Annotated in this window: 35 protein-coding genes; 15 read left to right on the top strand and 20 right to left on the bottom strand. The window is 55.7% G+C overall.

Translation table 11 applies throughout. The features are described 5' to 3' along the window. The 8 genes from ABQ298_09330 to ABQ298_09365 form a co-directional block, all read right to left on the bottom strand. Nucleotides 1–278 (bottom strand): hypothetical protein (locus tag ABQ298_09330; protein MEQ9824573.1); only part of this gene is annotated, 278 nt, incomplete at its 3' end. 1,279 nt (nucleotides 279–1,557) lie between these two features. Then, nucleotides 1,558–1,695, bottom strand: coding sequence for an AAA family ATPase (locus ABQ298_09335; GenBank protein MEQ9824574.1), 138 nt, complete (start codon nucleotides 1,693–1,695; stop codon nucleotides 1,558–1,560). Nucleotides 1,696–1,976: 281 nt separating this feature from the next. After that, a complete protein-coding gene (locus ABQ298_09340; GenBank protein ID MEQ9824575.1) occupies nucleotides 1,977–3,362 on the bottom strand; it encodes a GTPase/DUF3482 domain-containing protein in 1,386 nt (461 codons plus the stop codon). Continuing rightward, on the bottom strand, nucleotides 3,359–4,903 hold the full coding sequence (locus ABQ298_09345) for a DUF2868 domain-containing protein (protein ID MEQ9824576.1): 1,545 nt from the start codon (nucleotides 4,901–4,903) through the stop codon (nucleotides 3,359–3,361). Before ABQ298_09345 ends, ABQ298_09340 begins: the two co-directional genes overlap by 4 nt. A 167-nt stretch (nucleotides 4,904–5,070) precedes the next feature. Further along, nucleotides 5,071–8,133, bottom strand: coding sequence for a response regulator (locus tag ABQ298_09350; protein ID MEQ9824577.1), 3,063 nt, complete (start codon nucleotides 8,131–8,133; stop codon nucleotides 5,071–5,073). 249 nt (nucleotides 8,134–8,382) lie between these two features. After that, nucleotides 8,383–9,768: a phosphoribosylaminoimidazolesuccinocarboxamide synthase gene (locus ABQ298_09355; protein MEQ9824578.1), complete on the bottom strand. Its 1,386-nt coding sequence runs from the start codon at nucleotides 9,766–9,768 to the stop codon at nucleotides 8,383–8,385. A 153-nt stretch (nucleotides 9,769–9,921) separates the two neighbouring features. Further along, nucleotides 9,922–10,452 (bottom strand): hypothetical protein, encoded by a 531-nt coding sequence (locus tag ABQ298_09360; protein MEQ9824579.1) that lies wholly within the window; start codon nucleotides 10,450–10,452, stop codon nucleotides 9,922–9,924. A 352-nt stretch (nucleotides 10,453–10,804) separates the two neighbouring features. Next, on the bottom strand, nucleotides 10,805–11,080 hold the full coding sequence (locus tag ABQ298_09365; protein MEQ9824580.1) for a metalloregulator ArsR/SmtB family transcription factor: 276 nt from the start codon (nucleotides 11,078–11,080) through the stop codon (nucleotides 10,805–10,807). A 156-nt stretch (nucleotides 11,081–11,236) separates the two neighbouring features. Between ABQ298_09365 and ABQ298_09370 the strand changes: the two genes are divergently transcribed. The 5 genes from ABQ298_09370 to ABQ298_09390 all read left to right on the top strand — a co-directional run bounded on the left by ABQ298_09370 (nucleotide 11,237) and on the right by ABQ298_09390 (nucleotide 18,608). Then, nucleotides 11,237–11,452 carry a DUF2892 domain-containing protein gene (locus ABQ298_09370; GenBank protein ID MEQ9824581.1) on the top strand — a complete coding sequence of 72 codons (216 nt, stop codon included), beginning with the start codon at nucleotides 11,237–11,239 and terminating at the stop codon, nucleotides 11,450–11,452. 121 nt (nucleotides 11,453–11,573) lie between these two features. Further along, a complete protein-coding gene (locus tag ABQ298_09375) occupies nucleotides 11,574–12,866 on the top strand; it encodes a TolC family protein (GenBank protein MEQ9824582.1) in 1,293 nt (430 codons plus the stop codon). Between the two features lie 37 nt (nucleotides 12,867–12,903). Further along, the gene (locus ABQ298_09380) at nucleotides 12,904–13,938 is read left to right on the top strand and encodes an efflux RND transporter periplasmic adaptor subunit (GenBank protein ID MEQ9824583.1); all 1,035 of its coding nucleotides are present in this window, start codon (nucleotides 12,904–12,906) and stop codon (nucleotides 13,936–13,938) included. Nucleotides 13,939–13,961: 23 nt separating this feature from the next. Beyond that, complete coding sequence (locus ABQ298_09385) at nucleotides 13,962–17,195, top strand: efflux RND transporter permease subunit (GenBank protein ID MEQ9824584.1); 3,234 nt, start codon at nucleotides 13,962–13,964, stop codon at nucleotides 17,193–17,195. Between the two features lie 180 nt (nucleotides 17,196–17,375). Then, on the top strand, nucleotides 17,376–18,608 hold the full coding sequence (locus ABQ298_09390; protein ID MEQ9824585.1) for a hypothetical protein: 1,233 nt from the start codon (nucleotides 17,376–17,378) through the stop codon (nucleotides 18,606–18,608). A 44-nt stretch (nucleotides 18,609–18,652) separates the two neighbouring features. Here ABQ298_09390 and ABQ298_09395 read toward each other — a convergent pair whose 3' ends face one another. From ABQ298_09395 to ABQ298_09405, 3 genes are all read right to left on the bottom strand, one after another. Continuing rightward, nucleotides 18,653–20,188, bottom strand: coding sequence for a hypothetical protein (locus ABQ298_09395; GenBank protein ID MEQ9824586.1), 1,536 nt, complete (start codon nucleotides 20,186–20,188; stop codon nucleotides 18,653–18,655). Between the two features lie 8 nt (nucleotides 20,189–20,196). Further along, the gene (locus ABQ298_09400) at nucleotides 20,197–21,681 is read right to left on the bottom strand and encodes an MBOAT family protein (protein MEQ9824587.1); all 1,485 of its coding nucleotides are present in this window, start codon (nucleotides 21,679–21,681) and stop codon (nucleotides 20,197–20,199) included. A gap of 86 nt (nucleotides 21,682–21,767) precedes the next feature. Further along, nucleotides 21,768–22,625, bottom strand: coding sequence for an energy transducer TonB (locus ABQ298_09405; protein ID MEQ9824588.1), 858 nt, complete (start codon nucleotides 22,623–22,625; stop codon nucleotides 21,768–21,770). A gap of 169 nt (nucleotides 22,626–22,794) precedes the next feature. Between ABQ298_09405 and ABQ298_09410 the strand changes: the two genes are divergently transcribed. Next, a complete protein-coding gene (locus ABQ298_09410) occupies nucleotides 22,795–24,180 on the top strand; it encodes an L-serine ammonia-lyase (GenBank protein MEQ9824589.1) in 1,386 nt (461 codons plus the stop codon). 54 nt (nucleotides 24,181–24,234) lie between these two features. Here ABQ298_09410 and lpdA read toward each other — a convergent pair whose 3' ends face one another. From lpdA to ABQ298_09445, 7 genes are all read right to left on the bottom strand, one after another. Continuing rightward, nucleotides 24,235–25,635 carry a dihydrolipoyl dehydrogenase gene (gene lpdA / locus ABQ298_09415; GenBank protein ID MEQ9824590.1) on the bottom strand — a complete coding sequence of 467 codons (1,401 nt, stop codon included), beginning with the start codon at nucleotides 25,633–25,635 and terminating at the stop codon, nucleotides 24,235–24,237. Nucleotides 25,636–26,203: 568 nt separating this feature from the next. Further along, entirely contained in the window at nucleotides 26,204–27,022 is an 819-nt protein-coding gene (locus ABQ298_09420; protein ID MEQ9824591.1) for a nucleoside monophosphate kinase, read from the bottom strand. A 227-nt stretch (nucleotides 27,023–27,249) separates the two neighbouring features. Continuing rightward, the gene (locus tag ABQ298_09425; GenBank protein ID MEQ9824592.1) at nucleotides 27,250–28,587 is read right to left on the bottom strand and encodes a replication-associated recombination protein A; all 1,338 of its coding nucleotides are present in this window, start codon (nucleotides 28,585–28,587) and stop codon (nucleotides 27,250–27,252) included. A gap of 489 nt (nucleotides 28,588–29,076) precedes the next feature. Further along, a complete protein-coding gene (locus ABQ298_09430; GenBank protein MEQ9824593.1) occupies nucleotides 29,077–29,601 on the bottom strand; it encodes a DUF5069 domain-containing protein in 525 nt (174 codons plus the stop codon). Between the two features lie 81 nt (nucleotides 29,602–29,682). Beyond that, nucleotides 29,683–32,007 (bottom strand): ribonuclease R, encoded by a 2,325-nt coding sequence (gene rnr / locus ABQ298_09435; GenBank protein MEQ9824594.1) that lies wholly within the window; start codon nucleotides 32,005–32,007, stop codon nucleotides 29,683–29,685. A gap of 308 nt (nucleotides 32,008–32,315) precedes the next feature. Next, nucleotides 32,316–33,677: an MBL fold metallo-hydrolase gene (locus tag ABQ298_09440; GenBank protein ID MEQ9824595.1), complete on the bottom strand. Its 1,362-nt coding sequence runs from the start codon at nucleotides 33,675–33,677 to the stop codon at nucleotides 32,316–32,318. Nucleotides 33,678–33,796: 119 nt separating this feature from the next. Further along, entirely contained in the window at nucleotides 33,797–34,213 is a 417-nt protein-coding gene (locus ABQ298_09445; GenBank protein ID MEQ9824596.1) for an ApaG domain, read from the bottom strand. 91 nt (nucleotides 34,214–34,304) lie between these two features. Between ABQ298_09445 and ABQ298_09450 the strand changes: the two genes are divergently transcribed. The 4 genes from ABQ298_09450 (at nucleotide 34,305) to ABQ298_09465 (ending at nucleotide 38,456) form a co-directional block, all read left to right on the top strand. Further along, nucleotides 34,305–34,658: a DMT family protein gene (locus ABQ298_09450; protein MEQ9824597.1), complete on the top strand. Its 354-nt coding sequence runs from the start codon at nucleotides 34,305–34,307 to the stop codon at nucleotides 34,656–34,658. A 103-nt stretch (nucleotides 34,659–34,761) separates the two neighbouring features. Continuing rightward, nucleotides 34,762–35,325 carry a gluconate 2-dehydrogenase subunit 3 family protein gene (locus tag ABQ298_09455; GenBank protein MEQ9824598.1) on the top strand — a complete coding sequence of 188 codons (564 nt, stop codon included), beginning with the start codon at nucleotides 34,762–34,764 and terminating at the stop codon, nucleotides 35,323–35,325. Further along, nucleotides 35,322–36,959: a GMC family oxidoreductase gene (locus ABQ298_09460; protein MEQ9824599.1), complete on the top strand. Its 1,638-nt coding sequence runs from the start codon at nucleotides 35,322–35,324 to the stop codon at nucleotides 36,957–36,959. Before ABQ298_09455 ends, ABQ298_09460 begins: the two co-directional genes overlap by 4 nt. A gap of 78 nt (nucleotides 36,960–37,037) precedes the next feature. Then, entirely contained in the window at nucleotides 37,038–38,456 is a 1,419-nt protein-coding gene (locus ABQ298_09465) for a Gfo/Idh/MocA family oxidoreductase (protein ID MEQ9824600.1), read from the top strand. Nucleotides 38,457–38,481: 25 nt separating this feature from the next. Here ABQ298_09465 and ABQ298_09470 read toward each other — a convergent pair whose 3' ends face one another. Both ABQ298_09470 and ABQ298_09475 read right to left on the bottom strand, forming a co-directional pair. Beyond that, a complete protein-coding gene (locus tag ABQ298_09470; protein MEQ9824601.1) occupies nucleotides 38,482–38,721 on the bottom strand; it encodes an RES family NAD+ phosphorylase in 240 nt (79 codons plus the stop codon). Nucleotides 38,722–38,733: 12 nt separating this feature from the next. Next, nucleotides 38,734–39,234 carry a DUF3016 domain-containing protein gene (locus ABQ298_09475; GenBank protein MEQ9824602.1) on the bottom strand — a complete coding sequence of 167 codons (501 nt, stop codon included), beginning with the start codon at nucleotides 39,232–39,234 and terminating at the stop codon, nucleotides 38,734–38,736. A 152-nt stretch (nucleotides 39,235–39,386) separates the two neighbouring features. Between ABQ298_09475 and purH the strand changes: the two genes are divergently transcribed. From purH to ABQ298_09500, 5 genes are all read left to right on the top strand, one after another. Further along, on the top strand, nucleotides 39,387–40,940 hold the full coding sequence (purH, locus tag ABQ298_09480) for a bifunctional phosphoribosylaminoimidazolecarboxamide formyltransferase/IMP cyclohydrolase (protein ID MEQ9824603.1): 1,554 nt from the start codon (nucleotides 39,387–39,389) through the stop codon (nucleotides 40,938–40,940). Nucleotides 40,941–41,046: 106 nt separating this feature from the next. Further along, the gene (locus ABQ298_09485) at nucleotides 41,047–41,427 is read left to right on the top strand and encodes a VOC family protein (protein MEQ9824604.1); all 381 of its coding nucleotides are present in this window, start codon (nucleotides 41,047–41,049) and stop codon (nucleotides 41,425–41,427) included. A 9-nt stretch (nucleotides 41,428–41,436) separates the two neighbouring features. Then, a complete protein-coding gene (locus ABQ298_09490) occupies nucleotides 41,437–41,829 on the top strand; it encodes a hypothetical protein (GenBank protein MEQ9824605.1) in 393 nt (130 codons plus the stop codon). Nucleotides 41,830–42,381: 552 nt separating this feature from the next. Further along, nucleotides 42,382–42,615 carry a CopG family transcriptional regulator gene (locus ABQ298_09495; protein MEQ9824606.1) on the top strand — a complete coding sequence of 78 codons (234 nt, stop codon included), beginning with the start codon at nucleotides 42,382–42,384 and terminating at the stop codon, nucleotides 42,613–42,615. Continuing rightward, a complete protein-coding gene (locus ABQ298_09500) occupies nucleotides 42,612–42,998 on the top strand; it encodes a type II toxin-antitoxin system VapC family toxin (GenBank protein ID MEQ9824607.1) in 387 nt (128 codons plus the stop codon). The genes ABQ298_09495 and ABQ298_09500 overlap by 4 nt, the downstream gene beginning before the upstream one ends. Nucleotides 42,999–43,213: the final 215 nt, after the last annotated feature.

Consider the following 43,213-nt stretch of genomic DNA (forward strand, 5'->3'; position numbering starts at 1 on the left):
AAAAGATTGCTCAACCAGGTTCGCCAGTCCACCAACATTGCGCAGGGTTCCGTGAGATCCGACGTAAGGGTCCGAACAACGTTGCGAAACCCCGAGGATAATCGTCCGGTTTGATCCATCGCAAACACAACTGCCTCTGGTTCCACACCCAGTCCTTCGGCCCTGATTACTCCAATTGATTCACCCCAAAACACCGGCTGGCAACCCGCATTTCCTGCCCATTGTGCCCCAACGCCCGCAAGCACCGGATCCCTCGACGCAATTAATACTTTTTTCACAGGATAGCTTAACAGCTCCCTATCTCTATACCCCGAAATCACATGCAACTGTTCTGAACCCAATGCAGCACTCAATGATCCCCACAGCTGTCGCAGGTGTTGAACATCCGAAACAATGCCAAGAGATGCCACATCCTTCTCGTCACTGACCATTTCCACAAAAGTAGGTAGCCATGCGATGTCCATTGCCTTGAGCAACTCTATCCAAACTGAGCATGGTTGTTCGTCGGGGAGCAGATCCGAAAGCACAACATCTGGTCTCCATGCAAACGTCCTGACAGGGGTCACTCCAGACCATCTGTGCGCCGACCCCGGAAAGATAAACCATGTTCCTCCAACCCTCTCACGCCAATCAGGGGGGTCCGGAGGGTCATCCACACAAAACACGATCCAAATCCTTGCTTGGACTCCAAGTGGTTCTTGAGGAGTTTGTTCATCACTTGACCACACAATCCAATCAGAAGGGATCTGATCACAGCACAGCTTCGCAGCCAAGGCTAGAGATCCTCGACCCTGTGGACACCAAATCGCCACCGGGATATGGGAATCTTTGTCCGCTTCGGAGCTTTGGAATTCCTGAGTAGGATTGTTGGAAAACATGGATGATTCAGACAACTCCGCAGGTCAGGATTTGTGGCTTACTTGCAGATGATTCAAATGGACTACATGCATATCACAGTGTGTGCAAAGACACCAGCTTCCATGCTACCGCCATTGGTCGAGCGGACATCACGACATACACCAATCCTAAAAGAAAAACTTTCCCCCAAACGCGTCAATAGACCTGTAAAGCAAAACCCGCACCACTTCATGACCAATTTTGTGTCAACGTGAAGCCGGTTTATTGTTCACGATCTCCCGGTAGTAGACCAAGGCGCGGTCGAGCAGGATGAGGGGGCACTGGAGATTTGTGCGGGGGCCGCAGGTATGGGAAATCCCAGCTATGGGTATACGACGATCCTTGAGGTTGGCGCATTCTCTGACATTACCTACGCAGTTCATGCAATCTCCCATAAACCCTACGACGCAAGCAGGGCCTCCCGCAAGTATTTGTATGAAGTAGCGACGATGCCGTCCCTGAATTCGTAGGGTTCTCCGGTGTAGATCACATGGGATTTCTTCAATTCGTGCTGGTTTTTGCTGAAATGGAACAGGTTATTCTTGAATGAGGAGTGGAAGGTTGAACTCGATTTAATTTCGATTCCGAGCAGGAACGATAATCAAAGTTCTCAAAACAGGGAGGTAGTTTGAATACGACAAATGACGCTTCGAGGATCAATCACCAATGGCGAATCGAAAAAGGAAGCAATTTCAGAATACCAGTTCGACCTACCAATGACTGGCTAATCGCTTCCCGCAACGCAAGCTGATGCGATCCTGTCAAAATGAACTGACCCACTTGCTTGCGCTCATCCACAACCCCCCTGCAAATAGCTCAGCAACTGAGGACTCTGTTGAATTTCATCAATAATGACGTTTTCGGAGTTCAAGTCCGGAATTGCATAAAACCTAATAAGACATCTGGATGTTTTTAGGCAAAACTTCGGATGTTCAATCCATCTTCGCTTGCTGATCGCTGGAAAACCAGAACCCTTTTGGCAATCAAGAGATCTTTTTGGAAACACCACAATGCCATGCAATGTGTCGTTTCCAAATCCATTCTCCAATCAGATTAGTTTCTTCGATCCAGCCAATTTCCTATCCGATCCAATGCTCGAGCAGAACCTTTGCCAATGCCTTTTCCGCACTATCCCGGCGAGAGGGGTTGCTTGAAGTCAAATCCCGAAACACTTTCGAAAGCTCACTGATGATGTCTTTGGAGAACGAAGACGAGGTCACGGACTGAGGCATCAGGCTGGCTTCCGCGTTGCCTTCCCGCCTCCCATGCGCGTGATTCACAATCTCCCGGTAGTAAACCAGGGCGCGATCAAGCAGGATGAAGGGGAATTGGGGGTTTGTGCTGGGGCCGCAGGTGAGGGAAAAGCCACCGATGGGCAGGCGCTGAAAGCGCACTTTGGAGAGTTCCTTGCCTTTGAACAGGGCACCGCCACCGCCGAGCGCCGCACCGGTGGCAGTGAAGATCCCAAAACTGAGGCCCGACAGGGCGAGGTCCAGTGCGACTCCCGCTCCGGCGCCCGTGGCAGCGGCGGCAAGCATGAGTTGTTTGTCGGTCAGGCCCAGCACTTGCCAGGTCTGTTTGGAAAACAAGTCCTCCTGCAGGATGGACTGTGCGGGCAGTTCGAACTGGTAGAGGTGATGGCGGTAGTGACGCCGAATCTCCTCGAAAAGTTTTTTTTCCTGCTTTTCGATGCGGTCGCGATACTGTTGCAGCAGTTCTTTTTCGATGCGCACACGGTCGGCCTCGTGCGCATACTTGCGCTCGGCCTGATAGCGAAGTGCCCACGAAAGATAGCGCACGATGGCGTCCACAACACGGTTTCGACGGTAGTCCCAGTCCTGCCGAAAGGCCGCAATCGCACGGTTGAGCGCAGGTTCCCAGTCCTGATGGATTGCCTTGAGTGTCTCAAACAACGCAAGCCGTTCGGGGAATCGGGCCTGGTGCGCGTTGAATTCGCGGATCACGTTAAAATGGCGGCGAAAGGCCTCTTTCCAATCCTTCAGGTAACTGCGATCCGCATCCTTGAAGTTGATCACCGCCATGCGCGGGCGATTGACCAGACGCAGGATTTCCATCTCCGCCAAATCCACCTCGAGCAAGGGACGGGAGCAATCCACCACGTAGATCAAGCCAGCGCCCTCGCGCAGCGGACGCATCAGCTCGAGGTCGTGATGAAAATCGGGGTTCTCTCCAAATTGCTCCTGCACGCTCGCAAGCAGTGCCTCATCCGTCAGGCCACTCTCACGCATCCAGTCGAGCAGGCGTGTCGGATTCTGAAATCCGGGTGTGTCGACGAACTCCAGCAGGGTTTCACCGTTGATCTCGAGCGGAAAGCGCTGGCATACCACCGTTTCGCCGGGGTAGTCGCTCACGACCACCGAATCATCTTCAGTCAGGGTCGAGAGCACGGACGATTTGCCCTCATTGGGATGGCCAATCACGGCGATGATGGGGTGTGCACTCATGAAATCATTTCGGATTGTGGATCAGGTGCCAGTCGCAGATTGGGCAGCGAAAGCAACCTCAATTTCTGCTGCCAGACCGTGCGCATCGATGTCGACAGGGGTTGCACCGTCTTCACCGCAGGTTTGCCCAGCAGGAGGATGACGAGGGACTGCTCGGAGTCCCTCAAGCGGCGCGCGAGTGAGGCGAGTTCGTTGAGCCGCTCCTGAATGGGTGGCTGCCAACCCTCCAGCAACAGCAACACCTGTCCCTGCCCTGCCGGATGCGCAAGAGCAGGCTCCGAAAGGCGTTTCACCACCTGAAGTTTCGGCTCCGCCACCTCCCATTGTTCGGCCAATGTGCTTTGCAGCACTTGCTCACCATAGCGTTCAAAGGACTCCTGCAGAACCACCACCTGCAGCGCTTCCTTTCCTGCCAGAGATTCCGCTGCGGACAGGGGCGTCGCAGATCTCTCATCCGCTTCCCGACTCTTGCTCACTCTTCCCTGCAAGTTCCATTCCACCGACTTCATGCGTTCCACAATGCTGGCCTCTTCAAAGCGCTCAAACTTCAGTCTCGCGAGCATGCGAGACTCGTTCCATCGCGTCATCATCCAGACCAAACCGCGCGGCAGCAAACCATAGACAAGCACACAGGCCAGCAGGAAGGGCCACCACGCCAGCAAGTCCGTCGATTCCAACATTGCGCCGGACTCGCGCAGCACAATGCGCGACCCGATGATCTGCTCGAGCGAAGGATGAGAGACTGTCTCACCCGCCAGCCAACTCCAGGGACTCGAAAGCACCTTCACCAGCGCGTAGACGTTTTCAGGTGAGTCCACGAGCGAACTCTGCCAACCAAAGGCGCGGTCGGTGAAGAGCAACAGCAATACCATGCAGCCCAGCACAGCCAGATTAAATACCACGCCCGATAGCTGAAACAGGCCAAACAGGCGGTTCGCCACCACTGCTCCGTGGTGCTTGAGCAGCGACTGCAGTCCGATGCTCAGGATCTTCGCACGATCCCGCCCCTGTGCCGAAGTGCGCTCATGCAACCAGGGTTGATGCCACAGCCAGTTCAGCAGGGATCGCAGCCAGTTCGACGGAAGTGCATAGGCCCGGGCAAACAGGGAACCCCGCACCCACGCCAGTAGTAGCAATGGCAGGTAACCCGCCAGCATCAGCAGCTGCGGAGCAATCAGCAGGCCGAGAAACACCGACACATTTACTGGCACAGTGCCATCGTAGCGCAGGGTCCAAAGCGTAGCCGAAACTCCCGCACTCACTGCAAGCAGACACAGGAACAGCGAAAGTATGGTAGTGGCGCGCATAAACAGGCGCCCTGGGGAGGGTTCAAGCGGACGCACCCGCTGCATTTCCGTCAGCCAGTGCTTCAGCAAGTCAGATGCATCTGCCGAGGCATCCAGACCAGCGTTTTGGAAGCAATTACGGTCCCGTCGCTCCAGCGTGGCAGGATCGATGTCTCGATCCATCCAGCACTGTCCCTGCAAATCGATCAACTCTGGCAGAGTCCATTGGGTGAAAGCTTTGCGATGTCGGCGCATGATGGATCGGATGAGGAGCCTTCAATCGGAATCACAGGTCCTGCATTTCGACCATGGTGTGAGGAATGTGCAGAAGTGCAAGGCGTTCTGTGAGCGCTTGCCGCGTTCGTGCGGAAACGGCACGGTATGCATTGGGGCAGGCATCGCCATTTCGACAACACCATTTCCTAGCGCTGTGAGGGCAACTCCGCTGTGAAAAAACGGCCTTTGCTTTTCTGCCGCCGATCCGGAGACAGCTGGTGCAGAAACGTCCACGCCTTTTCCAGCGATGCTTTCAAGGTTTCATACTTCACGGGTTTGCAGAGGTAATCATTAAACCCGATTTCGATCGCCGCACAGCGTGTTTCATCGAGCACGTTCGCGCTGAGCGCAATGATGCAACATTCGTGTTCGCCAGTTTCGAGAGTGCGAATCTTTCCACCTGCAGTAATACCGTCCATAATCGGCATCTGGATGTCCATGAGCACAACGTCATACGGATGTGCTTCGTAGGCATCACCGTAGGTTTTCACCGCCTGCAACCCGTTTTCTACAAAATCTCCGACGTAGCCGAGTTTTCTGAGCAGGAGCTTCACCACGCGCTGATTCACCTTGTTGTCCTCCGCGATCAGGATGCGAAGGGGATACTGCTGGGAAAAGGTTACCACCGGACGATGCTCGCCGTGAAAGACAATTTTCGGAATGCCCTGGGGTTGGCGCGACATCACACTTACCAGCACATCGCGAACCCGGTTTCGGTGAATGGGTTTGTGAATCACCTTGGTCACCCACTCCATGTTGGCCTGATGCTCCAGACCACACATCAACAGCAGAGGCGTGAGGCGTTCACGGCTACGCAGGTATCGCGAGGCATGCATGCAAAAGGTCTCTCCGTCCATTCCCGGCATCAGGTGATCCACCAGAACGGCGTCGCAGTGATTTCCCTGCTTGAGCCAGTCGAGTCCTTCCTCTGGATTATCAAAAGCTCGCACTTCCATTTTCCAACCTTCGAGGATTTCCTTCACGATGCGCAGGCTCTGGGCGTTATCATCCACCAGCAGCACCGTGAGATCTGCAAGGATGCGCACCTGGGAGTTGTCAGGTTGCCCCGTCGAGTGCAAGCGATGCGTCGGCAGATCAAACTCAAAAACCGACCCTTTCCCAAGGTTGCTGCTCACATTCAAGGTGCCTCCCATCGCAGCAACCAGGCGTTTGCTGATCGCGAGTCCAAGACCCGTTCCACCAAAGCGGCGGGTTGTGGAGGAGTCAGCCTGCACAAACGGTTCAAACAGGTTGGCCATGCGCTCGGGATGCAATCCGATGCCCGTATCAGAAACCGCAATGCGAAGGCGTTCAGCTGACGCTGACGCCATTTCCACCGATACCACGATACTTCCGATTTCCGTAAATTTGATCGCATTGCTGACCAGATTCGTGATCACCTGCTTCAACCGAACCGGATCCCCAAGGATTTCAGTCTGCACCCCTGGCTCCACGCGATACACCAGATCCACATCTTCCAGATGCGCCTGCTTCGAAAGCATGTCGAGCACATCACAAATGATGTTTTCCACATTGAGCGGAATGCGTTCGAGTTCGATGCGATCCGCTTCGATTTTGGAGAAATCCAGAATATCGTTGATGAGGGTCAACAGGGTTTCACCCGACGCCTTGATGGTCTCGATGTACTCCAGCTGTGTCTCATCCAACGGGGTGTCGGACATGAGACTCGACATGCCGATGATGCCATTGAGCGGTGTGCGGATTTCGTGGCTCATGGTGGCGAGGAATGCACTCTTGGCCTGATTGGCCCGATCCGCCTGCGTCTTTGCTTCCGCAAGCCGCAACTCATGCTCCCGAAAATGACTGATATCCACCAATACACCCATCGCCCCGGCAACTTCACCCGCTGCATTGCGGTAACGCGCCGTATGCAGACGAAATTGCCGCAGACCATCAGAGCGCCGGTGTTCGATCTCGCGAATGATACCGCCCTTCTCTTCCTGAAGCGTCTGCCGTATACCCGCCGTCACCTTGTCACACAGTTTCTGACCATCCACCCGACAGTGATCGCAGGGCATCCCTGCAGCATTCCCCAGTTCGCACCAGTGTTTGTGCATCTGGCGATTGCCTCCGAGTGCTTGTCCTGATCGATCCACATAAACAATGGGAAAAGGAATCGCATCCAGAAGTGAGTCCACGAATCGCCGCTGATCGAGCAGCAGCTGACGACTCTCCCGCTCCGAACGACGTTGGGTCACCAACATCGCATAAACCCACACCGCCACCAATGCAATGAGCACACCCATGCCCAACAAGCGCAATTTGAGCAGTAGCATGGGGCCTCGAAAATCCTCTGGCAGCACCGGACTGAGCAGGTAAAAATTCTGGTGGTTGCGAATTTCGGAAAAATAGGATTTCCACAACTCGACGCCAAAGGTCGCATCCCCGGACTGTGCGAGCACAGAGAACGCGCCGGGTTCAGGATAATGGGGAAGAACTTCGAGTGTTGGGTGCAGTTTCTGCCATACCAGTGGGTGTTCAGCAACAAAATCGAGTGGTTCCCAAGCCTCTGTCATACCGCTATCGGCATGATGCTCCCGTAGTAACACTCCATCACCGGTCAGCAGCTGAATCCCAGTCGGCGGAAGCGGATATTCGCAGGGACAGAATCCAAAACTCATGAGGATGAATCCCAGAGGTGCTCCACTCGCATCCCGAGGGATCATGATCGCGTCACAGAGCGCCGTCATGACAGGTTCTCCCTTCCAAAGAACTGACGCCGCATACACATCGGAGATGCTCACACCACCGTGCTGGAGTTTGGAGTCACGAAGACTCAGCATGCTTTCGCTTGAGTCCTCCACTTCGCCATCTGCATGTTCGCCAGTGGCATTGTCCATATCGAGCAGGATGCGGGCATCGTTGTCAAACAGGCGTACCCTTGCATACACTGCGGACTTCGATAGCACCTTCTCCACCAGCGATTGTGTGCCATCAAGTTGTGAGTTTGTGCTCAGCTCTGGCCAGTGTTGACCCAGCGAGGTTTCGAGTTCATCGAGCAGCAGTAAACTTTGCAATGAAATCGCGTTGAGACGGGTAAGCACGGAATGAATCTGGGAGCGACGGCTGTGCGTGATCTCCGCAAGGCTATCCCCTTTCTGCCGATGGTAAAAGAGGATCAGCAGCGCACTCCAGAGCACCAGAAAGAGCAGCAAAAACACGATCATGCGATCCGTAAACAAATCCATGATTCGCTGCCGCAGCGATGGTGCTGCTCTGGCCAGTGGGTAAGGCATAGTGGAATTCCGGAGCGGTTCCGAAATGAATCCTTTATCTTCGGAAGAAATGGACCCGCGATTAAGCGGAAATTTTCCAAATACGGCGTTCCTAGTCCGGCAGCGCAAAGTCTGCTAGCTCCGCGCAAGGCGGTGCTCAGATGAAAGACCCTTTCCATCCGGCAACATTTGCAGCCGGACATGCCACTATAGCCTACCCTCTTACGGATTCTTCAGGCGCGCATCGGCTTCGGCCAGTTCCGCCTTCATGTCCGCAATTTCACTGGTGAAACGCTCACGCAGACGCGGCAGGCTCAGGCTGCGAAGTGCCACCAATGCCGCATTTTTCGGGTCAACCACAGTCGCTCCCGGAGTAGCCGATGGCATGAGCAGTGAGGAGTTGATGTTGACCATCAGATCGGTTCGGTCGGCAAAGGGAGGACAGCTGAAAACGGGGACCGACAGGTTTGCCGCCAAGGCACCGCCCAATCCGTTCGACCGCCCTGCAACCGCAATCACCGCAACCGGTTCGATGGATTGGTTCAGGTCGGCAGTGACTTCCGGCAGGCGTTCGCCGTTTTTGTGGGCAGAAACAACCCGAAGTTCACCGCGCACCTCATACTTCTCAATGATCGATTTCAGCTGCTTGCAGTGATCTACATCTCCCGGAGATCCCATGATGATGGCGATGTAGCCATCCTTGATGATCCCGGCCTTCACCAGATTGTGGTGCAATCGGGAGCGCACGTCATAGCGAGCAGCTTGCAGCGCCTGCCCCGTGATCATCTCATAGATCGCTTCATAGCGCCGCGTGGTTTCCGTAACCACCTCTTCGGGGAGGTCGAGCCGGTATTTGCCATCCACCTTGTTGTTGAGCAGATAGCTGCGCACGTATTCCTTGTCGAGCTGCTCTGCGCTGGCGGGTGCTTTCTCATAATCCTCACGCGACCAGAAGCGCGAAGAATCCGGCGTATGAATCTCATCAATCAGCACGAGATCCTCCCCGATCATGCCAAATTCATATTTCGTATCCACAAGGATGATCCCACGCTCGGCGAGCATCTGGCTGCCACGCTCGAACAAGGCCAGTGCGGCCGCTTCCATCTTGCGGTAGATGGGTTCGGTCACCCATCCTTCTTCGAAGAGACCCTGCGGACTGATTTCACGGTCGTTCTTCTCCTTGGTTGTAGGAGTGACAATGGGATTCGGGAAGGCTTGATTGACCGTCATTCCATCCGGAATTGCCACGCCCGACACTTCACGACGACCGCTCTGGTATCCGCGCCAGGCCGAACCAGTCAAATACCCACGCACAATCATCTCGACCGGAAACGGACGTGCCTCCATCACCAATGAGGCCTGCGGATCCACACACTTGATGAAATGGTTGTCAATGATGTCCCTCGTATTCTCAAACCAGTAGGCAGCCAGCGAATTGAGCACCGCTCCTTTCCCGGGAATCGGGGTGTTGAGCACAAAGTCAAAGCTCGAAATGCGATCCGTCGCAACGATGAGTCGACTGGATGCATCCACTCGGAAACTTTCGCGGACTTTGCCGGAGTGGATTTTGTGGAGTTGCGGAGTTCTTACGTTTGTCAGGCAGTTCATGATGGATGCGGGGTCAGGTGCTTGAATGGGTTTATTGCAGATCTCTGCGGGCAACCGTTCGGGTGACACACGGAAAACCAAGGTCATCCCCGCACGCTGTCAAAACGAAAAACGGGCCTGACTCATGAATTCCGCAAAACTGGAGACTGCGGATCATGGATTACCCGCATCCTCCTGGCGCAACTGTTCGATCAGGTGCTGTTGTTCACGGATCAGGTCCTCTTTCAAAATCAGGTCCGTGAGGTCTTCGATGATCAGCAGCACATAGGGGTCCTGATTGAACCTCACACGGCGCGTAGAGAACTGCAGGTACTTGCGAACTTTGGTACCATCGCGACGCAAAAATTCCCGCTGCAGCCTGTTTTTGTAGAATTCCACGCCCTCGCAGTAGGTCAGGATCGCTGCCTTCCGCAGCTCACAATTACAGCACTGATCGGCCTCCCCACACTCCTGCTGCTGTTCGATAGGGTTTGCACAGCCTATCGCATTCCCGCATTTCTGATAAAGCAAATACTCCTCCGGTGCACTCGAGAACATGGTGCGCAGGGAATCGTTGAACGCCTGCAGTCGCATGTCCTTGTCGAGCAACAACACGGCACTGCTGATGCTGTTGAGCACTTTGTTGAGAAAATCCGGAGAACCGCGGAGGTAGTTGAAGGAGGTGTTTTCGGATGAGATGTCCATGAGCGCGGAGAGTCGTACCCGCCAACAGGCCCGGGACTCCATCCACCTGGAGTCACAACCGGATGAAGATTTTGCGGGAATGCTGCGTTTAATAAACCCGATAAATAAGAAACGTCAACTGCCCACCCTTTCAAGCATTCTTTCGCGCATACCGGGTAGCGGAAAAGAAGTACGACGCTGCAGTTGAAGTGGGTTTATCCCTGGGGTCTGGTAGGTGCGAGGGAGAAATGCCAGGAGCTTCCCGCACTCATTCATTTCACAGGAGCAGGCTGACGCATGCTCAGTGTGGCAGGCTGCCCACCATGCCAAACCGCACTCGCTTTCCCAAGTCTGCCAACCGGACTCACCAAGCTCAGTCCGTCCGGCAATACAGGTCGTGAAGCAAGGAGAGAATGCGCGATACATCCTCACGTGCCACTCGATAAAAAACCGCCTGTTTTTCCTTGCGAGTCTCCACAAGTCCGATCAATCGCAGCCGCGCCAAGTGCTGGGAGAGTGCGGACTGACTCAAATCCAGACGCTCCTGCAATGCACTCACGGACAGTTCGCCGCACTGCACCAGATGACAAAGGATGTGCAGACGCTGAGGGTTGCTCAACGCGCTCAGGGTGGTCGTTGCTAGGGTGATACCGGCTGCGTCCGGAACACTTACATTTTGTATATTATTATTTTCTAATATACTACTTGACTTTGGCAACTCACTCATTTTTATTAGCAACAACTAATTTAGTTAAATTTGATAATCAACTCAAAATCTTACTCAACCATCACATTCTCAACAACCATGAACATCGACCGTGCCGTAATGATTTTTGCCGGAAGCGTTATTCTACTCAGCCTTCTGCTCGCCCACTTCGTCAGCCCCTGGTGGCTGTGGCTCACCGCCTTCGCCGGTGTCAACATGATCCAGTCCGCCTTCACCGGCTTTTGCCCGCCCGCGATGCTGTTTCGAAAGCTGGGCATGAAGGGCGGGTGTGCGTTCAGGGGTAAGGAAAACTAATCCACCTCATAACGCCCCATTCAAACGCTCGCACACGTTGGACGACCTGCGCGCATCCCTGCATTTTAGCAAATCCCCCGAAGACTGAGCCGGGGCTTTCTGCCTTCGCCATACCACCACCATGAAACCACGATTCTTCCTTCCGCTTGTCGCACTCGGAATGCTTCAACTCCAGGCCTCCTGGACCCTGGAGCACACGGTGAGCTACGCGCTTGAGCACAATCCCGATCTCCAGATCGCATCCGAATCCATTGAGGCGGCTGCAGCCAAAATTGAGCAGGCACGCTCCGCCTATCGGCCTCAGATACAGATCGAGTCAAGCTACACACGCACCAACCTTCCGCTGCATGCGTTCGGTTCGATTCTCAATCAGGGAGTGTTTGATTTTGGCTTGGATTTCAACGACCCCGGCGAGGTTGACAATCTGAATGTCACAGGCTCCGTCGCCCTTTCCCTCTATGAGGGTGGAGCACGCGGTGCCCGGCTCAAAGCGGCAGAGCATTCCTTTCTCGCATCGGAACATCAGCGCCAGGCCGTGCGACAGCAAATCACCTTTGCCGTGATTCAGGCTTGGAATCAGATCATCCAGGCCAAGGAGTTTGTCGCCAGTCAGCGCAGCAATCTCCACGCATTTGAAACCAGTCTGGAGATCGCACAGCAACAGTTCGACGCCGGAAAATTTCTCAAAATCGAGGTCCTTAACCTGGAAGTCCAGGTCGCCCGGGCACGTGAGGGTCTGCTCAACGCAGAGCATCGCCTCGAGCTGGCCCGTGAAGCTCTGCTCAACCTGATGGGCAGTGACGACTCCTCGCTGCTGGATCACATCGACCCCACCGCAGAGGCGGCAGCCACTGACACCGACACCGCAGCACTCGAGCCACAGACTCGACCCGAGCTCGAAGCCATGCAGGCCCGGGTGAGCGCAGCCGAGCGCAACCTGCGCGCGGTGGAAGCGGGCAAGGCTCCAACAATTCAGGCATTTGCAAACTATCAGCTCAACCAGGGTTACGAACTCGATGGGGACGGAAACCACTGGATGGCGGGAATCTCTCTCAACTACAACCTCTACAGCGGTGGCCTTCGTGAAAACCGCATCCGCGAAGCCAAAGCCCTCCTGCGCCAGGCCAGCAGTCAGCTGCGCAAACTCGAACTCAGCATCGAACTCGATCAGCGCAATGCGCTCATCGCCTGGCGCAATGCTGTGGAAGCAGCCCAGGTCACTTCCAAAATGGTCGAAAGCGCCGAGGAGAGTGCGTCACTCTCCCGCAGTCGTTTTGAATCCGGTGTCATTCTCTCGTCCGAGTTAATCGACGTGGAAAACCGTCTCACCGAAGCCCGCATGCACCGCGCCTACGCCATCAGCCAGGTTGCCATTGCCAAGGCAAATCTCAACCGCGCCTACGGTTATCTCTGAACTTGGATTCCCATATACCCTTCAGCCCTTTACCAACATGAAAACTTCGCAAAAAACGTTCACGCTGCTCTCCCTGACTTCACTGGCTGCCCTGCTCTCCAGCTGCAGCAGCGGACACGACACCCAACACGAAAAGACCCATTCCCAGCGGGAACCGGTTTCCATCCGCACGACCATTTCCAAAGTTGAAACGGTGCGCCTCGTCAGCGAAACCACGGGCACGATCCGCGCCCGGAACCGCGCTTCCATCGCACCCAAGGTGACTGGAGAAATCGCGGCAATCCATGTCGTTACCGGTCAGAAGGTCAGTCGCCAGGAACTGCTCGTCAACATCTCTGCACTGGAGATCACTTCCAAACTGCAATCCGCTCAGGCCAATGTCGACAAGGTGCGTCGCGATCTGCTCCGGGAGGAGGACTTGCTTGTCTCGGGTGCCAGCACTCCAGAGCTGGTCAACGATCTGCGCGATCAGCTGCGCATCGCCGAGGCCATGGCCTCAGAAGCGCAAACCATGCTGTCCTATACCGAAATCCGGGCACCTTTTGATGGATACATCACCCGAAAATACGCCCATGAGGGCGACCTGGCCATGCCAGGCCAACCACTGCTCGAAATTGAGGATCTCACATCCCTGCGCGTCGAAGCCGATCTGCCCGAGATCCTCGGAGTGCAGGTGGAGCTTGGCATGCAGCTCGAAATCGAAGTGACCGGGCTTGACCCCACACTGACCGGCACCGTCGAAGAAATTGCACCTGCAGCCGATCCGCGCTCCCGCACGTTTCCTGTGAAAATCTCGCTGCCCGCAAACGATGCCGTGCGTTCGGGTCAATTTGCCAAGGTGCACATCCCCACCCGCGAAGTACAGGCCGTGCTGGTGGATCACGAAGCAATCGACCGTTGGGGACAAATGGAACGTGTGTTTGTAGTGGAGGAGGGTCACCTGCGCATGCGCATTGTGAAGACCAGTGCACGTCACGGGGATCAGATTGAAGTGATCTCAGGACTACAGGGAGGAGAATCCCTGGCCATCCGGGTGGACGCTCCCTTGTTTGACGGCAGTCCCGTTCGCTAACCCAGTCCGAAGCACATTTTGTCATGCATACACAAAACAGCAAATCCAGGGCTTTCTGCGCCGCCGGGCGAATCGCCTCGATGTTCATCGATTCGCGGCTGACCCCTATTGCCATCATTGCATCCATCCTCATGGGCGTGTTTGCGGTGATGATGCTTCCCCGCGAAGAGGAACCGCAAATCAAGGTGCCCATGGTGGACGTGATGGTCCAGATGCCCGGAGCCAATGTGCAGGAGGTGGAGAAACGTGTCACTTCCCCGATGGAAAAATTGCTTTGGGAAATCCCTGGCGTAGAATACGTCTATTCCACCTCCATGCCGGGAGCATCCATGGTCATCGTGCGTTTTGAGGTCGGTTCCGATCTCGAGGCGAGCCTCATCAAGCTCAACCAGAAACTCGAAACCAATTTTGACCGCATCCCCAAAGGAGTCAGTCCACCCCTGATCAAGCCTCACACCATTGATGATGTGCCCATCGCATCCCTCACACTGCATGGCGAGAACTACGATCACTACACCTTGCGCCGGGTCGCAGCGATGCTTGAGGATCAGATCAAGCGCATTGATGATGTCTCAGAAACACGCATCATCGGTGGCAACCGTCGGCAGGTGCGGGTGATGCTCGATCCCGCACGCCTGGCCTCCCGCAATCTCAGTCCACAGGAGCTGGTACAGCGCTTGCAGGCCAGTAACCAGCAGTCCCATTCCGGTTCTCTGGTTGCGGCTGATGAGGTGGTCCTGATGCAGACAGGGCATTTTTACCAGTCGACCCGCGAAGTGGAGCGCACCGTGGTCGGCGTATTTGGGGACAAACCCGTCTACCTCGAGGAGGTCGCAAGCGTCATCGATGGTCCCGAAGAACCCAGGGACTATGTGCTGCATGGGACTGCCGATTCCGTCGAACCCGCCGTCACGATTTCCATCGCCAAGCGTCCGGGTGCCAATGCCGTCTGGGTGGTGAAAAGCATCGTGGAAAAGGTCGACTCGCTCAAGGGAGACCTCATTCCGCTCGACATGGAGGTCACGCTGACACGTGACTACGGAGAGACCGCAGCCGAAAAATCGAACGAGCTGCTGCTGCACATGGGCATCGCTGTTTTTGGAGTGGCCGTGCTCATCCTCTTTTTTCTCGGATGGCGGGAATCCATCGTCGTTCTGCTCGCGATCCCGTCAACACTCGCACTGACCCTGCTCGTGTTCTACCTGTATGGCTACACACTCAACCGCATCACGCTGTTCGCACTGATTTTTTCCATTGGGATTCTCGTGGATGATGCCATCGTCGTCGTCGAAAACATCGTGCGCCATGTGCGCATGCCCAGCTCGCGCAACAAACCCATTCTGGAAATTGCGCTCGAGGCCGTTGACGAGGTGGGGAACCCGACCATCCTCGCCACATGGGCCGTCATCGCGGCCATTCTGCCGATGGCCTTCGTCGGAGGCTTGATGGGACCCTACATGCGGCCCATTCCAATCGGTGCCTCCGCTGCGATGTTTTTCAGCATGATCATCGCATTCTCCGTCACCCCCTGGGCGGCGGTCAAGGTGCTCGGTCGTCACCTTAGTTCGCAGAAGGGACAGTCCGACTCCGCTGACGGTGAGGATCACGCCCCGGATGACTGGTCCACACGCCTCTACCATCGGGTGATGGATCCCCTGCTTGCAAAGCCGGTATGGCGCTGGTCCTTCCTAGGCGTCATCACCCTGCTGCTGCTCGGTGCCATGTCCATGGTCGGCACGGGTATGGTCACGCTCAAGATGTTGCCATTTGACAACAAGAGTGAGTTTCAAATCATCCTCAACAGTCCGGAAGGCACCACGCTGGAGCAAACCGCAGCTGTGGCCAAAGAAATCGCCGATGCCATCAAAAATGAACCGGAGGTGGTCAACTATCAAATCTACGCTGGCACCGCTGCCCCTTTCAATTTCAACGGTCTGGTACGCCACTACTTCGCCCGATCCGGTCCAACCGTAGCCGATATTCAGGTCAACCTGTCCGCAAAACACCACCGCAAGCAGCAGAGCCACGACATCGCCACACGGATTCGACCCGCAGTGGAGGCCGTAGCCAGCAAACACGGCATCGCTGTGGCCATCGCAGAAGTTCCACCGGGACCTCCAGTACTGCAAACCCTCGTCGCCGAGATCTACGGTCCCAGCCACGAATCGCGCGTGGCCCTTGCCAGCGAGGTGAAGCGCATTCTTGAGGAAGAAACAGGCGTGGTCGATGTCGACTGGTATGTCGAATCTGCCCAGCGCAAGCTCGAGTTCGTCATCCACAAGGAAAAGGCCGCACAGAACGGAATTTCCCAACAGGACCTCACCCAGACCCTGCAACTGGCCACCAGTGGATACCCGGCCGATCTACTGCACCTGCCGTCAGAACAGGAGGATGTTCAGATCATATTCGAGCTGCCCAGGGATCAGCGTTCACGCGCACACGATCTGCTCAACCTCCAGATCCGCTCGAGCCAGCATCCACAGTCACCGCTGGTGCCGGTCAGCGAACTCGTGGAGATTCGCGAGTCCTGGACCGAATCCTACCGTTACCATAAAAACCTGAAACCCGTGATCTATGTCACAGCGGATGTGTCCGGTGGTTCCGAAAGCCCGGCCTACTCCATCTTTTCCATCAATGAGCGACTCAAGGAATTGAGCGCAAAAGATTTTGGCGGAACCGGTGACGCCATCCAGCTGTATAACCTCAACCACCCCTTCAGTGAGTCCGAACCCAGTATCAAATGGGACGGGGAGTGGCACATCACGCTGGAGGTCTTTCGCGACCTTGGCATCGCGTTCGCGATTGTGCTCATCCTCATCTACATGCTCATGGTTGGCTGGTTCAAGAACTACCTCACCCCACTGGTCGTCATGGTCGCGATACCGTTCTCACTGGTGGGCATTCTACCCGCCCACTGGGCGATGGGAGCCTATTTCACCGCCACTTCCATGATCGGATTCATGGCCGGAGCTGGCATCGTCGTGCGCAATTCGATCATTCTCGTCGACTTCATTGAGCTGCGCATGCAGCACGGACTTCCGCTGGCCGAAGCCGTGGTGGAAGCTGGTGCGATTCGCTTCCGACCGATGTTGTTGACCGCGCTTGCAGTGGTCGTCGGCGCAAGTGTCATTCTTGCCGACCCGATTTTCCAGGGACTGGCCATCTCCCTGATGTTTGGGGAAATTGCCTCGCTGCTAATCAGCCGCATGGCGGTTCCGGTAATCTATTTCATGGTGAATCGCAAGGGTCATGCGTGACCTGGCGATCCCGTGTGATGTGATGATGTGAAGGCACCGGTCCGATGGAGGGATCGGTGCCGATTCGCAACTCCCTTGCCTGCTCATTCGATGTGTTCACAGGCAGCATCCGAACGGCTTTCTGGACTGTAGCTGAGTTTCGGCTTTTCATTTCTCCAAATTCAACTTAACTACTAAGGCATGGTGTTGAAAAGGGCCTATCACACTTTGCAAACGTCCATGCTTGCGCTCGCCGCGATGATTGTCGGCACAGCGTCAACGCATCTGGTTGCTCAAGAGAGCATTCTGATCCCTGAAATTGCTCGCGAGGGCAAGATGGATGCGATCCCGATTCGCGTCATCTCCAACGATGAGGCAATCCAGGCACTCGCCACGCGGGCATTCAATGCACACGGTGCATTCAACGCTGACGTGGAGGGTTCACCGCTCTACATCCTCAAGCTTGATCGCGACAACAATGATCGGGTCTCCTACATCCTGCAGCGCAATTCGCCCCTTGCTGAAGTTGCGAAGGGGTCCATCCGCAGCAATCGCTGGCACCTCGCCACCTTGCGCATCTGCGACATCATCATCGAAAAAACCACGGACCTGCAGGGGTTCCTTGCTGGGAAACTGACCTTCGTCGGTCGCGTCAAGGGTTACCGTGAGATCTATACCAGCGACCTCTTCTTTCAGAATGTGCAGCAGTTGACCGAAGATGAATCGTATTCGCTCAATCCAACCTGGTCGCCGGATGGTCTCAAAATTCTCTACACAGGATACTTCCGGACCGGATTTCCCGACATTTTCCTGATCGATGTGCTCAGTGGCCAACGCAGCATGTTTGCCACTTACAAGGGGTCAAATACCGGAGCCGTATTTTCCCCGGACGGTCAGCAGGTTGCCATGGTGCTTTCGTCGAACAAAAGCACAGAAATTTACCTTTCCGATAACTTTGGGCGCAGTCCAAAGCGCATCACCAACAACCGAAGCAGTGAACTCTCCCCCAGCTGGTCGCCAGATGGAAAGCGCATGGCGATTACTTCCGATCAACTGGGAAGTCCCCAGATTTTCATTCTCGATCCAACGAACGGAAACATGGATCGTGTGAATGTGACGGTGAGCAACTACTGCGCAGAGCCGGCATGGAATCCGGTCGATCCCGACTGGATTGCACTCACGGTGGGAATCAACAGCTACTTTCAAATCGCCATTCACAACCTCAAGTCCGGGACAACCCGCATCCTTACAGACCATGAGGGGGATGGCGTGGAACCCACCTGGACCGCCGATGGCCGTCACCTGATCTACACCGTTCGGGAACACGGCACCAAGCGTCTGCAGCTGATCGACACAGTCACAGGACACACCGCCGCGCTGCACACCGCCCGCTTTGGCGAAGCTTCGGAAGCAAGCTTTGTCTACCCGTTCTAATAGCCTGCAAGAGCACACCCAAGGCGAGGTGCACGCAAGCTTGCTCACTCCCTGAGCAATTCGAGCGAGTGCAGTCCGAACTTAAGCTGGCGCTTGTCGCTGCTTCCTTCGATCTCGAAGGGAGATACCGCTTCGCTCGACTCAAAGGTAAACACCGCCAGGGGTTCACCATCGAGAAATTCGCGTAGCGGCTTCTCAAGTTCGATGCGATGATTCTGTGTGAAATCCTGTTCAGCGATTCGATGCCCGTTGAGCCACACCCGGGTCTGCTGAGATCCGTTGAAGTATTGGGCATTGAGATAAACTCCTTTGTACTCAAGCTCAGGATCAGGTCTCACGATCACACGCGCCGGAGACACCCGTGCCCAGCGGCCCCAGGGTTCAGGGACGTGCCAATCGTCTCCAAAATAAAACTGTTCCCGAATTCCCCCATCGACCACTGTAGTTGGGTTGCCCTGCCATAGCGGCAGCTTGCGACGCAACAAATCCATGCGCAAGCTCTCAAGGATTCGGGGAATCTGATCAACCACCCGATGTGCTTCATTGCGAGGTCGCGGCACAATCCAACCTGCTTCCACCAGATCCCCCATCACGAGGGGCGTCACCACTTCACTGCCTTCAGCAGTCACATGAAAATGAGTATCCAGAAGAAATTCGGATGGCATTGCATAACGATGAAAATCAAATAAATGCCGCAGCTCCAATTCCACACAAAGCCTGCGGACTTGCTCAAGCATCACTTCAAGGTGTGCTCCATTTCGTTCGTAACAATTCGCTCCGACCACAACGGGTGGAAGCAATACCACGGTCAACCCCTTTTCCCGCTGCAATCGCGCAAGTTGACGCAGTGAACCTTCAAACGCCTGGGTGAAGGGAATCGGCCCACCCTCAAATTCAGGCAGGATGTATCCGTCGCAATCGGAATCTTCAGGCAAGCGCTCAAGATTCGGCCCGAGCACCGCCTGACCATTCGGAGCGCGCTGCACCCAGTGATTCTCAAATAACTGCAGGCGCTGCATCTCATCCGCATAGGTTTCACTCTGCTGCTTCACCGCGTGGATCCCTTCCGATGCCACAACCGACAGTGGCATTGCAAAGGCTCGCCTGAGTTGTTGCCAGAGTGGCAGGGAATAATAGTAGCTGCGCCCACGATCCATCAGCGAGCGCAGATGATTTTCGTTCAGATCCGGTGCGTGATAATAATTCCACTCGAGCGGCAACAGCACGATATCTCCCGGGTGCGCATACCGTCGCAGTCGCTGCACCTTGTCCGAAAGGGAGGCCCCCGCATGATCCGACAGAATCAGTGTCGGATATCCTGTCAGTTGCTCCACCAGGTGAGGGTCAAAGGCGTGCAGTCCATTTGAGCCGCCTTCAATGAGAATGCGCGGTCCTTCCACGTGCTCGAGCAGCAGTTGTTTATAGGAGACCGGGACTACGGTCGGATCGCGCACAATGCAGAACCGAAAGCACAGCGCATACAGCAACACCCATACGGGCAATACCCAGGCCAGTGTCGTCAAAAATCGCCGACTCGTCACCCGAGGTGCATCACGCCTGTTTTGAACACGGTCTTCCATGGCAGTGGTCAAAAGTTGAAATAGAGAAATGGGCTTTGTTCCGCGCGGATCGAAAACAGGATGCAGGCAAGCGCCAACAGCGCATAAGCCCATGCCTGAACCACTGGCCGTCGCAGGGGTTGCTTCAGGGTCGACTCCACACCATTGCGACAGCCCACAGCCAATGCAAAACAAAGGATCAGCCACACCAGCACCCCACTCGTGAGCAGTCCCGCCTGTTCCAGATGGGATGCCGTTGGATTTACCCACTGCAACTGCATCAAATCCGCAACCCAGGCACGTTGTGCGGGAAATGCTTCAAATCCGTTTGCACCACAAAGCGACGCAAGCATTGTTCGCGCATCTGCCATCGTGGGTGCTCGGAAAAACACCCATCCCACGTGCACGTAAACAAAGGTCAGTGCCCACGCAAATGGCAGTGGAAGGGATTTTCCATACCCCGACCAGATCCGGTGCACGATGCAGCCCACTCCATGCAGGCAACCCCACAGCACAAAGGTCCAACCCGCACCATGCCAGATGCCCCCCAATAAAAAGGTCAGGAACAGGTTGCGATACGTCAGCAGTCGCCCCCGCCGGTTCCCTCCGAGAGGGATGTAAAGATAATCCCGCAACCAGCGTGACAGTGTCATGTGCCAGCGCGCCCAAAAGTCCTGTAAATTCCGGGCTTTGTAGGGAGAGTTGAAGTTGATGGGCAGGTGGATGCCAAAAAACCGGGCTGCCCCCAACGCCATGTCCGAATAGCCGGAGAAATCGAAGTAAAGCTGAAAGGTGTAACACAGTGTTGTGGCCCAGGCACCGGCGAACTGCAGACTGCCAGGATCGCTCCACCCCGCATCGGCATACACCGCCAGTGAGTCGGCAAGGATCAGTTTTTTCGCCAGTCCAATCAGGAAAATGCGCACCCCCGTCTCCAGATTCAGCCACCCGGGCCAGCGTGTTCGCTGCGCACTTTCAAATTGCGGCATCATCTCACGATGATGCACAATCGGCCCCGCAATCAGCTGTGGAAAAAACGACACAAAGAGCACATAGCTCGAAAAGCGCAGCTGCCGGACCTCACCCTTCCATGCGTCCACAAGAAAGGCGATTTGCTGGAATGTGAAAAAGCTGATCGCCAACGGCAGCACCACGCGTTCGATGCGAAAGTCACTCCCTACCACCAGCGCAGCCGTCTCAACTGCAAACCACGCATACTTGAAATAGCCTAGCAGGCCCAAATTGAAGGCAACTCCGATCCACAGACCCCGTTTTCGCATGGCCTGAGAACGCTGTTCGTGCAGCAGAATGCACCGGGTCAGCGCATAGTTCACCCCGATCGAAATCAGGATCAGGGGCAGATAGATGGGCTTCCACCAGGCATAGAAAAACAGGGATGCCGCCGCCAGAAAAGCGCCCGAAAACGCACTGCCCGCCCAACGCACCAATAGCAAATACATGCCGAAGACGCCTGGCAGGAAAAAGAAGATGAACTCGGGTGAGCTGAACAACATGGGACGATGCCGTATCGAAACACCATCTCCCGAAAAATCAGCTCAAAACGCAAATGTTCTTTTGGTTTCCAGCCCGATCAGCCGCGCTAGAACTTGAAGGGCACGACCACACTTGTCGAAACTGGCTTTCCGTTTTCAATTTTGGGTTGAAACAGAAACAATGGAGCCGTCATCTGCACGGCTTTGGCGAACACCCATTCCGAATATTTCTTCGGTTCAATCGCGGTAACATAACCCTCCGCGTCCACACTGATCTTCAGGTGAACATAGCCACTGCGCACATTTCCCTCGGCATCTTTGATCGGTGGATTCGGTACCATGTGCAAGGGCTTGAGGTTCCCGTCTGGCAATTGACTCACGCCTGCTTGCTCACAGGCAAACGCATAGGGGCTTGGCGGTTCCGCTTCGAGATCCTTCGAGGTGCCAACCTCAAACCCCATGGCCATGTAGTGGATCGTTGGATCCACGAGCTTGAAGCGATTGGGGATGTAGAGCCGATTGCGCAAGTGAATCGAGTTTGCCTTGCGCATGGATTCAAGTGGCAGAGCAACAATGTACGTGCTCTCATCCGCACGGGACCACTGGTAACAGACAAATGCCTTCTCAAGATTCCGGTTCGCGGTGAGCGTGGCTTCGTGCACAAACACGAAAGTATCCGCAATGTTCCGGTTTTCTTCATCAAAATCGCTGCTCGCTGTCGATTCCTTCTCCACCGAAACGTATCCCGGCAGATAACCCGTCGCTTGTGACAACACCATGCGTGTCTGTTGAACGGGAAGTTTGGTCTCGCCCGACTGGGTCAGCACGACAAAGCGATCCCGGTCCATGGATTGGATGAGATGGAATTGATTCTCGTGCAGTGCCAATGCAATTTTCTGGGCCAGAATGCCGTGAATCGGCATGCAGCCAAGCGCGACCAGAAGCAGTAGCTTAAACGTTTTCATGGGATAGTTGGGGCAACAGGGATTCAAAAACGCCCGACCCTTTCGGTCGGTTGAAGTCATGACCATTGTTCATAGCAGCTGACCCCCGCACAGTCAATGCAGATGCATGAACATTTCGATTCCCTGTGATTGAACCCTCAAAGCGCTTCAGCTAACTTGCTGCCATCGCATGAACAGCGTTTTCGAAATCTTTAAGATCGGTATCGGTCCTTCCAGTTCGCACACGGTGGGTCCGATGAAGGCGGCAGCCTGTTTCAGGGAAACGCTCTCCCAGCTTGATCCAGCAGCGATTTTGTCATGTGACGCGCTGGAGATTGAGGCGGAACTCTACGGTTCTCTTGCCTGCACGGGAACCGGTCACGGCACCGACCGTGCGATCGCGCTCGGCCTGCTCGGATATCATCCCGAGACGGTCGACCCAGATGCCATTTCAACGGCTTTGCAGAACCTGACGCACCAGCCGGAAGTGCTTCGACTTCATGGAACTCCCGTAAGCTTTTCCTATCCGAAAGGCATCCGCTTTCGGCGCGGCAAGTTGCTCCCTTTGCACAGCAATGGCATGCGTTTTCAATTGCGCAGCGGGTCCCTCTGCATTGTTCAGCAACTTTATTATTCGGTAGGCGGCGGATTCATTGTGCAGGCAGATCCGGAAAATGCGACTGCGGTTTCCGCAAGTGCCGATACCGAAGAAGCGTTGCCATTTCCTTTCACAAATGCCCGGCAATTGCTGGATTGGTGTGAAAAGCGAGCTTGCTCCATCGCTGAAATCGCCTGGCTCAACGAGCGAAGTCGGCACGATGCGGATACCCTCGATGCCTACCTGCGACGCATCTGGTCCGTCATGCAGCGCACTATCGAACGGGGTTGTCATCAGAGCGGAATGCTTCCCGGTGGTCTTGAAGTTCCACGCCGGGCAGCATCGCTCTTTCAACAACTCAACTCACGCCCCCTCCGCGACCCGCTCACCGCACTGGATTGGGTCAATCTCTGGGCCATCGCCACAAACGAAGAAAATGCCTCAGGAGGCCGCATCGTGACGGCTCCAACCAATGGAGCTGCGGGCATCATCCCTGCCGTGCTCAGCTACTATGACCGCTTCCACCATTCACTCGAAGTGGAGCAGCTCCGCAGCTTTTTTCTCACCGCCACTGCCATTGGTTCGCTCTACAAGCGCAATGCCTCAATTTCCGGGGCTGTGGTGGGCTGTCTGGGCGTGGTGGGCGTGGCTTGCTCCATGGCAGCTGGCGGCCTCGCCGCCATGCTCGGTGGAACCAATGCTCAAATCGAGAACGCCGCCGAAATCGGCATGGAGCACAATCTGGGATTGACCTGCGACCCCATCGCCGGACTCGTGCAGATCCCCTGCATCGAACGCAATGCGATGGGAGCCACCAAGGCGATCAGCGCCGCACGACTCGCCCTGCAGGGCAGCGGCCAACATGTGGTTTCCCTGGACAAGGTGATCGCCACCATGCGCCGAACGGGTATGGACATGAAGCGCAAATACAAGGAAACCTCACGAGGCGGTCTCGCCGTCAGTGCAGTGGATTGTTGATCGCTCCCGCTGCGTCGCCGCGCAACCGGGAGCAACTCCAGGAATCTTTTCCGATCAGATGTGGATCGCTTCCTTGTGCACGTCCGAAGCCGCTTCCATCATCATCTCGGCGAGCGTCGGGTGTGCGTGGATCGTATTGTGGATGTCATCCACGGTCAATTCCGAGTTCATTGCCAATCCATACTCCGCAATCATCTCGGTTGCATCATACCCCACAATGTGCGCACCGAGAATCTCCCCATACTTTGCATCTGTGATCAGTTTGACAAATCCTTCGGTGTGGTCGGTTGCCACCGCCTTGCCCGACGCAGTATAGGGAAACTTGCCCACCTTGTAGTCGATGCCTTTTTCCTTCACCTTCGCTTCGGTCAGACCCACACTGGCCACCTGCGGATTGCAGTAGGTGCAGCCTGGGAAAACCCCTACCTTCTTCGGGGTAGCATCACTGAACATGCCATTCACCGCCTGCACCGCCTCAAAAGTCGCCACGTGCGCGAGCCAGGGTGGTCCGATGATGTCCCCCGCAGCAAAAACGCCCTTGATCGAAGTTTCGTAACGCTCATCAACCTTCAGATAGCCACGTTCCAACTCAGGCTTGACCCGGGGTGAGAGCGCTTTTTCCAGATTCGGAACCACGCCAATGGCCTGCAGCAGCACGTCCGCTTTCACTTTCTCGCGCTTTCCACCTTCAAACACCAATTCCACGTTCACGCCTGTTTTCAATGTCTTGATGTTCTCAACCTTCGTGTTCACGTGCACGGTCATGCCTTGTTTCTTAAACGAGCGCGTCACCGCCTGGGCAACTTCTGCATCCTCTACGGGAAGAATCTGGGGCAGCATTTCAACGAGCGTCACTTCACAGCCCAAGGTGTTGAAAAAATAGGCAAACTCCACGCCAATGGCTCCCGCTCCCACCACAATCATGGACTTGGGAAACGTCTTGTTTGCAAGAATTTCACGCGAGGTCATGATGCGCTCGCCATCCACTTCCACTCCCGGAATCAGGCGCGGAGTGCAGCCTGTCGCGATCATAATCTTGTCCGCTTCGATCAAATCTGTGTTTCCATCTGCGTCCGTGCACTCGACCATTCCCGGTGCGAGGACTTTGCCACTGCCGACCTTGTAGTCGATCTTGTTCTTTTTGAACAGGAACTCAATTCCTTTGGCCATGCGGTCCGCTACCCCACGGGAGCGCTCCACTACTTTTTCAAAGTCAAAACTGACTTCCTTGGCACTGATGCCAAACACATCGGCGTGCTTCAGCGTTGCATAGGTTTCGGCGCTCTTGAGCAGTGCCTTCGAGGGAATACAGCCCCAGTTCAGGCACGTTCCTCCCGCGCGTTCCTTTTCGATGCAGATGACTTTTTTTCCAAGCTGCGCTGCGCGAATTGCCGCAGGGTATCCAGCCGGACCGCCGCCGACTACTGCAAGATCGTATCGATTGTTTGTCGCCATGGTGATTGTGTTGAAATGGGTTTGATGGTGGTTTGATCAAGCGTTTCCTCAGGGACTTGCGCTCATCAACCGAGTTCCAGAGTCAAGCAGACTCGCCCCAACGATGACAAGCTTTGTGCAAAGTTCAATCTTTCACTCCCATCGCTGTGGCATACGGGAAACCCGTGAACTGCCTGAGTGGGGTCTGTGAACACGCAAGGAGGGTCCGAATTCTTCCGAATTCGGCTACAGGAAAAGGGGCAATTCGGCTACAGGAAAAAGGGCAATTCGGTTATAGGGGAAAAGGCAATTCGGCTGCAGGGAGAATTTTCGGCTACATTGGTGGGAATCGATTACGTTGATTGGGTATTTGGCTAGGTGGTGCGAGATTCGTCCAGGCGGAGCAGGACATGCCGAAAGGAAGAAGTGGCTGAATTCGGGAGAATTCAGTGCGTTTACCACGCTGCGCTGCAAGAAAGGTCGAGTGTGCGGAGCACTGGATTTCACCGATTCATCATCCGGTAAGCAGAAGATCCACACGTTCGCAGCGAACCCGGATGCGCTGCAAAATCCTCAACGAAGCCCGCCCTCAACTGGCCTGGCGCAACGTCTCCTGCAGTGCCGACAATACAGATTGCCGCACTGCTTCATCCGTGAATTCGGGCAAATTGCCTGGAACAATCGCAACTGGGATGCCTTTGGATTTCAGGTAGCGCAGCGCAGGTTCCGCTTTGGTGTGAAATTCCATCAATCGCTTGCGGATTTTGTCTTCATGATCGTCCACGCGCTGTATGACCTCCGCCCCACAACGGGTGCAGTATTTTCCATGCTGTGGCGGTTTGAATTCCAGATGGAAGACCTGCCCGCAATCCGGGCAGATGCGTCGTCCTACGGTGCGCTTCACGATGAGTTCATCCTCATTGTCCACCAGCACGATTGCGTCGATGTTGGTTCCATAGTGAATGACCAGATCCAGTAATAACTCTGCCTGTGCCATCGTACGTGGAAACCCATCCAGCACCATGCCCTGGCATCCCCGACGCACAAATTCTGCCTCAAACATTGCGTTGGTGATGCTGTCAGGTGCAAACTTCCCAGACTCCACAAAGTACTTCGCTTTCAGACCCAGCAGCACCCCGGCGGGATCTTCCCACTCCGCAACCGGACCCAGTTCATGCAGAATCTGCTCATCCGACCAAAAGGTGTCATGGGTTGCATCATAAAATTCATGGATGTCACCCTCGTAGTCAATGGCATCGAACTTCTTGAGGTAGCTGCGAAAGAGATCCCCCGTACTCAGCTGTGTCAGATTGAACTCCCGGGTCAATACATCAATGCGGGGCTGTTTGCCAGCACCGCTCTTTCCCATGACCAGCAGGTTCGAAAAGCTTGTCTCTGCACTCCACATACCGGGTTTCTCTGTTTAGAGCATCTTCAAATTAGCTCAATTAATAACAAAACAAATTTGTATAATATTAACTAATTTAATGCAAGTTATTATGACAAGATACCGTTAATGCTCAGACACCTGAAGAGCTGCCATCCGGTTCATTCACAGATCTGATTACAGGAGCACTCCCCGGCGATCACAGCGGAAAGGCCTGCATGCGAAACTCTCAGCACCATCCAGCAGAATCAGTCCTTCGAAGATTGACGAAGCTTTGCTTTCAGGCTGCGCCAGCGCTCAAGGCGTTCGATCACGCCCGCCTCCGAACCGGCAGATTTGGGAAAGTAGAACTGCTTCGGCTCAAGCATATAGTCCTGCCCCGAAATCGCTTCGGGAAACTCATGGCTGTAACGGTAGTCCTTCGAATGTCCCGCTGCCTTGTTTGCCATGCCCCCCTTATCCCGCAGCCAAAGCGGCACAGCCTGCACGCCATGAGCCTGGATTTCCGCCTTCGCGCGATGCAGGGCTTCATACGCGCGATTGCTCTTGGGACTGGTCGCCAGGAACACCGTCGCATGGGCCAGGTTTATCTCGCACTCCGGTTGCCCAATGACCTCACAGGCCTGAAAGCACGCCATAGCGACTGGCAGGGCGCGCGAATCCGCCATTCCCACATCTTCGGAGGCCAGAATGACCAGGCGACGCGCAATGAAGCGCGGGTCTTCTCCACCGAGCAACATCTTGCACATCCAATAGAGCGCGGCATCAGGATCCCCGCCGCGAATGCTCTTGATGAAGGCCGACGCCGTATCGTAGTGCTCGTCCTCATTCGCATCGTAACGGATCTTGCGCTCACTGGCGTATTGCCTGAGCACCGCCTCGGTGAGTTCAGCTCCGTCCTCCATGAAGTCCGCAATCAACTCAAGCGTATTCAGGGCCTGACGCAAATCCCCGCCCACCAGTTGCGCAAGGTCGCGCAAGACTGCCGGGCCAGCCTGCAATTTTCGCCCTCCCAGGCCGAGTTTGTCGTCGGCTAACGCTCGTTGCAACACTTGCACAATGGCGGCCACGTCGAGCGGTTCGAGCCGAATCAGGTGACAGCGGCTGAGCAGTGGCGGATTGACGTAAAACCCGGGATTGTGCGTTGTCGCCCCAATGAGCGTCACATTGCCCTCCTCGACGTCAGGCAGCAGCAGGTCCTGCTGGCTCTTGTTGAAGCGATGGATTTCGTCGATGAACAGCAGCGATGATTGACCATTCTGCTTGCGCACACGGCAGCGCTGCAGCACTTCACGCAGCTCAGCCACATTGGATGCCACCGCATTGAGCCGGAAGCACTTACTACCCGTGACGTTGGAAATCACGGTCGCGAGCGTGGTTTTGCCAGTTCCGGGTGGACCATAAATGATGAGATTCGGAGAGCGTCCCTTCGCCAGCATCTTGCGCAGCATCGAGTCTGGCGCGACGAGATGCGGCTGACCCACAATCTCCTCCAAGGTCGACGGGCGCATGCGCGCCGCAAGCGGACGCTGTGGGTCCGACTCGGGTGGGGGTGCATCAAACATGCTCTGCTGCTCGGCGCTCATGCAACCCCATGCAAACGCAGCCGAGCCAAGCTGTCAATGGAGTCGAAGCGGGTTCAGATCCCAGCAACAGCTTCAAAAAACATCCCCCAAAACCTGCTGCGCGCAGCGCATCCTGTTGGGCTGGCCCCGCCAGTCCATCCAGTGAAGCGCAGCGAAACGATGTTCCAGCCTCAGCAGTGCGTCAGCCTTCTCCATCAGGCATTTCTCATTCGCCATTGCAGCTCCGCTGCACCTCTCATCATCTGAGAAATCGGTGAAATTTGATTCGCACCCAACGAGTCGGGGACACAAAGCCCTTTTGTCGCTGTGTAACAGCGTTATGTGGCCCATAGGCCTTATCGGCTGGCATTCGCCAGCCGATGTTTCAAAACTCAGTTGTTTAAACCATAAAGGGTATAACAGATGGGCACAGATTCCATTGAGTCGAGACCCATTGCCCAGCAACCCAACCCCGTTCTCGTAGAATCTGCCCTCCATCCGACACACAACTCAGCGCACACTGCGCGCTTTCACCCAGCGCACTGTTGCAGCATCGTCGTCGATGTTCGACCAAACCACGCGCAGAAATTCCGCTGGGTGGATGTCGTGCGTCTTGAAGAATTTGCGATCCCCACCGCAGCAGAACATGATTTCCGGTGGCAATTCACCACGGAGTTTGGCCTTGGCCTTAGGTAGAATGCGCGGCAACCACTCGATGCCATCCACCGCATCCGTCTTTGCAGGCAGGCTGTCCACATCCAGTCGCTTCGGGCTGCTGACTCCACCTTGCACGTGCAGCAGGTAATTGCGACGCACGTCGTGAATCAACAGAAAGGTGTCGTAGTCCGGTTCTCCTCCCGAAACGAAGTCTTCCGCAAAGTCATAAAAATCCATGACCGTGAGTCCGTTGGAGGTCATCCAGGCCAAGGATGCATCATCAAAATAGGTCTTCGCATCGCGGTTGCCTTTTTCATAGGTGGAAACAGCAAGCTGCCACAGGTTCCGCAGGGTTTTGCTATAGTCGTAATGGTTCATGGTAAGCATAAAGGTTTCAAGGTGCCCAACGAATCAGGACCCCATTTGATTGGAGCCTGAACAGGTGTCACCATCATCGGCTTATTTCCGCTCCTTGCGCGAACGCGGTCGCCCCTTCTTCACGCCCCGACGCGTGCCGACGCCAGATCGTTCCACCAGGCGAAAGTCAATCTGCCGCTTGAAGCGATCCACACGCTCAACGGACACCTTGATTTTCTGACCGATGCCAAACGCCTTGCCGCTGCGACGACCCACCAGACGGGTTCCGTCATTGCTCAGCGCGTAGAGGTCATCCCCCATTGTGGACACGTGCACCAGCCCAAAGGCCATGGATTCCTCCAGTTCCACAAATAGTCCATGATTCTTCACATCTGAAACAAAGGCGTCAAATGTGCGGCGCGGTTCTACCGTCAGCTCCCGTTCGAAATACTCAAGCAGCTTGGTCTTTACAGTCTCGCGCTCCGCCTCGACACTGCGGTTCTCCGTGATGCTCAGATGGTGCGCCAGCGCATGCATCTGCTTCGAGGTGTACTGCACCGAGTCATCCTCATCGGTCTTGAAGAAGCCCCGCTTGAGCATGAATGTTTCAAACACGCGATGCACGATCAGGTCCGCATATCGCCGGATCGGTGACGTGAAATGGGTATAATTATCCATGAACAGGCCGTAGTGCCCATCGGACGATGCCCGGTACTCCGCCTGTTTCAGGCTACGCAGGAACTGCACCTTGAGCGAATGGGCCTGTGGGTGCTTGCGAATGCGGGCCAACATGCGATTGACCTCGCGGCGATGGGTCAAGTCACCGCAATCCACTCCCACGGTCTGCAAATACTCACGCAGCTCAAACAGTTTCTCGTCATCCGGCTTGTCGTGCACGCGATAGATCATGGCATGCCCCGCATCCCGCAGGGTTTTCGCCACAGTCTGGTTGGCCAGCAGCATCAATTCCTCGATCAGCTGGTGACTCTCGTCGCTTTCGGATTTCACGATGCGGTCGGCGTATCCAAGTTCATCAACATAGATCTTCACCTCCGGCATTTCCAACTCAAGGCTGCCCCGCTTGAGCCGGTTCTCCCGCAACTTGCTGGAAACCGCCCAGAGCTGCCTCACGGTATCGCGCAACTGGTCGAGCATCGCATCGTCGAGATCCTTCATCGGCTTGCCCGTGTTGCCAGTCTGGTGTGCGGGTGGCATCGGTGCCGCACGCACTGCATCATTGGACTTGCCCGAAAGAAAATCTATTGCCTGCCCGTAGGTCAGGCGTTTGTTGCTTCGAATGATGCCGTTGTAGAACTTGAAGCTCTTGACCTTGCCGCTCTTGCCCAGAACAAACTCCACGGACTTCACCAGTCGGTCTTCATCTTCGACCAGTGAGCAGAGTCCGTTCGACAGTTTTTCCGGCAGCATCGGGATGACAACCCCGACCAGGTAGGTGGAATTTCCGCGCTTTTTCGCCTCAACATCAAGCGGGGAGTTCGGCTTCACGTAGTGCGAAACATCTGCAATGTGCACACCCACGCGCAGGTCGCCATTGGGTAGGCGATGCAGGCTGATGGCGTCGTCAAAGTCCTTCGCATCATCAGGATCGATGGTCAGTGTGAATACCTTGCGGAAGTCCTTTCGTTCCGGAAAATCATTGCCGTTGACCACATCTGGAATGTTCCTGAGCTGAAACTCCACACACTCGGGAAAGGTGGTTTCCAGGTCATATTTGTGCAGGATCGATTTGAACTCCGCATCGGGAGTGAAGGTTTTTCCGAGCACCTTGATGATCTCCCCTTCGGGATTCACGTGCCGCTGCGTCCATTCGTGCAGCTTGACCACGACTTTGTCATCAATTTCGGGAACCGTCTTCCACTCCTGTGTGCGCGGATCCGCGACAAGAATGTCATTCACGATGCGCGGATCATCCGGAATCACGTAATAAAAGAATTTTGTGCTCGCGAGTGTGCCCGTCACAGTATCCCGCCCACGGCGCAGGATGCGAATCACGCGCGCCGAAGGTGCATCCGGAGTCGAGCTGCGCTGCTTCTGCTTGCGATGGTAGCCCTTGCGCTCACGAATCAGGCGGGCCACCACATGGTCCTCGTGCAGGGAAACGCCCGTATCTTCCGAGCTGACCCACACCGGATCACAGGTGGGCTGACCCGGACACGGGGTCGGGATGATGAGCGCCGAACCGTTTTGCCGAAAGCGGATGATGCCCGTGATCAAGTCCGCGTCCTTGGGCAGGCAATAGCGGTTTTTCTTGAGTTTGACGATGGTCCCGTCTGCCAGGCAGGCATCCACAAGCGATTGAAGTTCTTCGACCTGCCCTTTTCCCAGATTCAGCTGTTCCGCCAATTCCTGGATTTGAAGCGGCACATAGTCGTCCCGCTGCATGAGCTCCATGAGTCGTAATTCCATAATGATAAAGAAAGTGTTCGTTTAGCCCGAATATCCGGGCGTTTGAGTAGTCGGGTCAATGATAGGGATGATGGAGAAAGGCATAACCATAGTGCCACCATTAACGCATTTCAACGCTGCAGATCAGATGGCAGCAGATTCGAGGAGATTCCATTTGGACGCCACGTTCAGACGAAGGTCCCTCTGTTGGAACAACGGATTCGGCTTGCGGCGAGCACAAGCCCTACCCTTGTGGAATCGAACGGTCACTTCCAGTGGGAACTTTCCTATTTCCACAAACCTCACCGGAACTCGATCCGAACAACGCCTCAATTGATCGTATAGCGCACACAGGGCTGGGGATCGGTCACCTTCGGCGCCAACTGCTCCTGCCGAATCTGCTGCTCAAACCACTGTCGAGCCTCGGGATCCCCATGTGTGAGCACCACATGCGACGGCTCAAATTCCGCAATGAGGTCGAGCAACTCCTCCCGATCAGCATGTCCACTGAGGTCAAAGGAATCCACCTCCGCACGTACCGGCACCTGCAGGTCATACACCTCAAACGGGAAGGTGTCCCCGGGTTTGCAGGTCTTCAGCAACCCGCCCGGCGTATCCGGATCGCAGTAGCCTACAAAATAGATGCTGTTGTTCTTGTCGTGCAGTAGACAGGACGCCACCGCATAGGAGGGTGTCTGCTCCACCATCATGCCACTGCTGAGCACATAAATGCCTTTGGGCATTTTCTCATAACCCGGCTGTTCGGGGTAGCGCGCCTGGGTCACCCGCATCTCCTTGATGATGCGCTTGCGAAAGCGAATCAATCCGGTCTGCCGCGAGATTTGGTCGAAATAATCCACGATGTCCATTCCCAAACCCGCCGCAAAAATAGGCGATTGCGGAATCTGTCCGCGCTTGCGCGCATCGTGCAGCACGGCGAGGACTTCCTGCAGACGCCCCAGCGCAAACACGGGCAGCAGGCAAGTGCCGCCGCGTTTCAGGGTGCGCTCGATGCCTTCAAACAGCCGGTTCCACTCCACCTCCCGACTGCGCCCCGACACACGATCCGTCAGTCCGCGCGTGGTTTCCGTGATCAGCACATCCACCTTCATGTCCGGGATGCGCGCTCCCGGCAGGGTGTGCAGGTCGTCAAACAAAATGTCTCCCGTGTGAAAGATCACGCGTTCCTCGTGCTCGATCAAAATCGATGCGGCCCCTGCCACATGCCCCGAGGGATAAAGCGTCAGGGTGAGCGAATCGCCTTTTTTCGAGATCACTTCCGGCTGCTCAAAGCGCAGGGGTCGCAGGCACTGACGCAGGCGTTCCACCTCGGCGAAGGTGTAGAGCGGATATTCCACGATGCCCTTTTCCTGGCGCTGTCGCTTCATCACGTTCACAGAATTGCGCAACATGCGTGGCGCGAGCACTTCGCTGGGCAGGCTGGTGAAGACCGGAATGCCGGGAAACGCGCGCACCGCGACCGGGAGCGAGCCCAGGTGATCCAGGTGACAGTGCGTCAGAATGATGAAGTCCAGATCAACATCTCGCAGGAGTTCATAGTCGGGCATCGCCGCGTTGCCGATTTCTTTGGGGTGCAGGCCCGTGTCGATGAGAAACTTGAAGCCGCCCAGTTCAATCAGGCTGCAGTTGGATCCAATGCCTCCGGCACGGTTAAGATCTGTGTAGTTCATTAGAAGTTGTTCGGTTGCGGACGAGGGAGAGGGTTTGATCCCGCCCACTCGATTCGGGTGCCCGCATCACCTGCAGGGTGCAACATCCATGCCGTGCATTCCGGCGCCCCGGGACGAAGTTAGGGTAAATTTTCGGGAATGTAGAGTTGAAACTTGGGAATTCGCACCCAGATCGACTCCTGGCTGTCGGAATAGCCATGGTAGGCCCCTGTCACTTCACAGTCCGCATCCACCACATGGTAGCTGCTGTATTCAAAGGTATCACCGGGATCGAGATCCACGATGCGCCCGACAATGCGGTCGCCTTCATACACCTCATGCCGCCCGTCAGCAAAGCGCAGCACCCACTTGCGTGCATTCAGCACTACCCGTTCTTCACCGTCGTTACGGATGCGAATGTGATACGCAAATGCATGCGGACGAGGCTCCGGAAAATGAGCCGCATCCATCGAATGGATCAAACTGACGATTTCGACTCGGACCGATTGGATTTCCATGGTGGGTGCAAGGTGCACGTTGTCCGCAGCTAATCGCATCCTGCCAAAAAATCAAATCCTGCGACTGCTCTCGCTTCGCGCTCGACAGGTTCACACGTTTTCGATAGCTGCACTTCAACTTCACACTTGTATGCCGCCCGTTTGGAAAACCCTGCTGCTGCTCACCTGTTCCAACATCTTCATGACCTTTGCGTGGTATGCCCACCTGAAGGACCTGCGGAGCCGACCCCTCCTCCTTGCCATTCTGGTCAGCTGGGGCATCGCCTTTTTTGAATATCTGCTCCAGGTGCCTGCCAACCGCATCGGGCACGACGTCATGACGCTGCCGCAGCTCAAAATTCTCCAGGAGGTCATCACCCTGAGCGTGTTTGTTCCCTTCGCCGTGCTCTACATGAAGACCCCTCTCACCTGGAATTACCTCTGGGCCTCCCTCTGCATCATGGGTGCCGTGTTCTTTATTTTTCGCGACAAGCTGTCTGGCTGAGGGATGAGTTGCGACGAGCGGCAAGTGTTCGATTGACGGTGGGCACGGCTACTCCCTATTCTTTGGGCAGGGAACGACCCCATTACCACCATACCCCTGCCCCATGAATTCCGATGCTGCCCACATGACCCGGCGCACCTTTGTCGCGCAATCGGGTCTGATCGTTGGAGGCTCTGCCCTGCTGCTGTCCGGCTGCAAGCGAACCGCCAACACCACCTGGTCCTTTTTCACTCCGGAGGAGGCGGAACTCATCGAGGTGATGAGTTCGCGCATCATTCCGACCGATGACACTCCCGGCGCCCTGGAAGCGGGCGTGGTGCATTTCATCGACCAACAACTCTCCACGCACTACCGACGCTGGAGTCTCGTGTACCGCGATGCACTCAAGGCTGTGCAGACGCTCAGCGAGGCACAACACCGTCAAGTGTTCCAAGATCTCAACCCCGACCAGATGGATGCCCTGCTCGAACAGATGGAAAGCGGATCGGTTCCCGATGATCTCAACCCAGGTCGCATCCTCAACCGTTTCTTTCAGCTCTTTGTGGACCACTGCATGCAGGGGTTTTACGGTGACCCGCGCCATGGGGGAAACTTGAACTGGGTCAGCTACGACATGCTCGAGCTGCGCGTCATTGATCCGCAATCCGTCGTTCCGCAATCATCATGAAAACCCTGAAAACAGAAGTCGTGATTGTGGGTGCCGGAGCTGGCGGGGGCGTTGTCGCGTGCGAGCTGGCGGAAGCCGGAGTGCAGGTGTTGCTGCTGGAGCGCGGAAAACACCAAAACTTTCACGATCACGACAACGACGAACTCTACTCCCAGCGCACCACCGTGCTCGGCAATGCCTACGGCCCGGACAACCAGCGCTACCGCCGCATCGTCGAACACGCGGACGGCAGCACGCGCACCGTGCTGCCCAATGACGGGAGTTACCACAATGTGGCCGCCTGCGTCGGTGGCGGCACCCTGAGCTACGGCGCAATGGCCTGGCGTTTCATGCCCGAGGATTTTCGCATGAAATCCACCTACGGGGAACTGGAGGGGTCCACGCTTGAGGACTGGCCCATTTCCTACGAAGACATCGAGCCGTATTACACGCGCGCCGAGTGGGAAATCGGTGTGGCTGGGGACGATGAGCACAATCCATTTGCACCGTCCCGCTCCAAGCCCTACCCCATGCCCGCCTTCCCCTACAATCAGGAGGGTCGTCTGATCGAGCAAACCACGCAGGCCATGGGGCTGCATCCCTTCCCCATTCCGATGCTGCGCAATTCCATCGCATACGGTGGCAGACCCGCCTGCATCCACATGCGCACTTGCGTGGGCTTTGCCTGCCCGACGGGTGCCAAGGGCGGCACGCAAAATACCGTCATCCCGCGTGCAATCGCTTCGGGCAACTGTGATCTTCGCACCGCATGCAAGGTTAGCAAAGTGCTGCTCAATGCACAGGGTCTCGCAACCGGGGTCGAGTATTTTGACGCTGAGGATCAGCCCGTTCGGGTCGAGGCGAAGCGGGTCGTGCTCGCGGCCTCCGCAACGGAGACTGCTCGCCTACTGCTCAACAGCACCCACCCCCTCTTTCCCAAGGGTCTGGGCAACAACCACGACTGGGTGGGCCGCAACCTGCAGGGTCACGCCTATTCGGGAGCCACGGGTTTATTTGACGAGGTGGTCTATGATGACATGGGACCCGGCGCCACCATCGCGCTCTGCGATTACAATCACGGCAATCCCGGCATCATCGGCGGAGCCATGCTCGCCAACGAGTTCATCCGCATGCCCTACCTCTTCACCAAGGTGCGCCCCAACGGTGCCAAGCGCTGGGGTAAGGCACACAAGGACTTCCAGCGGCAGCACTTCAAACGCCACATCAGCATCAAGGGTCCCGTGCAGGAGATGCCAAACTTCCACGCACGCGTGCGCATCGACCCACGGGCCAAGGACCACTGGGGCATTCCCGTGTTGCGCATTTCAGGGCAGAAGCACCCCGAGGATCTGAAGACCGGTCAGTTCATCGCCGAAAAAGCGGCCGAAATCCTCAAGGCCTGTGGCGCACGCAAGGTCTGGCTCGAACCAACCGGTCCCTGGGTCAGCGGCGGCCAGCATCAGGCAGGCACCTGCCGCATGGGTAACGATCCCAAGACTTCCGTCACCAACTCCTATGGTCAGCTGCACGATATCGAAAACCTGCACATCGCCGACGGCAGTCTGCATGTGACCAATGGGGGATTCAATCCAGCCCTGACCATCATGGCCTTGGGATATCGCGTCGCCGAACACCTGAAGCAGCAGATGGTTTGAGTGGAGTATACGGCAAGCCGAACAACTGCATCATTCTGCTCACCCACACCGAATTACTTCTTTTCCCATCGTCTCACCATGAACATGCCCCGTCGTTCCTTCATCAAGCAATCCATGAGTACGGCCGCTCTGCTGGCCATACCCACCCTGCTTCCGCGTCATGTCATTGCTGGCAGCACCACCCCTTCCCCCAGCCGCAAGGTAAACATCGGTCTGGTCGGCGTCGGCGGACAGGGCCGGGACAATGCCCTTCAGCTGATGAAGCTCGACGATGTGCAAATCGTCGCCATTGCCGACCCCGCCCCCTATTGGGATTTGCATGAGTTCTACTATCAGGCAGAGGCAGGGTCGGGGCCTGTGAGGCAACTGATCGAAGCTCACTATCAGCAAACCACACCCCATTATCGTGTTCGCGTCTACGATCACTTTGAGGACATGCTCGAGCAGGAGGTCGCGCTCGATGCCATTGTTTGCTCCACTCCCGACCACACTCATTTTTATGTCTCCGCAACCGCGCTCAAGGCGGGAAAACATGTCTACTGTGAGAAACCGCTGACCCACAACATCTGGGAAGCGCGGGAAATCGCCCGCATCGCCCGGGAATCCGGACTTGCCACCCAGATGGGCAACCGCGGCCACAGTCGCTCCGGCATTCGTCGCACCGTCGAATTGCTGCAATCCGGCGTCATCGGCGAGGTGCAGGAGGCCCACTCCTGGGCGCACGCGACGCGCTGGAACCAAGGCTTGGCCCATGCCACTCCTCCCACCGATCCCGTTCCCGAAGGGTTCAACTGGGATCTTTGGTTGGGGCCACGCAACCCGATTCCCTACAGTCACGCCTACAGTCCGGTCAAGTGGCGGGATTTCTGGCCCTTTGGAACCGGAGCTCTTGGCGACTTCGGCTGCCACGACATGGACGCCGCAGTTTGGGCGTTCAACCTGCACCATCCTTCACGGGTTTGCATTCACCCCGGTGGATTCCCCATCGGGCAATGGCAGGCAGGCATCACTCCCTATTCGGAAATCGGGAGTTTCGACTTCGCCGCAGATGGCAAACAGCAGGCGCTCAAGCTGCACTGGTATTCCGGCGGACTGCGTCCGGCTCACCACGAGTGGGTGCCAGAGGTCTTCAAACTCGGGGCACGCGGCGAACTCTTTGTCGGCTCCAAAGGGCTGATCCAGACCGACGGCGCAGGCACTGCCCCCCGGGTTTTTCCGCGAGAACTCAAGGAGGAGGCCGATGCAGTACCACGCACCCTTCCTCGTTCCGATGGCCACTTTCGCGACTGGATCGACGCCATTCAGTCCGGTACCCAGAGCAGTGCCAACTTTGAATACTCCGCACGTCTCACTGAGATCGTGCTGCTCGGCGTGCTCTCCCTTCGGCTCGAAGGAGAACCCATTCACTGGGACCCCGCCAGCATGAGTGTGCGCGGACTCCCCCATGCGGCCGACCTGATCCGGGAACCCGTTCGCGAGGGCTGGAACGTTTCGTGACTTCGAATGATCATTCTCAATCGCCTCAATGCAGCAGCCGTGGATCCAGCGCAAAGGATTCAACCGGACTGATCGGCAGGCGGTCAAATTCAGGGTGACGCGGGTTGAGCAGAAAAATCGGCTCTTCCGGAATCAATGCACTCGGCACCGCGAGCACCAGGCTGCGACCCGATTTCAACCAGGCATCCCCGATTCGCTGGGTTTCCGGGTGCAGCATGGGTCCGAGCCAATCCGACTCCAGGCACGCCGGATCGAGCCACTCCACCCCATGCTCAGGTCATTTGTCCTTGCCCAGCTTTCGCATCCAGTCCCGGATCATGGCCTTCACATAGGGATAATTCTCGGTGCGACCGATGTAGGACGCTGCGATGCTGCGCGGTACCAGGGTGTCCCGCAGGCGCTCACTGCCTTCGGCCAGCACCGTTCCATCCTCCGCAATCCAGCGAAAATCAAACTCGATCAGTGCCGGATAGATCTCCTTTACGATGCGCACATCGTTGAAGTCGGGGCTGCGCCATGGCTCAAAATCACCTGCCAGATCCAGCTCAGTCACCGTCATTTCCAGCACGGTGCCTTCGGTGAGATGGCGCTCGGCCAAGCGGACGAAATACTTTTCCAAGTTGTTCAGCACGATCTCCTTACTGCGTGCTCCACCATTGTAGTAGTAGTCCGCGTCACGGAATTTTTCCGGATCGGTCCATTCGATGCGAAGTTCAGCCGCGTGCAGAGACGCGACGGCCAAACAACCAGCAATCCATGCAATTACGATTCGTTTCATGATTCAAAATCCTTCCTTTTTTCCAAGTTTCGGTTTACGCAAGGGTATGGTGGTTTGCGTCGTTTGGATTCAACCGATTTGGTCTTGAACCCGTGCCGCATGTCTACCTGATACGATAACACTCAAACCGATCACGACACAATCATCATTTCATGGACAGGATTGCCATCATCTCCGTCAGCGACAAAACCGGAATCGAACCTTTTGCCAAATCCCTGGTGGAATCCCACGGTTACCAGATTCTTTCAACCGGAGGAACCGCCCGTGCCCTCGAGGCTGCTGGCATTCCCGTGACCCAGGTGGACGCCTATACCGGCTTTCCCGAAATGATGGAGGGGCGCCTCAAGACGCTGCATCCCAAAATCCACGGTGGCATCCTCTGCGACCGCGACAAGGCCGAACACCGCGAAGCCGCTGCCGCACAGGGCATGGGCATGATCGATCTCATCGTGGTCAACCTCTACCCTTTTGAAGAAACAGTGGCGCGCCCGGACGTCACCGACGAACTCGCTATCGAAAACATCGACATCGGCGGTCCGTCCATGCTGCGAGGTGCCGCCAAGAACCACAGGCATGTGACCGTTTTGACCGATCCCGCCGATTACGAGCGCTACCTCAAGCTGCTGCAGCAGGGCAGCGACTTGCTGGGCTTCCGTCGCCAGATGGCACTCAAGGTCTTTGATCGCACCGCGAGCTACGACCGAGCCATCGCCGACTACCTGACGCAAACCACCGAAGCCGATGAACCCGTGCTCGACGACATCGCAGGTTACCCACAGCAGTTGAAGCTGCGCAGTGAGCGCGCTTCCATCCTGCGCTACGGAGAAAACCCACACCAGAAGGCCGCACTCTACGGCAATTTTCTCGACCGCTTTGAGGTGCTACAGGGCAAACAGCTCAGCTACTGCAACATCCTCGATGTCAACGCAGCCGCTCACCTGATCGGCGAATTTCAGGAACCGACGCTCGCGATTCTCAAACACACCAATCCCTGTGGCGTCGCCTCCGCTGTCGATCTCGCCACAGCATGGGACCTTGCTTTCGAAACCGACCGCCAGGCACCCTTTGGCGGCATCATCGTCGCCAATCGCACCGTCGATGCCGAGCTGACCGAGCGCATCCGTCAAATCTTCTGCGAAATCATCATTGCCCCCGGGTTCAGCCCCGAGGCACTGGAGGTCTTTGCAAAGAAGAAAAACCTGCGCCTGCTCGTGGCTCGTCAGCTGCCCGACGCCGACAGCATGCTCGACGTTCGCTCCGTGCTCGGTGGATTCCTCGTGCAGGATGCCGACATCCACCGTGACAATCCCACATCCTTCCAGGTCGTCACCAAGCGACAGCCCACCGATGCCGAGTGGCAGTCCATGCTGTTCGGCTGGAAGGTCGTGAAACACGTCAAGTCCAACGCCATCGTCTACACCCACGGCAACCGCACCATCGGCATCGGTGCAGGCCAGATGTCACGCGTTGACTCCTCCAAAATTGCCGTCTGGAAAGCGGGTGAGGCGGGTCTCGACATGAACGGCTGCACCATGGCTTCCGACGCCCTCATCCCTTTCGCTGATGGCCTGATCGCCGCTGCCGAAGCAGGAGCAACTTCCTGCATCCAGACCGGTGGATCGGTGCGCGATGAGGAAGTGATCGCCGCCGCTGACGAGCGCGGCATGGCCATGGTCTTCACAGGTGCCCGCCACTTCCGCCACTGATCCATTTTTTTCTTCACACTGAAACCGACCCCTTCGTTTTCACCCGCAGGGACTCGCCTCGGCGAGTCCCTGTGTTCACTCACGTCGCATCTCAGAAATCAAGGTTATGAAAATTGAGCACTTCGCGATCAATGTTTCCGATCCAGTGGCAGTAGCCTCTTGGTACTGTGAGCAATTTGGCTTGAAGGTTGTGCGCCACCTTCCGTTTCCTTCGCAAACCCACTTCCTCGCGGATTCTGACGCAACGGTGCTCGAGATCTACTGCAATCCTCCAGATCGGGTTCCCGATTACAAATCGCTGGATCCGTTAATTTTACATTTAGCATTTGTCAGTGAAAACCCAGCTTCCGACTCCGACAGACTCACCGCCGCAGGGGCTTCGATGGTCAGCGAAACCCATCTTCCTGATGGCTCTTTTCTCGTCATGATGAGAGACCCCTGGGGATTGGCTTTTCAGCTTTGCAAGCGATCCAGCCCATTGATTTAAATCCACATCATGCACCCCAAAATCATCGCAGTCGTTCTCGGCTCACTCCTAGGGTCGCTCAATGCATTTGGCTCAAGCCACGCTACCATCAGTGATCTGATTTTTACCTCCGACAATGCATCCGAGATAACGCCAGATAACGCATTCTCATACGAAATTCTGGAAATCGACGGGAAAGCCGTTACAAGGGAACTTGCAAAGGGATTATCCTCGTCTGCTCCCGATGTTCGAATCGAAGGCGGAGATCATACTCTCAAAATTGAAAAGAAAGGAGGAATGCCTTCGCATCCCAAAAGAGAAATTTTCGAGCTTGATGTAACCGTAGAAGCAGGAAAAAAGTACACCATCGTTCATACGGAAGAAGGTCCCAGGCTGGTGCCACTCACAGACAAGAAAACATAACCTATCCTCCATAACCCCAAACCACCCACTCCAACACCGTTTCCGTCGGATCTTCTCTCATGGCGATTTCCCTACCTTGCGTAGGACTCCCGCTCGCCGGGAGCCACCGTTCCAACCCGCCATGCCCCTCCTCCAAATTATCTGATCCCCCGTAGCGGAATTTGGATAAATTTCGACCCCTGGACACTCGAATACCTCAACGGTTCCGCCTTTCCCAGCAACAGCTTCAAAAAACATCCCCAAAAACCTGTTGCGCGCAGCGCATCCTTCGCCATCAGGCATTTCCAATTCGCCATTGCAGCTCCACTGCACGAAATCTGCGTCATTTGCTTCGCACCCAACAAGTAAGGTTTGAATGCCGCTTCGCTCTGAAGTGGTTCAAATTCTTTCTTCAATAACCACAGATTGCACAGAAAGCACAGATAAGGTTAGAGGAAATCATTTGCTATCCGTCATCACCTTTTTCTACTTCGCCATCGCAGCTCGCTGCACCCCTTGACGTTCTATTCGGAAAATCTTGACCCAAAAGAACTACTACATACATTGCGATGTATGATCAGGACTCAAATTTATCTTACTGAAGAAGAACACAGTGGAATTTGCGAACTCGCAAGATCCACGAACAGGCGCCAGAGTGAATTGATTCGTCAGGCGATTGACGAGTATCTAACGCGGAAGAAACCTGAAGATAAGTTGTCAAAGATCCGCCGTGCCAAAGGAATTTGGAAAAATCGGACCGATCTGGATCTTTCTGAGATTCGTGCTGGATTCGACCGATTCGAATGATGTTAGTCGATACCGATATTGTCATCGACTACCTCAGGGATGTGCCTGAGGCGGTAGATTTTGTTGAGGCGCAAATTGATCAGATAGCGATTTCGTCCATCACCGTGGCGGAGTTATATCAAGGGGTTCGGGATGGAGCCGAAAGAGATGTGCTCGATGTATTTCTCTCGGGTATCAGTGTTTTGGATACGGATTTATCGATCGGCAGAAGTGCGGGACTCTTTCGCCGTCAATACAAGCCATCTCATAGTCCTGGACTCGCAGATTGCCTAATTGCAGCGACCGCAGTGGAACACGGAATTCCATTAAAAACCCTCAATACGAAACACTTTCCGATGTTAAAAGATGTTGAGGCACCTTATTCAAAGCCGGGAAGCAGGTAGAGCAATAAACGTTGCACGATACTGTTGGCACTCATGCGCCAGTACCCTTTGCGCGAACGCGAAGCCAAAAAACAACACGGGCCGGATACTTCCGCTCACGTTGAACCACCCCTCAAACAAATGCACGGGAATGAGAGAAATGAAAACAGTCAGTGCAAATGATTCAGGATTTTGGATTCTCGAACTGGAACGACGCTCCGAATTCTCCCGAATTC

This window comes from Puniceicoccaceae bacterium, from assembly GCA_040224245.1.
Classification (GTDB): domain Bacteria; phylum Verrucomicrobiota; class Verrucomicrobiia; order Opitutales; family JAFGAQ01; genus JAKSBQ01.

What these genes read in the sequence shown, in the direction of transcription:
- ABQ298_09495 (MEQ9824606.1), top strand. Translation starts at nt 42,382, where the DNA reads ATGATCAGGACTCAAATTTATCTTACTGAAGAAGAACACAGTGGAATT.
- ABQ298_09460 (MEQ9824599.1), top strand. Translation starts at nt 35,322, where the DNA reads ATGAAAACCCTGAAAACAGAAGTCGTGATTGTGGGTGCCGGAGCTGGC.
- ABQ298_09385 (MEQ9824584.1), top strand. Translation starts at nt 13,962, where the DNA reads ATGCATACACAAAACAGCAAATCCAGGGCTTTCTGCGCCGCCGGGCGA.
- ABQ298_09420 (MEQ9824591.1), bottom strand. Translation starts at nt 27,022, where the DNA reads ATGTGGAGTGCAGAGACAAGCTTTTCGAACCTGCTGGTCATGGGAAAG.
- ABQ298_09400 (MEQ9824587.1), bottom strand. Translation starts at nt 21,681, where the DNA reads ATGTTGTTCAGCTCACCCGAGTTCATCTTCTTTTTCCTGCCAGGCGTC.
- ABQ298_09485 (MEQ9824604.1), top strand. Translation starts at nt 41,047, where the DNA reads ATGAAAATTGAGCACTTCGCGATCAATGTTTCCGATCCAGTGGCAGTA.
- ABQ298_09475 (MEQ9824602.1), bottom strand. Translation starts at nt 39,234, where the DNA reads ATGAAACGAATCGTAATTGCATGGATTGCTGGTTGTTTGGCCGTCGCG.
- ABQ298_09490 (MEQ9824605.1), top strand. Translation starts at nt 41,437, where the DNA reads ATGCACCCCAAAATCATCGCAGTCGTTCTCGGCTCACTCCTAGGGTCG.
- ABQ298_09410 (MEQ9824589.1), top strand. Translation starts at nt 22,795, where the DNA reads ATGAACAGCGTTTTCGAAATCTTTAAGATCGGTATCGGTCCTTCCAGT.
- ABQ298_09465 (MEQ9824600.1), top strand. Translation starts at nt 37,038, where the DNA reads ATGAACATGCCCCGTCGTTCCTTCATCAAGCAATCCATGAGTACGGCC.
- ABQ298_09395 (MEQ9824586.1), bottom strand. Translation starts at nt 20,188, where the DNA reads ATGGAAGACCGTGTTCAAAACAGGCGTGATGCACCTCGGGTGACGAGT.
- ABQ298_09340 (MEQ9824575.1), bottom strand. Translation starts at nt 3,362, where the DNA reads ATGAGTGCACACCCCATCATCGCCGTGATTGGCCATCCCAATGAGGGC.
- ABQ298_09430 (MEQ9824593.1), bottom strand. Translation starts at nt 29,601, where the DNA reads ATGAACCATTACGACTATAGCAAAACCCTGCGGAACCTGTGGCAGCTT.
- ABQ298_09450 (MEQ9824597.1), top strand. Translation starts at nt 34,305, where the DNA reads ATGCCGCCCGTTTGGAAAACCCTGCTGCTGCTCACCTGTTCCAACATC.
- ABQ298_09375 (MEQ9824582.1), top strand. Translation starts at nt 11,574, where the DNA reads ATGAAACCACGATTCTTCCTTCCGCTTGTCGCACTCGGAATGCTTCAA.
- ABQ298_09455 (MEQ9824598.1), top strand. Translation starts at nt 34,762, where the DNA reads ATGAATTCCGATGCTGCCCACATGACCCGGCGCACCTTTGTCGCGCAA.
- ABQ298_09500 (MEQ9824607.1), top strand. Translation starts at nt 42,612, where the DNA reads ATGATGTTAGTCGATACCGATATTGTCATCGACTACCTCAGGGATGTG.
- rnr (MEQ9824594.1), bottom strand. Translation starts at nt 32,007, where the DNA reads ATGGAATTACGACTCATGGAGCTCATGCAGCGGGACGACTATGTGCCG.
- ABQ298_09390 (MEQ9824585.1), top strand. Translation starts at nt 17,376, where the DNA reads ATGGTGTTGAAAAGGGCCTATCACACTTTGCAAACGTCCATGCTTGCG.
- purH (MEQ9824603.1), top strand. Translation starts at nt 39,387, where the DNA reads ATGGACAGGATTGCCATCATCTCCGTCAGCGACAAAACCGGAATCGAA.
- ABQ298_09425 (MEQ9824592.1), bottom strand. Translation starts at nt 28,587, where the DNA reads ATGAGCGCCGAGCAGCAGAGCATGTTTGATGCACCCCCACCCGAGTCG.
- ABQ298_09445 (MEQ9824596.1), bottom strand. Translation starts at nt 34,213, where the DNA reads ATGCGATTAGCTGCGGACAACGTGCACCTTGCACCCACCATGGAAATC.
- ABQ298_09380 (MEQ9824583.1), top strand. Translation starts at nt 12,904, where the DNA reads ATGAAAACTTCGCAAAAAACGTTCACGCTGCTCTCCCTGACTTCACTG.
- ABQ298_09345 (MEQ9824576.1), bottom strand. Translation starts at nt 4,903, where the DNA reads ATGCGCCGACATCGCAAAGCTTTCACCCAATGGACTCTGCCAGAGTTG.
- ABQ298_09405 (MEQ9824588.1), bottom strand. Translation starts at nt 22,625, where the DNA reads ATGAAAACGTTTAAGCTACTGCTTCTGGTCGCGCTTGGCTGCATGCCG.
- ABQ298_09370 (MEQ9824581.1), top strand. Translation starts at nt 11,237, where the DNA reads ATGAACATCGACCGTGCCGTAATGATTTTTGCCGGAAGCGTTATTCTA.
- ABQ298_09355 (MEQ9824578.1), bottom strand. Translation starts at nt 9,768, where the DNA reads ATGAACTGCCTGACAAACGTAAGAACTCCGCAACTCCACAAAATCCAC.
- ABQ298_09440 (MEQ9824595.1), bottom strand. Translation starts at nt 33,677, where the DNA reads ATGAACTACACAGATCTTAACCGTGCCGGAGGCATTGGATCCAACTGC.
- ABQ298_09350 (MEQ9824577.1), bottom strand. Translation starts at nt 8,133, where the DNA reads ATGGATTTGTTTACGGATCGCATGATCGTGTTTTTGCTGCTCTTTCTG.
- lpdA (MEQ9824590.1), bottom strand. Translation starts at nt 25,635, where the DNA reads ATGGCGACAAACAATCGATACGATCTTGCAGTAGTCGGCGGCGGTCCG.
- ABQ298_09360 (MEQ9824579.1), bottom strand. Translation starts at nt 10,452, where the DNA reads ATGGACATCTCATCCGAAAACACCTCCTTCAACTACCTCCGCGGTTCT.